The sequence below is a fragment of the Embleya sp. NPDC001921 genome, assembly GCF_053594475.1.
The window spans coordinates 1-56,359 of record NZ_JBSFEO010000061.1; the positions used below are offsets into that span (position 1 = coordinate 1).

Genomic DNA, 56,359 nt, shown 5'->3' on the forward strand with positions numbered 1-56,359 from the left:
TCTGAAGAGGAGGGGCCTGTTGGCGGGTCCTGGTGGGCTTCTGGGTCAGGTCGACAACTCGGAAACGCCGAACGGCCCCCCCCCCCCACCGGGGGGGGCGGCGCCGCCCTCCGGACGCCGACCGGTCGGCCACCACCGGCCACCGGCCTCGGGACCCGGGTCGGGGCCCGGGTCCCGAGGTTCAGCTCCCGGGTCCGGCGGACGCGGCCGCCCTCGAACCCGGCGGGGCTTCGGGGGGCGCGGAGTTCGGCGGCACCGGCGGGGTCGTCGGATTCACCGGGGTCGTCGGGTTCCCGTGGTTCCCCGGGTTCCCCGGGTTCGCCGAGCCGGGCGGATTCACCGCGCTCGGCGCCCCCGAGCCGCCCACCGACGGAACACCCTGCGGCGGTTGTGTTCCGGGCACCGTCGACGGCGGTGTCGTCGACCTCGTCCCCGGGTTCGGCCCGGCGTCCTGACCCGGGCGGATCGGAATGGCGATCGTGAACGGCGCGGCGCCCTCCTCGACACGGCAGCCGCCGTTCGGCCCGTACACGACGCGGGGTTGCGGGAAGGGCAGGATCTGCCGATCCCGTACCGGCGGCTGCGCCCCCTGCGCGCAGGCGTACTCCCGTGCGTTGAGCCCGAGTTGCTTGCCGTCCTGGTCGAAGAGCAGCACATCGGTGAGCGGACGGCCCTGCGCGTCGAACGGATAGATGTTCTCCAGGGGCCGCCCGTACTGTGTGGTCAGGATCCTGCCGCCGTCGCCGTCGTCACCCCCGTAGTACGGGGACTGCGGTCCGGTGTAGCTCACGTTGTCCATACCGGTGTCCTCGTGCGCGAGTTGTCCCGATCCCACCACGCCGACCGCTGCCCCGAGTACCAGGGCGTTGAACGGCACCGCCATCCACAGCAGTCGGCGGTCCTGCCGCGCGCGCGGCGCCAACCACAGCGAGAAGACCAGGGCCGCGACGCCGCCGGCCACGCCCCACCACGTACTGTCGGCGAGCACCCCGGCGAGCACGCCGATCACCAGAGCGCGGGCGACCCACCACGCGCTTTGCAGACCGACCAGGAAGCGCACGGGCTCGGCCCAGCGCCCCGTGCGCAAGGACTCCCCGAGAGCCCTCGCCCGACGGGTGACGGACAGCGCGGCGACCTCGGGCAGTCCCGGTGCCCGCCCGCGCAGCCACAGCGCGTTCACCGCCTCCACAGCCAGGCCCGCGAGGCATGGAAAGACCCACCACCGTTCCTGCGTGCCGCCCTCGCCGCCGAGCCCGATGCCGACCGCGAACGCCGCGACCAGGGCGAACAGCAGGCCGCCGAGCAGCAGTTCGGCCCTGCCCACGCGCCGCAGCCCGCCTTCGCCCGCCGGGCGCAGCGGTGGGTACCCGGCCGCCGCGCGCAGTTCGGCCGCGTACTCGTGCGGCGTGCCGAGCCGGGCGCGCAGCGATTCGGCGGTGACCGTGTCGTCGAGTTCGGCGAGCACCTCGCTCAGGTTCACCTCGACGTCGTCCAGGATCTCCTCTGCCTCGGTGACCGGCAGGTCGGCCAGAATGCGGGCCACCTCGGCGCGGTAGTCGGCCGCGACGGGGTGCAGTGCGGTGTCCTTCATCGGGTCTCCCCCACCAGTTCCGACATCGTCCGGGCGAACGAGTTCCATGTGTCGGTGGACTCCCGGAACCGCTGTCGGCCCGGCTCGTTCAGCGCGTAGTACTTGCGGTTCGGTCCTTCGTCGCTCGCCACCACGTAGGACGTGAGGAGGCCGGCGTTGTACAGCCGGCGCAGCGTGCCGTAGACCGAGGCGTCGCCGACGTCGTCGAGACCGGCCTTGCGCAGCCTGCGCAGCACGTCGTAGCCGTAGCCGTCCTCCTCACGCAGCACGGCGAGCACCGCGAGGTCGAGCACTCCCTTGAGCAACTGACTCGGATCCATGACGCCTCCAGCTCTTATGCGTTGCACGGTACCACGCAATGCACAGTAGTGGTCGACAGGATTGCCCCACGCCGTACGCGGCCCCGCACAGCAGATCGGGCCGGCCTCGCGTTTGTAGTGGCGAAGGCCTTCGAAACCAGGACCGTGCGAGCAACGCCGTCGAACCGCGACGGCGGACCCGGGACGGTCGATCAAGGAGACGAGCGAAATGCGGTTCGAGGATTTCGCGGCGGCCCGACTGCCGGCCCTGCTGCGTTATGCCGCACTGCTGTGCGGAGACCGGGAACTGGCGCGGGACCTCGTCCAGGACGCGCTGATCAAGGCCCTGGTGCGCTGGAAACGCATCGGCGCCATGGATCGGCCGGACGCCTACGTCCGCACCATGGTCACCAACGAATTCCTGTCCCTGCGGCGGCGCAGGGCGGTCCGCACGGTGGCGCTGACCCACGACGCGCTGGAGGGGCCGGACGCCCCGCACACGCCCGACCACGCCGCCGCGGACGTCGGCGACGACCTGTGGCGGCGCCTGATCGGCCTGCCTCGCCAACAACGCGCCGTCCTGGTCCTGCGCTACTACGAGGGGCTCTCCGACGACGAGATCGCCGAGACGCTGGATTGCCGACCGGGGACCGTGCGCGGCTACGCGTCCCGGGCCCTGGCGACCCTGCGCGTGGAACTGACCGTGGAAGTACCCCGAACATCCCCGTTGCCCCCGCTGCACCAAGGAGAGCCGGCGTGACCGACATCCGAGATCTCGAAGACACGCTCACCCGCCACGAGCGTCTCGCCCCTTCCGCCGACGGCCTGGTCGAGGCCGCGTACACCGGGGCCCGCCGGGTCCGCCGGCGGCGACTGACCGCCGCCGCGATGGGTGTGGCCGCCGTCGTCGCCGTCGGCGCCGCGGCCCCGACCGTGCTCGCCCGCGACGACGCGCGGCGCGGGTCGTCCGCCGCGACGAAGGCACCCGTACCACCCGCGGCGAAGCCCCCCGAGGTGACGATCGACGTCGACGGGAGCGAGGGCCTCTTCGCCCTGACGCAGGGCTTCTCCGGCACCACGGCGCTGGCCAACATCCGGTCGAGGAACGAGCGGGCCACGGGCTGGGGCGGTGACGTCGGCGTCTACGCCCCGGCCGATGTCGACGTGGCGGCGCTGGAGGCCGGCGAGGCGGTGACCGTACAGGGGCACCCGGCCCGCTACGTCGAGAACTACCTGATCGATCCGCTCGCCAACCACACGGGACCGGAGAACGGGCCCGCCCCGGCAATGAGCCCCGACGCGCTCCGTGGGCCGAAGTTCCTCGAACGCACGGACGTGCGGGGCCCGGTGGTCGCCTGGCGCGAGCCGTCCGGCCGCTGGGTCGTCGTCTCCGACGCCGGGAATCGAGCCGAACTGCTGCGGCTGGCCGAGGCGGTCCGGCTCAGGCCCGCCGGCACCAAGGCGCCGTACCGCCTCGGCTACGTGCCCGACACCCTCCGCCTCGACTACGGCGGCTCGTCCACGCACACGCCGAAGGAGTCGAACTCGGTCCTGGTCTTCGGCGCCGCCACGAATCCGGTGCTCAAGCGAAGCAGCCTGTTGGGTCTGACCGAACAGGGGGCCATGCGCGTGCAGTTCATGGCCTCGGACAGCGGCCACCTGGGCCGGGTCGCGCAGACCGGTCCGCCCGAGGTGATCGCGGGCCATGACACCTGGTACTTCACCACGCGTCAGACCTTCGTGAGCCCGCCGGAGAACGGGGCGGTCCTGGTCGCCAGGGTGAACGGCTGCGAGGTGCTGATCACCGTCACCGACAACAGGCTGGCGCCCTATCCGCTCCTGCGAAAGATGTTGGAGTCGGCGACCTTCGGAAACTGCGCCGCGCCCGACACCTGGGTCCCGCCGCTGCCCTGAGCAGGACCCCTCGATGGGCCGAACTCCCGCAATGCGCAAGGGAGTTCGGCCCACCGTCGGAGTCAGTCCCCGGCCGTCGCCAGATACGCGTCCAACTCCGCGACGTACCCGTCCCGCACATCCTCCGGCAACCACGAGATCGCGAACGCGTTGTACTCGAACCGCGCCACCTCGGCCCGCGACAGCCCCAGGTCGGCCTGGGTGCGCTCGAGGTTCTCCAGTACGTACGCGTCCATGTAGGCGGGGTCGTCCGAGTTGATCGTGACCAGGATGTCCTCGTCCAGCATCCGCCGGATCTCCGCGCCCTTGATGCCGTCCACCACGAAGGAGTTCGAGACCGGGCACACGGTCAGTCCGAGCCCGCGCTCCTTGATCGCCGCGACCAGCTTGGCGTCCTCCAGCGCGTTCGAGCCGTGGTCGATCCGGTCCACGCCGATGTCCTCGATCGCCTGCCGGATGTGCTCGACGCTGTTCTCCTGGTCGACGTCGCAGTGCATGGTCAACCGGTAGCCCTCGGCCCGTGCCCGCGCGTACACGGCGGCGAACTTGGCCGGCGGATTGCCGCGCTCGTCCGAGTCGAGCCCGATCCCCACGATCCACTCCCGGTACGCCAGCGACTGCACCAGGGTGGCCATCGCGTACTCGGCCTGGAAGTCGCGCAGGAAGCACATGATCAACTGGGCCCGGATGCCCAGCTCGCGCCGGGCGTCGCCGATCGCCCGGGTCAGCCCGCGCACCACCACGTCGAACGGCACCCCGCGACCGGTGTGCGCCTGCGGGTCGAAGAACATCTCCACGTACCGCACGTTCTGCGCGGCGGCCTTGCGCAGATACGCCATCGCGAGGTCGTGGAAGTCCGGCTCGTGCACCAGGACCCGCATGCCCTCGTAGTACACGGTGAGGAACGACGCGAGGCTGTCGAACCGATACGAGGCGCGCATCTCCTCGACCGAGGAGTACGGCAGCTCGATCCCGTTGCGCTCGGCCAGCGTGAACTTCAGCTCGGGCTCCAGTGTGCCCTCGATGTGCAGATGCAACTCGCACTTGGGCAGTCCGGCGATGAAGTCGCGCATGTCGCGGGCGTCTTGCATGGGAGCAGTCCTCCGGAGTCGTAGTGATGGTGCGCCGCCGAGCCAAGCACACCACCACTACGCACGCACTACACGCGCGTCACGCACGGGCTGCGCGCGGACCACCCGCGCGGCACGCCCGCACCGCGCGCGTCACGCCGCGGGCGCGATCCGCACCATGCCGTTGATGATCCGGTCCATCGCGTCGCCGCCGCGCGGGTCGGTCAGGTTGGCCAGCATCTTGAGCACGAACCGCATCAGCATCGGGTGCGGCAGACCGTGCTTGGTCGCGAAGTTCATCACCCTCGGGTCGCCGATCAGCTTCACGAACACCCGACCCAGCGTGTAGTAGCCGCCGTAGGTCTGCTTGAGGATGCGCGGGTAGTCGTGCAGCGCGCGCTCGCGTCCCTCGGGGGTGAGCCGGGCCACCGCCTGGGTGATCACCTGGGCCGCGATCTCGCCCGACTCCATCGCGTAGGCGATGCCCTCGCCGTTGAACGGGTTGACCATCCCGCCCGCGTCGCCGACCAGCAACAGGCCCTTGGTGTAGTGCGGTTGACGGTTGAAGCCCATCGGGAGGGCGGCGCCGCGGATCGGGCCCTCCTGGTTCTCGTCGGTGTAGCCCCACTCCTCGGGCATCCCCGAGACCCAGCCCTTGAGCAGGTCGCGGTAGTCGATGTCCTTGAACGCGGCCGAGGTGTTCAGCAGGCCCAGGCCCACGTTCGAGGTGCCGTCGCCCATGCCGAACACCCAGCCGTAGCCGGGCAGCAGCTTCTCCTGGCCGTCGCGGCGGTCCCACAGCTCCAACCACGATTCGAGGTAGTCGTCGTCGCTGCGCGGGGACTTGAAGTAGGTGCGCACCGCGACGCCCATCGGACGGTCCTCGCGGCGGTGCAGGCCCATCGCGAGGGAGAGCCGGGTCGAGTTGCCGTCGGCGGCGACCACGATCGGCGCGCGGAAGACGGTCTCCTCCTTCGACCCGTTCATCCGCACGTTGACGCCCACGATGCGGCCGGTGCGATCGTCCAGGATCGGGCCGGTGACGTTCGCGCGCTCGTACAGCTTGGCGCCGGCGGACGCCGCCTGGCGGGCCAGGATCTCGTCGAAGTCGGCCCGCTTGCGGACCAGACCGTGCGCGGGGTAGCTGGCCAGATCCGGCCAGTCCAGCTCCAGGCGCATGCCGCCGCCGAGGATCCGCAGACCCTTGTTCGGCAGCCAACCGGCCTCGACCGAGGTGTCCACACCCATCGCGATGAGCTGCTTGGTGGCGCGCGGGGTGAGCCCGTCGCCGCAGACCTTCTCCCGGGGGAACTCGGTCTTCTCCAGCAGGATCACGCTGACGCCGGACTTGGCCAGGTGGTACGCCGTGGTCGATCCGGCCGGACCGGCCCCGACCACGATGACGTCGGCCTCATGCGTCGAGTCGGCGCGCTTGGTGGTTGTGACGGGCGCTGCGTCGGTCACGGACGACTCCCCTGGAAGTCTCTGCGGCAGTACCGAAACCGGGACGGTTCCGGCCGGACAAGTCTATGAGGAGCGGGCGGCGGGCCGGCCTGTGGCCACTCGCCGGGTGCGGGAGCGGCCGGTGCCCACCCGTACGGGAGGCGACGCCGGCCCGCGCTCACCCGCACGGGCACAGGACCGAACCGGCGGGTCACTCGGACGGTCGAAAGCCCCGGTGCAGCGCGACCACGCCGCCGGTGAGGTTGCGCCAGGCCGGGTTCACCCACCCGGCCCCGCCGATCAGCGCCGCGAGACCCGCCTGGTCGGGCCACGCGCGGATCGACTCGGCCAGGTACACGTACGCGTCCGGATTGCTGCTGACCGCGGTGGCCACCGGCGGCAGCGCGCGCATCAGGTACTCCACGTACACCGTCTCGAACGGACGCCAGGTGGGTCGGCTGAACTCGCACACCACCAGCCGGCCGCCCGGCCGGGTCACCCGCAACATCTCGCGCAGCGCGCCCTCGGTGTCCTCGACGTTGCGCAGGCCGAACGAGATGGTCACCGCGTCGAACGTGGCGTCCTTGAACGGGAGCCTGGTCGCGTCGCCCGCGGTGAAGGGCAGCTCGGGGTGCTTGCGCTTGCCCTCGCGCAGCATGCCCACCGAGAAGTCGCACGGCACCACGTCCGCGCCCGCGTCCCGGAAGGGCAGCGAGGAGGTACCGGTGCCGGCCGCGAGGTCGAGCACCCGCTCTCCCGGCCGGGCGTCCACGGCCCGGGCCACGGCCTTGCGCCAGGACCGGTCCTGGCCCATGGACAGCACGGTGTTGGTCAGGTCGTAGCGCGCCGCGACCGCGTCGAACATCGACGCGACTTCACGCGGTTGCTTGTCCAGGGATGCTCGAGTCACCCAGTCATCATCTCGCGCCGGGAACGACCCCGATGCCCTGGGGCCACGCGACGCACCGGGCGGGCCGCGTGGAGCACGCGACCCGCCCGGTGATTTCGTCGTGACGATGTGTCGGCGTCACCGGCGGCCGACGCCGCCGCCCACACCGCGCTTGTTGGCGCCGACGCCGCCACCGACGCGGCCGATGCGGGCGCCGATGCCTATGCCGCCACCGCCGCGGCCGCTGCGTCGGCCCCTGCGACGGGGGGTCACGGCATGGACGATGGAACGGATGCGGGTACCGACGGACATGGTGTGCCTCCTCATCCCGAGCAGGCAGCGCCCGGGTCGGAAAGTGCCTTGTATGGAACCGTCTCGTTCCGACCAGGCGCCTGCCCGGGGACCGCCCGACCATGCGCGACTTCTCGGAAACACTCGTGCGCCACCCGCCACGCACCCACCCGCCGGGCGCCGGCGTCCCGGCACGCCGGGGCACCGCGAAGCGGCTCAGCGCCGGTGCACGAGCCGCCCGCCGAGCACCGTGGCCACACACGACCCCGCCCCGCGCGCGACCAGCGCGGCGTACGGATCACCTTCCGTCGGCACGTCGAACACCGCGAGGTCGGCGAGTTTTCCCGGGCGCAGCGTGCCCGCCCCGTCCAGACCACCCATCGCCGCCGCACCGCCGATCGTGACCGCCTCGACCAGGCGCCGGTCCAGGTCGTCCGCGCGATATCCCTGACGGACCGCCAGTTCCCGGACCGCCGCCGCCTCCTCCCACATGTCCAGGGACGGCGAGGAGGCGAGCGAGTCGGTGCCCAGCGCGATCGGCGCGCCCTCGGCCAGGTAGTCGGCGACGGGCGGCTCACCCGCGTCCAGGATCGCGTTGGAGCGCACGCACAGCGCGACGGCGGTGCCCTGTTCGCGCAGCAGCGCACGATCCTCGCCGGCCAGGTGCACCCCGTGCGCGACGTGCACGTCCGGGCCCAGGCCGGCGAACCCGTCCAGGTAGGCCGCCGGGCCGCCGCCGCTGCCGCCGTCGAGCAGTTCCAGGGCCATCCCGATCGCCCGGTTCATGTCCGCGAACCGGCCGGTGCCGTGTCGGATGAACTCCGCCTCGTGCGCGGTCTCCGCCAGGTGCGGGTGCAGCCGCAGACCACGCTCGCGCGCGATCGCCACACACTCCTCGAACACCGAGGTGCCGACCGTGAACGGCGTGTGCGGCGAGATCCCCAACGCGCGCCCGCCACTCGCCCCGTCCAACGTCTCCAGGAAGGCCGCGCGCCGCCCGCCCGTCCACATCGCGTCGTCCGCGATCACCTCGACGTAGCTGATCCCGCGCAGCCCCGACCGCCCCACCGGCACCAACACACAGGGATCGGTGACCACATCCGCCGCCGCCGTCGTCCCCGACCGCAACATGTGATGCACCCCGCGCCGCGCGCTCTCCTGCCACATCACCTCGGAGAAGTCGGCCCGCCGTGCGGTCAGCGTGCGAATCCACTCCGGAAACGCCAGCCCGGACAACGCGAGATCCCCGAAATCGGTGTACTGCAGATGCGCGTGCGCGTTCACCAGCCCCGGCATGAGCACGCCCCGCCACACCCGCTCCCGCGCTCCCGCCGACGCCAACTCCCGCCGCGGACCCACCGCGACGATCCGGCCGTCCTCCACGAGCACGGCCCCGTCGCGGATGGGCTCCGCGTCGACCATCGACAGGACAACGGGCGCGACATGCAAGGTCAACGACATGCGCCCATCATCGCAAGCCGGTCTCAGCGCGCGTCGACGACCTTGAGCAGGGGGCGGGCGGTGCCGCCGCCGTCGAGGGCGGTGGAGGAGAAGTGCGAGACGACCTTGTCGTCGACCGGGTCGTTCGCCGGGTCGTCGTGCACGATCAGGTGGTTGTAGGTGGTGTCGCGCTGGGCGGGGATCCGGCCGGCGGCGCGGATCAGGTGCAGCAGCTCCATCCGGTTGGAGCGGTGCTTGGCGCCGGCGGAGGAGACCACGTTCTCCTCCAGCATCACCGAGCCCAGGTCGTCCGCGCCGTAGTGCAGGGTGAGCTGGCCGGCCTCCTTGCCCGTGGTCAGCCACGAGCCCTGGATGTGCGCGACGTTGTGCAGGAACAGCCGGGCGACCGCGATCAGGCGCAGGTATTCGAGCAGGGTGGCCTGCGTCTGCCCCTTCAGGTGGTTGTTCTCCGGCTGGTAGGTGTACGGGATGAAGGCCCGGAAGCCGCCCGTGCGGTCCTGCACGTCGCGGATCATCCGCAGGTGCTCGATCCGCTCGGCGTTGGTCTCGCCGGTGCCCATCAGCATCGTCGAGGTCGACTCCACGCCCAGACCGTGCGCGGTCTCCATGATCTCCAGCCAGCGCTCGCCGGACTCCTTGAGCGGCGCGATCGCCTTGCGCGGCCGCTCCGGGAGCAGTTCCGCGCCGGCGCCCGCGAACGAGTCCAGGCCCGCGGCGTGGATCCGGGTGATGGCCTCCTCGATGCCCACCCCGGAGACCTTGGCCATGTGCGCGACCTCGGACGCGCCGAGCGAGTGGATCACCAGTTGCGGGAACTCGGCCTTGATCGCGGCGAACGAGCGCTCGTAGTACTCGACGCCGAAGTCCGGGTGGTGCCCGCCCTGGAACATGATCTGGGTGCCGCCGAGTTCGACCGTCTCCGCGCACCGGCGCAGGATGTCGTCGATCTCGCGGACCCAGCCCTTCTCGCTCTTGGGCGGGGCGTAGAACGCGCAGAACTTGCACGCGGTGACGCACACGTTCGTGTAGTTGATGTTGCGCTCGATGATGTACGTCGCGATGTCGACGGTGTCCGCGTAGCGCAGGCGCCGCGCGGCGTCGGCTGCCCGGCCGAGCGCGTGCAGCGGCGCGTGGACGTACAGGGCGAGTGCCTCGTCGGGCGTGATCCGCCCACCGGTGGCGGCCCGGTCCAGGACCGGCTGGAGATCGCTGCTCACGGGGAAGCCTCCGCATGGAACGAATACGAGTGGAACGAATGCCAGTGGAACAAATGCTCGTGAACGAGCCTATCCGGCCCGCTCACGACGTCGGCGGGGCGTCGAGCAGGGTCACCCGCACGTCGGCCGGATATCCGGTGTCGTGCGCGGTCCGGCGGGCGAACTCGGCGATCCCCGCCAGGTGGCGCTCGCCGAGCGAGTAGTCCAGCGCCTCGGTGTAGTAGCGCTCCAGGGTGGCCGCGTCGAACGCCTCCCACCGGGCCACGTGCTCGCAGACCTTGTCCACCTCCTGCATGCACAGGTCGCGGGACTCCAGGAAGGCCCGGTGCACCGCGTGCACCTCGGCCGGATGCGCGGCCAGGAACTCCCTACGCGCGGCCCACACCGCGAACACGAACGGCAGTCCGGTCCATTGCTTCCACTCGTACGCGAGGTCGTAGACCAGCAGACCCAGTCGCGGCGCGTCGTACAGCGTCGCGCGCAGCGCGACGTCGCCGATCACCACCGCGGCCTCCGCCTCCTGCATCATCAGGCCGAGGTCGGGCGCCGAGGTGAAGAACTTCGGCCGCACGCCGTACTTCTCCTCCAGCAGCAGCCGGGCCAGCCGGACCCCGGTACGGCTCTGCGAACCGAGCGCCACCCGCGCCCCGTCCAACTGCTCCACCGGCACCTGGCTGACCAGCATGACCGACATCACCGGTCCGTCGGCGGCCACCGCGATGTCCGGGAGCACCACCAGGTCGTCCGCGTGCCGCAGGAACTCGACCACGCTGATCGGAGCGATGTCGAGGTCGCCGCGCACGAGGGCGTCGTTGAGGTTGTCCGGGGTGTCCTTGGTGAGGTCCAGGTCCACCAACGAGCCCGTGCGGGCCAGGCCCCAGTAGATGGGCAGGCAGTTGAGGTACTGGATATGGCCTACCCGGGGTCGCCGGCGGCCGGCCTGCGGCGCGTTGTCCACACTGTCCATCCGAGCAGGCTATGCCCGGGTGCGCGGATCTCCGGTACCGACCCGGACCGCGTCACCGAACACTCCCGCGCCACCGGGGGCTCCCCGTGCCGCCCCGCCCGTGTCACCGAACAGGCACAACACCGGGCGCGCGGCAGTGGCAGCGGCACGTGGGTGAGACTCTCGAATGCCGGGCCGATTCCACGGCGGTCCGAACACGACGACGGAGGAAGCGCGATGCACTCGTCCCCGGGCTCGTATCCGGGCCAGGGTGGCGGCTACCCGCCCCCGCCCCCGCCCTATGCGGCCACGCCCGCCCCACCGCCGTACGATCCGGGCGGTCCGTACCGACCCGGTGGCCCCGGCGGCGGGGGCGGCCCCCACGGCCCGCCGCCGGGGCAGCCCTCGCGGCCCGCGTACGGCGCGCTGCGCGGCACCGTCGCCGGTCTCAGCCTGGTGCTGGCGGTGCTGCTGACGATCCCGGCGCTGTCCGCGCTGTGGCTGCGCTGGGAGGTGGTCTCCGAGCAGGGGTTCACCGACAACGCGGTGGCGCTGATCGACGAGTCGGCGATCCGCACCGAGGTCGCCCGGCTGATGACCGACGAGGTGATGAAGCAGCTCCCGTCGACCGTGCGCGGCCAGGTCCCGCGCGATGTGGTGCGGACCGCGGTGACCGAGGAGATCGGCAAGCCCGCGTTCAAGGCGATCTGGAAGGACGGCATCGCCACCGCGCACGACGTCGTGATGTCCTCCCTGCTGGGCCGGGACGGCAAGAACGTCACCTCCGACGGCGACAAGGTCGTGGTCAACCTCAAGAGCCCGCTCGACGCGATCGTCGCGCAGCTCAACAAGTCCGGGATCCCGGTGTCGAAGGCGGGTCTGCCGACCACCATCCCGATCGACCTGGCCGAACTGCCGCACGCGTCCGAGGCCGAGCAGAGCCGGGACGCGCTCCAGGCCGTGGACGACGCGGGCAGGTGGCTGCCGATCCTGGCCCTGGTCCTGCTGGTGGTCGGCCTGGTGGTCGCGGTGAACCGGTTCCGCGCGCTGGTGATGACCGGTGTCGGCCTGTTGGTCACCAGCGGCCTGCTGCTGATCCTGGTCTCCGCCGCGAGCGGCCCGGTCGCCGACGAGCTGGCCGCCCGGAACACCCTGAACCGGGACGGCATCGAGGCGATCTACAGCGTGTTCACCGACTCGCTGACCACGATGGCGTGGTCGGTGCTCGCGGCCTCGATCGTGGCGATCGTGGTGGGCGCGGTCGGGCTGGGCACGCGCGGCCGGCGGCGCTGACCGCACGGCGCGAACGCGGGGAAAGGGCGGGCCCGGTGCGATCCGGGCCCGCCCTTTCCCCGCGCACCGGGACGGCGCGGCCCGAGGGCCGCGCGCCCGGGACTCAGGCCAGGTTGCGCGAGGACGTGTCGTCGTCGTCCTGCTCGATGTGGATGTCGTCCACGGAGATGTCCACCTCGACCACTTCGAGGCCGGTCATCCGCTCGATCGACTCGATCACGTGCTCGCGCACCGCCGCCGCGACCTCCGCGATCGGCGCGCCGTACTCGACCACCAGGCTCAGGTCGACCGCGCACTGCTTCTCGCCGACCTCGACGCCGACCCCGCGCGCGACGTCGGGACGACCGCCGGGTACCGCCTTGCGCATCGCGGCGAACGCCCGCGAGACGCCGCTGCCGAGCGCGTACACCCCCGGGATCTCGCGTGCCGCCAACCCGGCGACCTTGGCCACCACCCCGTCCGCGATCGAGGTCCGCCCCCGATCCGTGGCCAGCGCGGTCACCTCGGTGAGGTGTCCGGAGCCGGTCTGTGGCCGCTCCGCCCGTTCCGGGCGGGTCTGGGTCTTCTCCGGTGTGCGGGCGGGTGAGTCTGCCATGGCTGGAACCTCGTCTTTCGCCGCTTCGTGAGGGGTGGGGGCTCCCCTTCACATGAGGTGTGACCCCTTCCCGATCGGTTCGTCACGCAATCCGGGCGAATTAATCCGATCGGCCGTGCGGCCACGGTGGAACATGTTTCATTTCACGTCCCGCCAACCGTTCAGGAGGCTTGCTCCCGCGCGTACGAACAGCTTGTGATGGGACCCGTACACCCCGTCCAAGGAGGAAAACACTGTGGAGCGGTTCCAGGATCGGCGCATCATCGTCACCGGTGGCGGCTCGGGCATCGGCCAGGCCACGGTGCTGCGGCTGCTGAGCGAGGCGGGCACGGTACACGCGGCGGACGTCAACGCCGACGGGCTGGAGAAGACCCGCGCGATGGCGGCGGAGAAGGGCGTGGAGGCCCGGCTGAGCACGAGCGTGCTGGACGTGTCGGACGAGGACGCGGTCGGCACCGGCGTGGCCGAGGTGGTCGAGCGCCTCGGCGGCTTGGACGTCCTGGTCAACGCGGCGGGGATCCTGCGCGCGGGACACACCCACACGTTCCCCCTCGAAAAGTGGAACCGGATCATCACCGTCAACCTGACGGGCACCTTCCTGATGACCCGCGCCGCGCTGCCCCCGCTCCTGGAAACCGGCAACGGCGTGATCATCAACTTCAGCTCGACCTCGGCGAGCTTCGCCCACCCGTACATGGCGGCCTACGCGGCCAGCAAGGGCGCGATCGACGCCTTCACCCACGCGATCGCCCTCGAATACAGCCGCCAGGGCCTGCGCGCGGTCAACGTCGCCCCCGGCAGCATCTCCAGCGGCATAGTCGACGACACCCCGAACCAGGTCCCCGACGACGCCGACTGGGAACTCTTCGCCAAACTGATGCCCATCATCGGCGAAGGCATGGCCTCCCCCGACGTCATAGCCGGCATGATCGCCGCCCTGGCCTCCGACGACGGCAAATTCGTCACCGGCACATCCCTCCGCATAGACGGCGGCACACACGCCTGAACACCTCCCAACCTCAACCACCGGCCGGGCCACACCGGGCCCGGCCGGCGCGCGAGGCCAACCAGCCCGGCCGGCGCTTGAGGCCAATCAGCCTGGCCGGCACTTGAGGCCAATCAGCCCCGCCGGCGCTTGAGGCGAAACAGCCCGGCCGGCACTTGAGGCCAATCAGCCCCGCTGGCGCTTGAGGCGAAACAGCCCGGCCGGCACTTGAGGCCAATCAGCCCCGCCAGCGCTTGAGGCGAAACGGCCCGGCCGGCACTTGAGGCCAACCCAAACGCCAGAGGGCGCCGTCCCGGGACCGGTTGCCCCGTACAGCGCCCACCGAAAGTGCAAATGTTCAGCCGTGGTTGATGCAAACGTTCCCGAACGCCGGGTTCACCAGGCCGACCAAGTTGACGCTGTTGCCACACACGTTGACCGGAACATGCACCGGCACCTGGATGTTGTTGCCCGAGGCGACACCCGGCGAGCCGACCGCAGCGCCATCCGCCTCGGAGCCGGCGTTGGCAGCACCCATGCCCGCGGCGAGAATGCCGCCGGCGGCGACGGTGATGAAGGCCGCCTTCTTGACCGTGTTCATTATTCCTCCATGTCACAGTGCCGCACGAACGGATGCGGCACGTGGGACAACGAAGGCCACGACAATGGGCAACGCCCCGCCGTCCGGTTGGCCGCCGATTCACCCCTCCGTGGACGAATGCTCGCTCCGTACGCCGGTGACAGGCGCGGGCGCACCACCGCGGCACCGCGGCACCGCACCCCGAAACGGTCAGCGCCCCGCGGAGCGGACGCTTCGCGGGGCGCGGGGGGACGATCGGATCTGCGTACGGTCTGCGGGCATCGTGGCCGCGCCCGAGCGGCGGCGAGGCCACGAGCCGACGGGACGTCAGGCGTCCTCGTCGTCCTCGTCGTCGTCCTCGGGCAGGTACTCGGCGCCCTCGGACTGCCAGCCGGCCTCGCTCAGTTCGGTACCGGCGATGTCCTCAACGAGGCTGAACGGGTCGATCAGGTACGAGACGGACTCGGCCAGGTCGCTCTCGATCGCGGCGGTCGCGTCCGCCCGGTCACCGGGCGACAGCTCCTCGTCCGCCTTGACGCTGTCCAGCGCCGCGGCACGCAGCGCGTCGGCGTCGGTGACCTCAAGCACGATTTCGAGGTTGAGCCGGATGTAGCGGGTCGTGGAGTCGGAGGAAGTCGCGTTGTCCATGAGCGCGAGCCTACGGGCCCGCGCCCGGCCGTCGGCGTGAGGACGCGCCGCACGCTCAGCGGTGGCCGTAGGTCACCGCGGTGAACATCAGCGCCCCGAACACCACGGAGAATCCCAGGATGTAGATCGCGATCCGGATCCACATCCCGGCCGCCCGGCTCTTCTCACTCTCCATCACGAACTCCTCGGACATGGGCGCGCTCGGACATCGGGCTCGGACACCGGGCTCGGACACCGATCGGACACCGATCGAACATCGACAAGTACGCGGACACGCGCGCCACGCACACCCGCGCGCCGCTCACACATGGGCCGGCAGACACGGCGAGAACGCCACCAACGCGGGCGCCGCGTGGACCATCAGGAACTCGACGGACAGATACGCGTCGGCCGACTCCATCCGATGCGCGAGCCCGGAATCGAAGTGCGCCACATCGCCGGGCGCGAGCAGGTGGGTGGCCCCGTCCAGGGTCAACCGGAGCTGGCCGCTGAGCACGTACAGCCATTCCTCGCCCGGATGCACCCGCGCCGGTCCGTCCGCGCGCCCCGCCGGCACCCGCACCCGCAGGGCCTGCATGCCGCGCCGCGGGCTGCCCACGCGCCAATAGGTCCAGCCGTGCGCCTCGACCGGTTCGGCCGCGCGGGCCCGGACCACCGGCTCGGCCGAGGCACTGTCCTCGCCGAGCAGTTCGGAGACCGTGGTGTTGTAGGCCCGGGCCAGGGTCAACAGCGCGGGCAGCGACGGCTGGCGGCGCTCGTGTTCGAGCCGGGAGAGATAGGCGACGGAGAGCCTGGTCAGCCGCGCGGCCTCGTCGAGCTTGAAGCCGTTCGCCCGGCGGGCCGCGCGCAACCGCTCGCCGAGCCCGGTCGGTACCGCCTCGGCGGATGCCGGTTCCGGCTCGTCCATGTCGTAGCTTGGGGTGGCGACCATGCTTCGAGGCTAGGCAGGCGCTGACCAATGGGGCAATTAACTTGCCCGAGAGGCAACTTTTCCCGCTCCATCAGACCTCGAATCAGACAAACAGGGCAAATTTCATCCTCTGTAGGTCGCGTCAGGCGCAGCGGTCCGAAGCGAGCACCCCCGGCGGCACGTCGGCCTCCACGAGCACCACGCCGTCCTCGTAGCCGCGCCGGCTGACCAGCCCGGCCCGATCGAACAGGGCGAGCATCCGCCGATTCCACGGCAACACGTGCGCGCGCACCTTGCTCACCCCGCGCACGGCCGCGTGCTCGACCAGCGAGCCCAACAGCGCGGTGCCGAGCCCGTGCCGCTGCCAGCCGTCCTCGACCAGCAAGGCCACTTCGGCGACCGGTTCGTGCGCCGGGTGGAAGAGGGTGGCCAACGCCCCGATCGCACCGTCGGGCGCGACCGCCACCAGGCTCACCCCGTGCTCCGGCACCAGCAGCCGAACCAGCGCGCTCTCGGGCAACCGGGGTGCCGACGTGAAGTAGCGCAATCGACGGGTCTCCGGGGAGCACCGCTCGTGCATCGCGCGCACCCGCGCGGCGTCCTGCGCGCGGGCCGGCCGCACCCGTACGTGCGACGGCCACTCGCCCGCGCCGACCCGGCTCACCATGGTGAGCCGGGCCCGGCCCCGCACCGAAATCGCCGTCATGTCCCTACCGCCTCTCGCCACCGGAGCGGTCCCCTCGTGGTCCGTTCCCCGTCGAACCCCACGGTGTCGAGGCGGTGTTACGCATCGACTACGTGGGCGTGTCCGGAGCGAACCGATCCGATGACGTCGCCGCCCCGGTGGCGAAACACGGCGGCCCGCGCCGTGAGCGGGACTAGCCCGCCAGGTGGCCGAGCAGGTCCTGCCGGGTGACCACACCCTGCGGCTTGCCGTGCACCAGCACCAGCGCCGCGTCGGCCCGCTCCAGCACCCGTGCGAGCCGGGCGATGGGCTCGCCGGAGCCGACCACCGGCAGCGGCGCCGACATGAACTTCTCCAGCGGGTCGCCCGTGGCGGCCCGGCCGGACACCAGCGCGTCCAGCAGGTCGCGCTCGGCGATCGAGCCGACCACCTCGGCGGCCATCACGTCCGGGTGGCCGGCGCCCGGCTTGACCACCGGCATCTGGCTGACCCCGAACTCGCGCAGGATCGCGATCGAGTCGCCGACGCTTTCCTCCGGATGCACGTGCACCAACGCGGGCAGGTCGCCCTGCTTGCGGGCCAGGATGTCGGCCACGGTGGCCTCGTTCGGGTCCGCGTCCAGGAAGCCGTAGTCGGCCATCCACTCGTCGTTGAAGATCTTGCTGAGGTAGCCGCGCCCGGAGTCGGGCAGCAGCACCACGACCACGTCGTCCGGCCCGAGCCGCTCGGCCGCGCGCAGCGCCGCGACCACCGCCATCCCGCACGAGCCGCCGACCAGCAGGCCCTCCTCGCGGGCGAGCCGACGCGTCATCAGGAACGAGTCCCGGTCGGACACCGCGATGATCTCGTCCGGCACCGCGCTGTCGTACGCGGTCGGCCAGAAGTCCTCACCGACGCCCTCGACCAGGTACGGCCGACCGGAGCCGCCCGAGTACACCGAGCCCTCCGGGTCGGCGCCCACCACGCGCACGCCGCCGTTCGAGACCTCCTTGAGGAAGCGCCCGGTCCCGGAGATGGTGCCGCCGGTGCCGACGCCGGCCACGAAGCAGGTGATCCGACCGTCGGTCTGCTCCCACAGTTCGGGACCCGTGGAGAGGTAGTGCGACTCCGGGTTCTGCGGGTTGGAGTACTGGTCGGGCTTCCACGCGCCGGGCGTCTCGCGCACCAGGCGGTCCGAGACGTTGTAGTACGAGTCGGGGTGCTCGGGGTCGACCGCCGTCGGGCAGACCACCACCTCGGCCCCATAGGCGCGCATGACGTTGATCTTGTCCATGCTGACCTTGTCCGGGCAGACGAACACGCACTTGTATCCGCGCCGCTGCGCGACCATCGCCAGCCCGACCCCGGTGTTGCCGGAGGTGGGTTCGACGATCGTGCCGCCGGGACGCAGCGCGCCCGACTGTTCGGCCGCGTCGATCATCCGCACGGCGATCCGGTCCTTGACCGAACCGCCGGGGTTGAAGTACTCGACCTTCGCCAGCACCGTCGCCGACAACCCCGAGGTAACGGAGTTGAGCTTGACGAGGGGGGTGTCCCCGATCAGGTCGAGCATGGATTCGTGGTACCGCACGGAACCTCCGCCATGAGTGCGCATCAGCCGGGGCCGGATGGCCCAAAATCCTCACATTGCGCTAACTTCTCCCAGCCTAGTCGCCGCCATCGCGCCGGACACGACACAGCGCACACGGCTCACGCCCACGCCGCACGCCCCACCGCGCCCCCTGCTACCCGCCCACGCACCTGACGGTCGGTTAGGGTCGGCTTGGAGTGCGCGACGGGGAGGAGCCCGAGGTCTTGTACACGACGGCCGGTCACGGGGTCCGGCGATGATGCGTACGCGCATGGCCCGCCGGGTGGCCGCCGCGGCGGCCTTCGGCGGTGGCGGTGTGGGCGTGCTGACCGGGGCGATGTTCGCGGTGTTGTACACCGAGGCGAAGATGGCCCGGCGCACCGTGGGCGAACCCGACGGCGAACCGCCGACCGCCGACGGGATATACGGCGATCTGCCGGGCGAACCGATCACGTTCGCGGTGATCGGCGACTCCACCGCCGCCGGCCTCGGCGTCGAGGATCCGATGCAGACCCCCGGCGCGTTGCTCGCCTCCGGCCTGGCGGCGGTCGCCGAGGTGCCGGTACGGCTGGTCAACGTCGCGCTCTCCGGCGCCCAGTCCTCGGACCTGGAGCGTCAGGTCACCCTCGCGCTCCGGCACGAGCTCGACGTCGCGATGATCATGATCGGCGCGAACGACGTCACCCACCGGATGCGCCCGGCGGAGTCGGTGCGCCACCTCGAACAGGCCACCCGTCGACTGATCGCCTCCGGCGTCGAGGTGGTCGTGGCCACGTGTCCCGACCTGGGCACGATCGAGCCGATCGCGCAGCCGCTGCGCTACCTGGCCCGGCAGTGGAGCCGCAATCTGGCCGCCGCGCAGACCATCGCCGTGGTCGAGGCGGGCGGGCGTACCGTCTCGCTCGGCTCGCTGCTGGGTCCCGAGTTCCTGGCCCGGCCCAAGGTGATGTTCGGCCCGGACCGCTTCCATCCCTCGGTGGAGGGCTACGCGACCGCCGCGATGGCCTCGTTGCCCTCGCTGTGCGCCGCGTTGGACCTGTGGCCGCTGGACGAGGTGAGCCCGGACAGCTTCCGCGGCGAGGGTGTGCTGCCGATCGCGCAGGCCGCGATCGAGGCCGCCGCCGAGGGCGGCACCGAGGTGACCGGTACCGACGTCGGCGGTCGCGAACGCGGCCCGCGCGGCCGGTGGGCGCTGCTGCGGCATCGGCGTCGCCGGCAGATCCCCATCCCCGCGACGGTGGACCCGGAGGCCGAAGCCGAGGCCGCCGCCGAGGGCGATGGTGAAATCGCACCGACTGCGCCGACCCCGTTCGAGGACGCCCGGGGTAATCTGACCGAAGAAATCTGACTGGTCGTCAGTTATGGCGTGGGGCAGGTCGCACGATCCGCCTCTCCCACTTTTGACTACCAGGCAGTAACTTCAAGCGTCAGTTGCGCTTCCGTGACGACGAGAGTCCCCGCGGGGTCCTCGTACCGACGGCCGCGAAGACCACCAAGGAGTCCCGATGCCCGAAGCAGTCATCGTCGCCACCGCCCGCTCCCCCATCGGTCGCGCCTTCAAGGGTTCCCTGAAGGACCTGCGGTCGGACGACCTGACCGCGCTCATGGTCCGAGCCGCCCTGGACAAGGTCCCGGCGCTGGACCCCAAGGACATCGACGACCTGATGCTCGGCTGCGGCCTGCCCGGTGGCGAGCAGGGCTTCAACATGGGTCGCAACGTCGCGGTCATGCTCGGCTACGACCACCTGCCCGGAACCACCATCACCCGCTACTGCTCCTCGTCGCTGCAGACCACCCGGATGGCGATGCACGCGATCCGGGCGGGCGAGGGCGACGCGTACATCTCGGCCGGCGTCGAGATGGTCACCAGCACCCGGGGCAAGGGCAGCAGCGACTCGATCCCGGACACCAGGAACCCGCTCTTCGCCGAGGCCGCGACCCGCACCACCGAGACCGTGGAGAAGGGCTCGACCTGGACCGACCCGCGCGAGCAGGGCCTGCTCCCGGACGTGTACATCGGGATGGGCTTCACCGCCGAGAACCTGGCCCAGCACAAGGGCATCTCCCGGGCCGAGCAGGACGAGTTCGCGGTGCGCTCGCAGAACCGCACCGAGCAGGCGATCGCCGACGGCTTCTGGGCCAGGGACATCACCCCGGTCACCCTCGCCGACGGCACCGTGGTGACCAAGGACGACGGCCCGCGGGCGGGCACCACGCTGGAGGGCATCTCCGGGCTCAAGCCGGTCTTCCGCCCGGACGGCACGGTCACCGCGGGCAACGCGTGCCCGCTCAACGACGGCGCCGCTGCGGTCATCGTGATGTCCGACACCAAGGCGCGCGAGTTGGGCCTGACCCCGCTCGCCCGGATCGTCTCCACCGCCGTGTCCGGCCTGTCCCCCGAGATCATGGGCTACGGCCCGGTCGAGGCGTCCCGGATCGCGATGGCCCGGGCCGGCCTGACCTCGGCCGACATCGACCTGGTGGAGATCAACGAGGCGTTCGCCGCGCAGGTCATCCCCTCCTACCGCGACCTGGGCTTCGACGTGGACAAGGTCAACGTCAACGGCGGCGCGATCGCGATCGGCCACCCGTTCGGGATGACCGGCGCGCGGATCACCAGCACACTGATCAACTCGCTGCAGTGGCACGACAAGCAGTGGGGCCTGGAGACCATGTGCGTCGGCGGCGGCATGGGCATGGCGATGGTGCTCGAGCGCCTGAGCTGACCCGGCACGCCGGTCGCGCCCGTCGCGCCCGGCACGTGCGACGCATGCCGTGCGGCCCGTCCGGGACACCCCGGGCGGGCCGTGCGGCGCCGTCACCCACGCGGAACAGCCCAAGGCCCCCTCGGGTCGGGACGTCACGCTCTGGCGACAACCGGCCCGCAGCGCGACCCTGGAAGGGAAGCTGTTCCTCGGGCCGGCCAAGGGTTGCGGATCTTGCCATGTCGAACGCCTACATCGTCCCCGTCCTGATCACCGCCGCGTGCGCCGTCGCGGTGACCACCCTCGTGCGCCGACTGTGCCGACGACACCGCGCCCGCGCGGCAGCGGAGATCTGGGACCAGGCGTTCGTCGACCACCTCTTCCGCAGCCGGGACGCCGAGCGACCACCGCTGACCGTCCCCGGGCCCGGGCGCGACGAGTTCGCGGACGAGAGCGCGTACCGCGACCCGCCCGCCGACCACACGAGCGGGCGGCGCCCGCACCCGTCGGAGAACCTGACCCCGCTGCTGCCCACCCACCTCACCGGCGGCTACCTGACCGGCCTGATCGCCGGCGCCACCCCGATCACCCGGGTGCGCACCGGCTCGCCCGGCGGCGCGGGCGGCCTGGACGTGCTCGACTTCGCCGACGGCAGTTCGCTGGTGGTGATGCCCGGCGACCCGGAGGCGGCCTCACTGATCGACGTCGCGCTGTCGCTCGGCCGACCGGTACGCCTGCTCGGCACCTGCGAGGTCGGCGGCGGCTGGGCACTGACCTTCGGCCTGGACGAGGACACCACGTACGCGCTGGCCGACCGCCTGTACGTACGGCCGCCGGCGTAACCGGACCGCCCCGCGCCGCACGGCCCGCACATCGCACGACCCGCACCCGCGCCAGCCGCACATCGCACGACCCGCACCCGCTCAGATCGCCGCCGACAACTCCCGCACCATCTCCCGCGCCCGACGCACCACGTCGGCGGCCGTCGTGGCCTCGCCGTCCTGCAGGATCAGCGCGTGCTCCTCGGCCAACAGCCCCAGCGCCGAGGCCAGATCGCCGGAGGTGACCGCCACCTGGTCGCCGACCGTGAACACCCCCAGATCCGGGATCTCGCGCAGCGGCTCGCCCTCGACCGCGGCCGCCAGATCGGCCAGGCACTGGGCCAGGGCGAGCGCCGCGCCGGCCCGGGTCGGCGAGGTCTCCTGACGGGCGGTCAGCGGCGCCTTCAACCGGGCCTCGGACAGGTGCCGCAGCCGGTCGGCTACCGCACCGGCCTCCTTCACGAACGGGGCCACGTCAACCGTGAGGGAAGCGGACGGTTTCCCGACCGGCGGGATGGGGATGCGGGACGACATAACCGGAGCGTACCCAGTGCGCACACCGCGTGCGGGTCGGCTTCGACCGCTTGCCAACCGTTCGCCCGTCATGCACGCTCGGGTAACGGAACGCTCACCGGAGGCGCTTATGTCCTTGCACTTCTCCGAAGAGACCCACCGGAACCTCGTGGCCCGGGTGCCCGCCTGCACCGGCCGCGAACTCCCCGACTGGTTCCGGGAAATCGAGGCCGGGCCGGCCTTCTCCCGGTTCGAGGACCGGGTCTCCTGGCTCCAGGGCGAACACAACCTCGGACACGGGCACGCCCTCGCCATCGTCCGCGAGCACGACCGTCGTCGGCACGCGCCGGGCGGGGTCAGCTGATCCCCCGCCCCGAAGCCGCCCCACCGTCGATCCGCCGTCGAAGACCCCTGCCACGCTGACCGCTTCCACCTCCGCACACACGCATCCGCAGACGCGAAAGTGGCGGTGCCCCTTCTCGGGGGCACCGCCACTGCGCACTTCGGGATCACTCCGCACGTCGGACCGTCATGAGGGCATCACGGGCCGTCGTGCGACGCCGTGTCAGTCCCGCAGGATCGACAACAGGCGCAGGACCTCCAGGTAGATCCACACGAGGGTCACGGTCAGGCCGAACGCGGCCCGCCAGGCCTCCTTCTCCGGAACGCCCTGAGCGGCCAACTGCTCGATCTCGTTGAAGTCGAGCGAGAGGAAGAAGGCGCCGATGAGGATGCCGAGGATGCCCATCACGATGCCGAGCGGACCGCTGCGCAGGCCGAGGCCGTCGCCGCCGGCGATCAGGATCGCGAGCAGGTTGACGATGGTGAGGAGCACGAAGCCGATCGCGATCGCCATGCCGATCCGCACGTAGCGGCTCGTCACCTTGATCCAGCCGGACTTGTACGCGACCAGCACACCGACGAACACCGAGGCCGTGCCGAGCACCGCCTGGATCACGATGCCGCTGTACTGCTCCTCGAACGCGTGGCTGATCGCACCCAGGAACACACCCTCGAGCGCGGCGTAGGTCAGCACCAGGGCCGGGCTGATCTCGCGCTTGAAGGTCACGACCATCGCGACGACGAACGCCGCGAGCGCGGCGCCGACCGCCCAGCCGAAGTTCTCGAACGGCAGGAAGGCCCACGACAGCGCACCGGTGACGACGACCGTCAACAACGTCATCGCGGTACGCGCGACCACGTCGTCGATGGTCATCCGGCCGGTCTGGAGCGGACCGGCGGACTGCGCCCGGTACATCTCCTGAAGCTGCTCGGGGGTCATCGGCTGCACCGGCGGCTGCTGCGGCCCACCGTACGGGGCGCCCTGCGGCCCGGGCTGCGGCGCTCCGTAACCGGCCTGCTCCTGCCGGCCGGTCTCGAACGCCCCCCGCCGCGTGAGCACCGGGTTGCTGCTCCTCATGTCATCTCCTCCATGCCCCCGGGTGGGGGTCGTGGCTTTAGAGAGTAATCCCCGAGTAAAACGCTCGGGGCTTCCATCTTTCCCTTACAACGTCGCCGGACACGCGATTTGTGCCCGTGGTCACTGTCCGGTCATAAAAAGTCGGATGGAATCCATCGCGAAGCCGATCGCTGTCACCACGGGAACACCCTGCGCTGTTCGCGAGTAAGGGTGGCCCGCGGGCCCGGGAATATGCCCGTTCGGTGGTCCAGACCACCGAGGCCCGCCGCCGCCGATCCGCCGCCGTACGGCGTTCTTGCAGGTCAGCGGCCTTTTCGAGTTGTCCCCGGAGCGGGACTCGAACCCGCACGGCCTTGCGGCCAAGGAGGTTTAAGCTCCTCGTGTCTGCGTTCCACCATCCGGGGGCGATGCTGAGCGTAGCGGCCCCGGCGCACCGGGTTGGCCCCTTGGATTCGGAGCCCCCGCAGAGCCGTTCCGCGGGCCTGTTCGATCGCGGAGAGCGACCGGGGGCGACCCGTCCCGGTGCCGTACAGATGGTGCCGAATGAGCGGTTTGGGGCGGCTGAGCAGGGGAGTTCCGCATTCGCCCGGCGCACCTGGGTAGGACCACGGGGTCGAGGGTCCGGCCGATGCGGGCCCGATCACGCCCGCAAGGAAAGAGGCCCGATGTGACCGCCACCGAACCCATCGCGGGAGTCGGGGCGTACGGCGAGCTCGCCGCCGTCGCCACCGACCTGAGCAAGATCTACGGCACGGGCGAGACGCGGGTGCTCGCGCTCGATGACGTCTCGGTCGGGTTCCGGCGCGCGGAGTACACCGCGATCATGGGGCCCTCCGGGTCGGGCAAGTCCACGCTGATGCACTGCATGGCGGGCCTGGACTCGATCTCGACCGGCTCGGTCCGGCTGGGCGACGTGGAGTTGTCCTCTCTCGACGACAGGAAACTGACCCTGCTGCGGCGGGAGAAGGTCGGCTTCGTCTTCCAGGCGTTCAACCTGCTGCCGACGCTGACCGCGTTGGAGAACATCACGCTGCCGATGGACATCGCGGGGGTGAAGCCGGATCAGGCGTGGCTGGACCACGTGATCGACACGGTCGACCTGCGCGACCGGCTGAAGCACCGTCCGAGCGAACTGTCCGGCGGTCAGCAGCAACGTGTCGCCTGTGCGCGGGCGCTGGCGAGCCGACCGGAGATCATCTTCGCCGACGAACCGACGGGCAACCTGGACTCCCGCTCGGGCGCCGAGGTCCTGGGCTTCCTCCGCGCCTCGGTACGCGAGAGCGGCCAAACGATCGTCATGGTCACCCACGACCCGAACGCCGCCTCCTACGCGGACCGGGTCCTCTTCCTGGCCGACGGCCGAATCGTCGACGAAATGCTCGACCCCACCTCGGACCTGGTCCTGGAACGCATGAAACGCTTCGAAGCCACCCGCACCGCGTAACCCCACCCCGGCCCCACCGACACCTTCGGCCCGGTCCGCACTCCCGGCCCGCCCCGCGTTCGGGCGCGGACGCGAAAGGGCCCGGAACGCACAGTGGCGTACCGGGCCCTTCCCGCGAAACGTGGGCGACTACCCCTTGACCGCGGGCTCGACCCGCGCCACCGGCGGCAGCGCCGCCTCCGCGAACTCGTCCCGCGGATGCTCCATCGCCCCGAGCGAAACGATCTCGCGCCGGAAGAACGCGGACAGCGTCCAGTCGGCGAACACCCGGAACTTACGGTTGAACGTCGGCACCATCGCACCGTGGTACGTGCGGTGGAACAGCCACGCCGGCAGCCCCTTGAGCTTGAACCTGCCGAACATCACCGCGACACCCTTGTGCAGACCGAGGCCGGCCACCGCACCGAGGTTCTTGTGCTTGTACTCGCTCGGCGGGAACCCCCGCATCACCGAGACGACGTTGTCGCCCAGGACGCGCGCCTGCCGCAGCGCGTGCTGCGCGTTCGGCGGGCACCAGGCACCCTCGCCCACGGCCAGGTCCGGCACCTGGGCGTTGTCGCCGGCGGCGAACACGTTGTCCATGCCGACCACCTGGAGGGTGGTGCGGGTGTCGACGTGGCCGCGCGGGCCGAGCGGCAGACCGTACTCGGACAGCACCGGGTTCGGCTTGACGCCCGCGGTCCACAGGATCGTGGAGGCGTCGAACTCGACGTCGTTGGAGAGCACGCAGTGCTTGTCGACGCAGGACTTGAGCGACGTCTCCAGGTGGAACTCGATGTCCCGTGCCTTGAGGCGCTCCAGCGTCCAGGCGCCGAGCTCCGGACCGACCTCGGGGAGGATGCGGTTGGCCGCCTCCACCATCACGAAGCGCATGTCCTCGCGCTTGAGGTTCTTGTAGTAGCGCACCGCGTCGCGCGCCATGTCCTCGACCTCGGCCAGCGCCTCGATGCCGGCGAAGCCGCCACCGACGAAGCAGAAGGTCAGCGCCTTGCGGCGGATCTCCTCGTCGGTCGTGGAGTCGGCCAGGTCGAGTTGCCCGAGCACGTGGTTGCGCAGCGCGATGGCTTCTTCGATGGTCTTGAGACCGATGCCGTTCTCGGCCAGGCCGGGAATCGGGAAGGTCCGCGATATCGAGCCGAGCGCGATGACGATGTAGTCGAAGCCGAGCTCGTAGGACTCGCCCGCGAGCGGCTCGACGAGCGCGACCTTGCGGTCGTGGTCGACGGAGGTGACCCGGCCGTTGACGATCTCGGCCTTGGGCAGGACACGGCGCAGCGGCACCACGACATGGCGCGGTGAGATGCTGCCGGCGGCCGCTTCCGGGAGGAAGGGCTGGTAGGTCATGTACGACCGCGGGTCGACGACCGTGACGGTCGCTTCGCCGTAGCGCATCTTCTTGAGGATGCGCTGCGCGGCGTACAGACCAACGTAGCCGCCGCCGACGATAAGGATGCGAGGGCGATCCGTGTTGCTCATGTTTGGAAGTATCCACCGGTCGAACGCGCCGGTGCTTCGAGGCCGCGCGCAGTACCGAAGGGGTCGTCTGGTACCCTTCGTCCTTTTGCTTGTGCATTTGTGCACGGTGGGCGATCGAGGAAGATCCACTCGACCACAATCGGCCGGCTTGTCCGCCGACTCGGTCCCGATGACCTGCGTCGATCCTGCCCGAGGTACCCGGGGACGGCGCAATGTGATCTCCACCTCGAACCGCCGGCGACCACCGCCTTCGAAGGTGACGGCACGGCCCGACCGGCCCATCACGAGGAAAACGGCCCCACATGGCCAAGTTTTGCCCGGGAGGCCATGTGAAGGGATTCACAAACTTTTCCCCGAGTCCGAACGTTGGACATGCCCCCGGTTCCGTCCTCGACCCGACAACCGCCCCGAACGACATCCCGGATCGGTGTACACACGTGCGCGTACACGCCATCGACCGTCCTCGTCGTCCTCGCGGTCGAGGTCGGCGACCGCCGCGACGTCCACCGGAATCTCCGACCTACCGCTCGGGTTCTTCCGCCACCGACCAGGCGATGCCGTCCAGGATGTCGTGTTCGCTGACGACGACCTCGGTCAGGCCGGTGCGTTCCATGATCGTGCGCAGGACCAGTGCGCCCGCGCCGATCACGTCCACGCGGCCCGGGTGCAGGACCGGGATCGCGGCGCGTTCGGCGTGTGTGGCGGCCAGCAGGCGGGTGGTCACCGCGCGGACCTGATCGAGGGTCAGCCGAGCGTGGTGGATGGCGGTGGAGTCGTACTCGGGCAGGTCCAGCGCGATGCCGGCGACCGTGGTGACGGAGCCGGCCAGGCCGACCAGCGTCCGGGCGCGGTCCATCGGGACCACCGCCGCGGCCTGCGCGATCGCGGCCTCGATGTCGGCGATGGCCGCGGTGATCTGAGCCCGACTCGGCGGGTCCTCGCGCAGGTGCCGCTCGGTCATCCGGACGCAGCCGATGTCCACCGAGCGGGCCGCCTCGGGCCGGTCGGTGCCCAGCACGAACTCGGTGGACCCGCCGCCGATGTCGACCACCAGGTACGGCGTCTCGACCGCGCCGGTGCCGGCCAGTTCGCGGGTGGCCCCGGTGAAGGACAGCGTGGCCTCCTCGTCGCCGGAGACCACCTCGGGCTCGACGCCCAGGATCTCCCGCACGCCGTCCCGGAACACATCCCGGTTCTCCGCGTCGCGGCTCGCGCTGGTGGCCACGAAGCGCACCCGCTCGGCGCCGAGTTCGCCGATCGTCTTGGCGTAGTCGCGACACGCGTCGAAGGTGCGCTCCAGCGCCTCCGGGGCGAGCCGGCCGGTCCGGTCGACGCCCTGGCCGAGCCGGACGATCCGCATCCGCCGGTCCAGGTCGACCAGCGTCCCGGCGTCCGGGTCCAGGTCGGCGACCAGCAGGCGGATCGAGTTGGTGCCGCAGTCGATCGCGGCGACGCGTCGGGTCATCGGGTCTCGTCCTCCGTGGCTGCGGCGTCGGCCTCGTCGGCCTCCGCGGCCTCTGCCGCCGCGTCCGGCTTGTCCACACACACGCACGGGCCCTTGGCCCACCAGTCCGGCAGCGCGTCCAACGTCTCGTCGCCGAGCGGGTTCACCCCGCGCCCGGCGGCCAGCGCGTGGCCGGCCAGCACGTGCAGGCACTTGACCCGATCCGGCATGCCCCCGGCCGACGGGAAGCCCTCCAGCACCTCGATCGCGTCCCGGCGCGCGATGTAGTCCTCGTGCGCGGCGGCGTATCGGGCCGCGAGGTCCTCGTCCTCGGCCAGGCGCGTGCTCATCTCGCGCATCACGTTGTTCGCCTCGAGCGTGCCGATCGCGGACGCCGCCCGCGGGCAGGTGAGGTAGTACAGCGTCGGGAACGGCGAGCCGTCCTCCAGGCGTGGGGCGGTCTCCACGACGTCCGGAAGCCCGCACGGGCACCGGTGCGCGACGCCGCGCAGACCACGCGGGGTACGGCCGAGCTGCGCCTTGACGGCGTCGATGTCCTGCTGATCCATGTAGGAGAGTATTTCCTGTTTCGCTGAGTGCTTCGGACCGACGTTCGATCCGCGTGCCGTGCCGTACCGGTCCCGCTCGGGTTCGAGCGAGCCGGCCGCCGGTGCCACCGGACAAGGATCGCCGTTCTCGGCGCCCGGTACTAGCCGATCGACGCGGCGGGCGTCGGAGTGGGCGAGGGCGCCGCGCTCACGGTCGGCGTGCCGGCCCGGTCCGCGTCGCGCGTGGAGTCCCACAGGTTGCGGTACCACGGCGGCGAACCGGCCCGCGCGGGCGTGGGCGGCGCCGGGTTGCCCGGCTCGCCCGGCTGCGGCACCACCAGGTAGGCGGTATCGCCCGGGTAGACGAAGTGCAGCCGCTCGCGCGCCTGTTGCCGTACGTACGCCGGGTCGTTCCAGCGTTCCAGGTCGGACCGCATGCGTTCGGTCTCGGCCTGCTGCCTGCGGGTGCTCTCGCGCAGGTCGTCCACCTCGGCCCGCTGGTCCAGGAACTGCCGCAGCGGGTACACCAGCGCGACGGCCAGGCTCAGCACCACCAGGGTCAGCACGATCCACTTGCCGCCGCCGCGCCGGCGCAGCCGACCCAGGCTCGCCGCCGCGGACGAGTCCTTGATGGACTCGACCGCGGCGACGACCTTCGGTTTGGCCGGTGCCGCCGGACGGTCTCCGCGCGCCTGACGCGGCGGCGCGACGGCCCGGGACGCGCGGGCGGCCCCGCTCGGGGCGGTCGTCCCGCGACCGTCCTCGCGCTGCTCGCTCACGCGTCCTCCGCCGTTCCCTCGATGCGGCGCCGGCGGTGTTCCGCTCGACCCGGTGTCAGCCGTCGAAGCGCGGGAACGCGCCGCGACCGGCGTACTCCGCCGCGTCGTCGAGGATCTCCTCGATGCGCAGCAACTGGTTGTACTTGGCCACCCGGTCGGAGCGCGCCGGGGCGCCCGTCTTGATCTGGCCGCAGTCCGTGGCCACCGCGAGGTCCGCGATCGTGGTGTCCTCGGTCTCGCCGGACCGGTGACTCATCATGCACCGGTAACCGTTGCGGTGGGCGAGCGACACGGCGTCGAGGGTCTCGGTCAGCGTGCCGATCTGGTTGACCTTGACCAGAAGCGCGTTGCCCGCCTTCTCCTCGATGCCGCGCGCCAGGCGCTCCGGGTTGGTCACGAACAGGTCGTCGCCGACGAGCTGGACCTTGTCGCCGAGCTGCGCGGTGAGCGCGACCCAGCCCTCCCAGTCGCTCTCGTCCAGCGGGTCCTCGATCGACACCAGCGGGTACGCCGCGACCAACTCGGCGTAGTAGGCCGACATCTCGGCGGAGGTCTTCTTGGCACCCTCGAACACGTACGCGCCGTCGGTGTGGAACTCGGAGGCGGCCACGTCGAGCGCGAGCGCGATGTCGGCGCCCGGGGTGTAGCCGGCCATCTCGATCGCCTCGACGATCAGGTCGAGCGCGGCGCGGTTGCTCTCCAGGTTCGGCGCGAAGCCGCCCTCGTCGCCGATGCTGGTGACCAGGCCGCGGGCCTTGAGCACGGACTTGAGGCAGTGGTAGACCTCGGTGCCCCAGCGCACCGCCTCGGCGAAGCTCTCCGCGCCGATCGGCGCGATCATGAACTCCTGGATGTCGACGTTGGTGTCGGCGTGCGCACCACCGTTGAGGATGTTCATCATCGGCACCGGGAGCACGTGCGCGTTCGGGCCGCCGAGGTAGCGGAACAGCGGCAGATTCACCGATTCGGCGGCGGCGTGCGCGACGGCGAGCGAGACGCCCAGGATCGCGTTGGCGCCGAGTTCGGCCTTGTTCTCGGTCCCGTCCAGGTCGATCATCGCCTGGTCGATCAGCCGCTGGTCGTCCGCCTCGGTGCCGGCGATCTCCTCGTAGATGCGCTCGTTGACCGCGTCGACGGCCTTCTGCACACCCTTGCCGCCGTAGCGGGTCTCGTCGCCGTCACGCAGTTCGACGGCCTCGAAGGCACCGGTGGAAGCGCCGGACGGCACGGCGGCACGGCCCGAGCTGCCGTCGTCGAGGACGACCTCGACCTCCACCGTGGGGTTCCCTCGGGAGTCCAGGATCTCCCGGGCGTGGATGACGTCGATGGACGGCACGAGTTTCTCCTTGATCAAGGGGCACGCTGGTCTGCCGGGCCAGCCTAGTAGCAGCCCGCCTTCGGATTCGCCCGGGAACAGGTAGCTGTGGGCGACCGGCGGGTGACGGGAATGCGAACGGATTCCCCCGGGCGGCGCTCGGTCGACGGGCGCGGCACTCCCGGCCGGGACGGCACCGGCCTCCCACGTGCGACGGGCCACGCGACGTACGTCCGGCACGGCCTGCCGCCGCCCGGCGCCGGGCGGCGCCCGGGCGGGGCGTAGACGTCGGCGACCACCTCGGCGTCGCGTCGGGGTCGTTCGGCGTGTCGTTCGGCACGCGGGTGATCCGTACGCCGCCGGCCGGAGTTCGATCGTGTTCGACGCGGCTCGATCGGGGGGCGGACTCGGGGAACTTCTGGTTTGCTTGGGGGCGTTCGCTTTCGCGTCGATCATGCCCGGAAGGCCCGTGTACTGCTGTGGAGTTGCTGGCGATCGGCTTTGTGGCGGCGGCGGGCGGAGCGGTGCTCGTGCGGGCCGCGCGGGTGGTGCGGATGCGTGAACTGGCGGCTTGGCGGCGGTGGTTGCCGTTGGCGCTGGCGCTGATCGGGGTCGCGACGAGTCTGCTTCGGGCCGAGGATGTCGTGCTCGTCGCCGCTTTGATCGCGTTGCCGTGCTACGTGGCCTCGGTGTTGTTCGCACAGGCGGAGATCCACCGCGAGGCCGACGAGGCGCTGCACGGCTGACCCCGGGTCACGATCGCCGCCCGCGCGAGGAGTGGGGCGGGACTCACGAACCCGGGCCCAGGCCCAGGCCGAAGACCCGCCAGCGCTTGGGGGTGACCACGCCCAGGCTCGTACCCTCGCGGGACAGCGGCCGGCGCTGTTGGGCCAGACCCTCGTCGCCCAGGATGTGCCGCATCGCGAACTCCCAGCGCTCCTGTGCCCACTCGTCCTCGCGCATGGCGACCTCGCCCCACACGATGACGTGCGCGATGTCGCCGTCCCGCGCCATCGACAGACAGACCCGCGGATCGTGTTCCAGATTGGCCTTCTTGGTCCGGCCGGTGAGGCTGAGGTAGAGGTACTCGTCGTCGTACGCGAGCATCACGGGTGTCACGTGCGGCTCCCCCGTCGGGGTCACCGTGCCCACGTGCACCCAGTGCTCCGGATCGCCGAGCATCGCGTCCAGAGCCGTCCTCAGTTCGGGGTCGATCATCGGAGGATCCGCCTTTCGCAGCACAGGGGCCTCATGGCCACCGTACTGCGCCCTCCGCCCCACCGGTCACGGTATTACCGTCCATCAGGTGTACGAGGATCGTCCCGATCGTGACGAGGGTCCGCCTCGATCCCGACGGGCGTCGTGCGGATCCTCTAGAAGTCGTCCGGGTACGGCGCCGACAACACCTCGGTCCCGGCCGGCTCCGGCGTGACGTAGCCCGGCAGCAGTTCGGTCAGCAGCGCGCGCACCGCCTTCGTGTCGTTGACCGCCGCCGCGTCGTACAACTCCGGCAACCGCACCACCGCGTCCAGCGCCTGGCCCGGCGGCACCGTGGCCTGGATCCGGCGGTGCTCGGTGGGCAGGCGCTCCTCGGTGGCCGAGAACAGCGCCTCGTTGAGTTTCTCGCCCGGACGCAGGCCGGTGAAGCGGATCGGCACGTTGGGCAGATTCACCTGCTCGGCGAACTTGTGCACCAGGTCCACGATCCGTACCGGCTCGCCCATGTCGAGGACGAAGATCTCCCCGCCCTGGGCCATCCGACCCGCCTCCAGGACCAGTCCCACGGCCTCCTCGATGGTCATGAAGAACCGGGTGACGTCCGGGTGCGTGACGGTGACCGGGCCGCCCGCGCGCAGTTGCTCGGCCAGTACGGACAACAACGAGCCCCGGCTGCCCAGCACGTTGCCGAAACGCACGCCCGCGAACACCCCGGGCGCCTGCGTGTTGGCCTGCACGATCAGTTCGGCGAGCCGCTTGGTCGCGCCGAGCACCGAGACCGGGTCGGCCGCCTTGTCCGTGGAGATCAGTACGAACCGCTCGACCCCCACGTCGAGCGCGGCCCGGACCAGGTTCTCCGTGCCCAGCACATTGGACTTGACCGCCTCGCACGGATGCCGCTCCAGCAGCGGCAGGTGCTTGTGCGCGGCGGCATGGAAGACCACCTCCGGCTTGAGGTCGTGAAAGAGCTGCTCGATCCGCGGCCGATCCCGGATGTCCGCGATCACCAGCGTCTCGTCGTCGAGCAACGCCTCGCCCCACACGTCGAGTTGGAGGCGGTGCAGGTTGGACTCGTCGTGGTCGAGCATGTACATCCGGCTCGGCCCGAAGCCGTACACCTGCCGGCACAACTCGCTGCCGATCGAGCCGCCCGCGCCGGTGATCAGCACCCGGCGGCCCGCGATCACCTCGCGCACGGACGCCGAGACCACGTGCAGTTCCTGCCGACCGATCAGTCGGTTGACGTCGAGCATGCGCATGTCGCTGCCGACCACGTCGCGCCGCAACGCGACCAGGAAGGACGGCAGATACCGCACCGCGGCGCCGATCGCGGCGGCCCCGGCGGCCACCTTGCGAAACTCCTCGTGCGCAAGCCCCGGGATGGCCAGCACGACCACCTCGATGCCGTGCTCCAGTGCCACGTCGGTCAGGGCGGCGAGGCCGCCCAGGACCGGAAGTAGATGTTGTGGATTGTCCGCGTCGGCGACGCGTACTCCGTCCTTGTCGGGGTCGTCGTCGAGGAACCCGATCGGACGCAACCCGAAATCGGGCGTCCGCAACAGATCCCGCGCCAACGCGCTGCCCGCCGACCCGGCCCCCACGACCAGGGTCCGCAGACCCGCTCCCGAAATATCCGTCGCTGCCGAACTCCGACCCATCAAGCCCCCCTTGGTCAGGTGCAGCGTGATCGGCATCGGATCGTGCACCGACCACCCGCGGCACCGACACACCGGTGCGGAAGGGCGTCCCTCCCCATCGCACCACGCCCCACCCCGGCGGTCGTACGCGACTGCCCCAATTGCCCCCACGACCCCGGTGGCCCCACAGTCGCGACGTCACTTGCGGCCCAGGCGCATCGGATGGACCAACAACCGCGCAGGCAACCACCGGCACTCGGGATTCAGCGTACGGCCCACCCTCGGCCCCCGTCGCGGTTTTGCCCAAACGCCCGCAACTTCGCCTTTTCCCTGTCCGCGAAGCATCACCCGGTGATCATCGGGGTGTTCCCGGCTCGTGTTCGTGCCGTCATCCCGCCGTGCCCGACCGCGGCCGACACCGAGGTGGACACGTGTGGAGTCGGCCGGCCGCCCCCCGAGGCGCCCGGCCGCCCGCGCTACTCCGCCTCTTCCGCCAGCTCCAGCCAGCGCATCTCCAACTCGTCGCGCTCGTCCCGGATCGCGCGCAGTTCGGCGTCCAGCGCGGAGACCTTGTCGAAGTCGGTGGCGTGCTCGGCCAGGCCGTCGTGCACCTTCTTCTCCCGGTCGGCCAGCTTGGTCAACTGCCGCTCCACCCGCTGGAGTTCCTTCTTCGCCGCGCGGGTGTCGCCGGAACCGCGCCGGGTCGGCGCGGCGGTCGCCCCGGCCTCGACCGCGTCCCTACGGCGCTTGAGGTACTCCTCGATGCCGCCCGGCAACATCCGCAGCGTGCGGTCGCCGAGCAGCGCGAGCACGGTGTCCGTGGTGCGCTCGATGAAGTACCGGTCGTGGCTGACGATCACCAGCGAACCCGGCCAGCCGTCCAGCAGGTCCTCCAACTGGGTCAGCGTCTCGATGTCCAGGTCGTTGGTCGGTTCGTCCATGAACAGCACGTTCGGCTCGTCCATCAACAACCGCAGCAGCTGCAGACGGCGACGCTCGCCACCGGACAGGTCGGAGACCGGCGTCCACTGCTTCTCACCGGTGAAGCCGAACTGCTCGCAGAGCTGACCGGCCGTCAGTTCCTTGCCCTTGCCGATCTCGACCCGCTCGCGGATCTGCGACACCGCCTCCAGCACCCGCAGCGTGGGCGGGAGTTCGGCGACCTCCTGGGAGAGGTAGGCGAGTTTGACGGTACGACCGACCACGACCTTGCCGGCGGCCGGCTGCCGGTCCTGGTACGCCGCGTCCTTGAGCGCGCGCAGCAGCGAGGTCTTGCCCGCGCCGTTGACGCCGACCAGGCCGATCCGGTCGCCCGGGCCCAGGTTCCAGGTCAGGTGCTCCAGCAGCGTCTTGGGGCCCGCCTCGATCCGTACGTCCAGCAGCTCGAACACGGTCTTGCCCAGCCGCGCGTTGGCGAAGCCGCGCAGCGCCAGGGTGTCGCGCGGCGGCGGCTCGTCCGCGATCAGCTCGTTCGCCGCCTCGATCCGGAACTTGGGCTTGGACGTGCGCGCGGGCGCGCCGCGCCGCAGCCAGGCCAGCTCCTTGCGGACCAGGTTCTGCCGCTTGGTCTCCTCGGTGCTCGCGATCCGCGCGCGCTCGGCCCGGGCCAGCACGTACGCCGAGTAGCCGCCCTCGTAGTCGTGCACCTTGCCGCCCTGCACGTCCCACGTGCGGGTGCAGACCTCGTCCAGGAACCAGCGGTCGTGGGTGACCACGACGAGCGCGGAGCGCCGGGTCTTGAGGTGGCCGGCCAGCCACGCGATGCCCTCGACGTCGAGGTGGTTGGTCGGCTCGTCCAGGATGATCAGGTCGTGCTCTTCGATCAGCAGCTTCGCCAGCGCGATCCGCCGCCGCTCGCCGCCGGACAGCGGGCCGATCACCGAGTCGATGCCGCTCTCGAAGCCGGGCATGGCCAGCCCGCCGAACAGCCCGGTCAGCACGTCGCGGATGCGCGCGTCGCCCGCCCACTCGTGTTCGGGGCGGTCGCCGACGATCTCCTGGCGCACGGTCGCCGCCGGGTCGAGGTCGTCCTGCTGGCTCAGGATGCCCAGGCTGAGGCCCCCCACGTGGGTGACCCGGCCCGAATCGACCGGCTCCCGCTGGGCCATCACCCGGATCAGCGTGGTCTTGCCGTCCCCGTTGCGGCCCACGACCCCGATCCGGTCGCCTTCGGCGACACCGAGGGACACCTCGTCGAGCAAGGTGCGCATGACATACGCCTTGCCGACCGACTCAAGATTGACCAGGTTCGCCATCAGACCGAACCGCCATACCGCAACGCTCGCATTCGACCAACTCTAACGGTCCGCGCTACACGGTGTTCTCGCGCTCCACCGGAACGACCCGGCGCGGCAACACCCGGGCACCGGGCACAGCGCCGAACGCGACCCGCGCGGCCCGGCAGGTGCCCGATCCGGTGAGCCGCTCGGCCACCACGTGCGCGGTCTCCCGGTCCGGCGCCAGGAACGCGCACGTCGGTCCGGACCCGGACACCAGCGAGCCGACCGCGCCCGCGGCCATGCCCGCGCGCAGCGTCGCGGCCAGCGCCGGCCGCAACGACAGCGCCGCCGGTTGCAGGTCGTTGACCAGGTTCGCGCCCAGCGCGTGCGCGTCGCCGGCCCGCAGCGCGGCGATCAGTTCCTCGCGCGGCGCGGGCCGCCCGACCGCCTCGCCCGCGACCTCGCGCAACCGGTCGCACTCGCCGTACACGGCCGGCGTCGACAGCCCGCCGTCGGCCAGCGCGAACACCCAGTGGAAGCGCGCCGTGGTCGGCACCGAGGCCAACCGCTCGCCCCGTCCGGTGCCGATCGCGGTGCCGCCCAGGTCGGAGAACGGCACGTCGCTGCCCAACTCCGCGCCCAGCCGGCGCAACATCTCGCGAGGCGTGTCGCCGCGCCAGAGCGTGTCGCACGCGAGCAGCGTCGCCGCCGCGTCCGCGCTGCCGCCGGCCATGCCGCCCGCGACCGGGATGCCCTTGCGGATGTGGATGCGCACGTTCGGCTCGCGCCCGAGCCGGTCGGCGAGCAGGATCGCCGCGCGCGCGGCCAGGTTGCTGTGGTCCAGCGGAACCTCGGCGATGCCCTCGCCCTCGCAGGCCAGGCTCAACCGGTCCGCGGGCGTGACGGTGACCTCGTCGTACAGCGACACGGCGTGGAAGACGCTGACCAGCTCGTGGAAGCCGTCCGGCCGCACCCCACCGACCGCGAGTTGCAGGTTGACCTTCGCGGGAACACTGACGGTGACGGAAGACACGGCTCGTGGAACTCCTTCGTGGCCCTGTCGGGCCTCTTCGGACGGGGGCCGTGCGAACTCCTCGGCACCGTCGCCGATGGTATCGACGGCGGCCCCGCGTCCTCAGGCGCGGGGCTCGTTCGGGTCGGCCTCGCCCGGCACGGTCGGCTCACCCGAATCGCCCCGCACACCCGGCGGGGCCGACCCGGGACGATGCTCGGCGATCCGGGCGAACGCCTCGACACCCAGCGCCTCGCCGCGCGTGCGCGGGTCGATCCCGGCCGCGCGCAGTGCCTGTTCGGCACCGGCGGCGGAACCGGCCCAGCCCGCCAGAGCGGCCCGCAGCGTCTTGCGCCGCTGCGCGAACGCGGCGTCGACCACCGCGAACACCTCCCGGCGGGTCGCCGTGGTCTTCGGCGGCTCGCGGCGCACGAACGACACCAGGCCCGAATCGACGTTGGGCGCGGGCCAGAACACGTTGCGCCCGATCGCGCCCGCGCGCTTGACGTCGGCGTACCACGCGGCCTTGACCGAGGGCACGCCGTACACCTTGCCGCCGGGCGTCGCGGCGAGCCGGTCCGCCACCTCGGACTGCACCATCACCAGCAGCCGCTCCAGCGACGGGAAGGTCTGCAACATGTGCAGCAGCACCGGCACGGACACGTTGTAGGGCAGGTTCGCCACCAGCGCGGTCGGCGCCGGCCCCGGCAGTTCGGTCACCGTCATCGCGTCCGCGTGCACGAGCGCGAAGTCGGCCGCCCGTTCGGGCATCCGGGCCTCGATGGTGGTCGGCAGGTGCCGGGCGAGCACCGGGTCGATCTCGACCGCGACCACCCGCGCGGCGCTCTCCAGGAGCGCCAGCGTCAACGAGCCGAGCCCGGGGCCGATCTCGACCACCACGTCCTCGGCGCGCACGCCGGCGGTCCGCACGATGCGCCGCACCGTGTTGGCGTCGATCACGAAGTTCTGGCCGAGCTGCTTGGTCGGGCGTACACCCAGGGCCTCGGCGAGCGCGCGGATGTCCGCGGCACCGAGCAGTCCCGGTCCCGCGGGAAGATCACTCACGAGTAGAGCCTACTGCCGCACAGCGGCCACGGACTCGACCCCCGTTGGACGAACATGAGCTTTGCCCGATATGTCTGTTCCGACGCCGGTGCCTGACTTGCCACCCCGGTGCCGCCCATCGACTGCCAGGTCTGCGCGTCGAACTGGTAGAGCCCGTGATAGGTCCCGGACGCGTCCACCACGTTCGCCCGGCCCCCCGACTCGCACTGCGCGAGCGCGCCCCAGTTGAGCTGGTCGGCCCCGGCCACCGAGTTCGGCATCTCCTTGGTGCCGACCTTGACGATCTGGGTCACCGGCTCCTTGACCACCTTCTCGGAGATCTTGCGCGGCTCCTGCTTGACGCCGTTGATCGTCTCGTACGAGTAGGTGATCTGGCGCAGCCCCACCACACCCTTGGTGGCGACCTCCTCGGTCCCCTTGAACTGGGTCGGGTCGTCCTGCTTGGTGGTCTTGAACGGGATCTTCTCGTCCTTGGTCACGGTGGTGCCGGTGACCCGCAGGATCGAGATGGTCTGCCCCTGCTGGGGATACGCGTCGGTCGGCGTGTCCACCCGGTCCTGTGGCCCTATCGCGATCCCGGCCTGCTCCAGGGCGGCCTGCACGGTCGGCGCGTTGGTCCGCAGCGGCACGGTCTTTCCGTCGACCAGGAAGGTGATCGCCCGCTCGGTGCGCACGTCCAGGTTCAGCCCCTGGCGGCCGATCGGCAGGTCGCGCGACACCGACAGGTACGCGCCGTCCGCCCGCACGCCGACCTGCTCCAGCGCCTCGGACACCGACTTCGCGGTCACCCAGACCTGCTGGGGGCGCCCGTCGACGGTCATCGTCAGCAGCCGGCCGTAGCGCACCGCGACGCGGTCGCCGTCCTCGATTCCCGCCTCGCGTCCCGGCGCGACGATGTCGTGCTCGCCGACCTTGATCTCCTGGCGCCCGAGCAGCCCGGAGACGTCCGAGGCGAACGTGTGCACGGTGCGCTCCTCGCCGTCCACGACGAGGGTGACCGTCTTGTCGTAGGAGACGAAGGCCGTGGTGCCACCGACCAGGACGGCGACCACGAGGGCCTGCGGAACGAGAGTGCGCAGAGAGGGTCCGGGGCGGCTGCCGCCCCGACCCGCCCGGGCGGTGTTGCGCCTGCGGGCGGAGCCGGCGGAACGACTCAACGGTGCTCCTGGGGGATTCCGAAGGGGCTGGTCCGGTGTGGTGCGGGGGTGTGGTGCGGGGGTGTGGTCCGAGCGGGCCGAGCCGCGGTCGAACCCGACGAGCGGCCGGGCCGATGTTCCGCCCGACGAGCATCGGACTGTACACCGGCGCGGGCGTACCGCCGCCCGCCACCCGGTCGTCCGGGTGACGGGCGGTACGGCCGGGGCAACTACGCGGGTGCGAAGGTGCGTTCGGCGTTGGCCGCGAGCGCGGTCGCCAACTCGTCCTCGGTCAGGCCCTTGACCTCTGCCATCGCGCGCACGGTGATCGGCACCAGGTAGGGCGCGTTCGGTCGGCCGCGGTAGGGCACCGGGGTCAGGAACGGCGCGTCCGTCTCGACCAGGATCAGGTCCGTCGGCGCGACCACGAGCGCGTCCCGCAACGGCTGTGCGCTGGGATAGGTCACATTGCCCGCGAAGGACATCACGTAGCCCAGCTCGGCGCACGTCCTCGCCATCTCCGCGTCACCCGAGAAGCAGTGGAAGACCACCCGTTCCGGTGCGCCTTCCTCGGCCAGGATGCGCAACACGTCCGCGTGCGCCTCGCGGTCGTGGATCACCAGCGGCTTGCGGTGCCGCTTGGCGATCTCGATGTGCCGGCGGAACGACTCCTGCTGGCCGGCCACGCCCTCGTCGCCGGTGCGGAAGTAGTCCAGGCCGGTCTCGCCGATCCCGCGCACGTGCGGCAACGCGGCCAGCCGGTCGATCTCGGCGAGCGCCGCGTCCAGGGCGGCGGCGCCGCCCGGCCCGCGACGCTGCCCGGACCACCCGTCGGGGTCGCCGAGCACGATCCGCGGCGCCTCGTTGGGGTGCAGCGCCACCGTCGCGTGCACCCGCTCGTGCGCGGCGGCCGTCTCGGCCGCCCACACCGACGAGGGCACGTCGATGCCCACCTGGACCAGCGTGTCCACGCCGACCTCGGCGGCGGCCGACAACGCGTCGACGACCTTCGCCTCCTGCAGGTCCAGGTGCGTGTGGGCGTCCCACACGGGCACCGAGAGCGGCTCGGGCGCGGGCGGCGGGGTGGTGTCCCGGGGCCCGCCGTCCCGGCGCTTGCGCTTGCTCAAGGGTCAGGAGTCCTTTTTCTCTTCGAGACGCGGGAACAGGATCGCGCCCTTGGTGATCGTCGCGCCCGCCGGCAACTGCCCCCAGCGGCCCGAATCCTGCACGTGCTGCTTGTCCAGCGCGCCCAGGTGCGCCTCGGCGCCGAGCGAGTCCCACAACTTCTGCGCGGTCTCCGGCATCACCGGGTTGAGCAGCACGGCGAGCGCGCGCAGCGACTCGGCCGAGGTGTACAGGATGGTGGCCAGTCGGGCCCGGCCCTCGGGGCTTTCGTCCTTGGCCACCTTCCACGGCTCCTGCTCCGTGATGTAGCCGTTGACCAGCTTCACGTAGCCGAACACCGCGTCCAGACCGGCCTGGAAGTCCAGCGCGCGCACCCGGTCGTCGGCGACCGACACGGCCTCGATCAGCGCGCTGTGCAGCACACCCTCGGCGTCCCCGTCCGCGGTGGAGGCGGGCAGCTCGCCGTCGAAGTACTTGCCGACCATGGCCGCCACGCGCGAGGCCAGGTTGCCGAAGTCGTTGGCCAGTTCGGAGGTGTAGCGCGCGGAGAAGTCCTCCCATGAGAACGACCCGTCCTGGCCGAACTGGATCGCCCGCAGGAAGTAGTAGCGGTAGGCGTCCACGCCGAAGTGGTCGGTGAGTTGGCGCGGCGAGATGCCGGTCAGGTTCGACTTGCTCATCTTCTCGCCGCCGACCATCAGCCAGCCGTTGGCGAACACCCGGCCGGGCACCGGCAGGCTGTTGGCCATCAGCATCGCGGGCCAGATCACCGCGTGGAAGCGCAGGATGTCCTTGCCGACCAGGTGCACGTCCGCCGGGAAGGTGCCCTCGAACTTCGCCTGGTCCGCGCCGTAGCCGACCGCCGTGGCGTAGTTGAGCAGCGCGTCGATCCACACGTAGATGACGTGCTTGGGGTCCCACGGGACCGGGATGCCCCAGTCGAACGTGGAGCGCGAGATGGACAGGTCCTGCAGGCCCTGCCGGACGAACTGGAGGACCTCGTTGCGGGCCGAGGCCGGCTGGATGAAGTCCGGGTTGGCCTCGTAGAACTCGAGCAGCCTGGGGCCGTACTCGGAGAGCTTGAAGAAGTAGTTCTCCTCCTTGAGCATCTCCACCGGGCGCTTGTGGATCGGGCACAACTTCTGCCCGTCCTCGCCGTCGAGCAGGTCGCCGGGCGCCTTGTACTCCTCGCAGGCCACGCAGTACGGGCCCTCGTAGCCGCCCTTGTAGATCTCGCCCTTGTCGTACAGGTCCTGGACGAACTCCTGGACCCGGTCGGTGTGCCGCTTCTCGGTGGTGCGGATGAAGTCGTCGTTGGCGATCTCCAAGTGCTCCCAGAGGGGCTTCCACGCCTCCGTGACCAGCTTGTCGCACCACTCCTGGGGAGTGACGCCGTTCGCCTCGGCCGTGCGCATGATCTTTTGACCGTGCTCGTCCGTGCCGGTGAGGAACCACACCTTCTCGCCGCGCTGGCGGTGCCAACGGGTGAGCACGTCGCCTGCGACGGTCGTATAGGCGTGGCCCAGGTGCGGGGCGTCATTTACGTAGTAAATGGGCGTTGTGACATAGAACGCCTTCTCGCGCTCGCCCGCAGTGTGTTCAGTGGTTCCAGTGGCCGCCATACCCGGAATCCTACGGCCGACGCGACGGCGCCCGCCCCCGAGTATCCGTGGGAGCGGGCACCGGCGGGCCCGCGGCCCGAACGCGGCTCAGGCGGAGCGGTGCAGGGACGGCAGGTGCCACCGGGAGGCCCCGCGCGGAGCGGGCACCTTGGCCAGCTTGTCGGCCTTCACGGCCGCGACCGGCTTGGCCGACTTGCCCACGCCCCGGGCCCCGGTGACCGACGCGACCCGGCCCGCCGGGAGTATCCGCAGGCAGGTGCCTTCGCAGTGCTCGCACGCGGGCTTGGTGAACGGGGACGGGACCAACTCCCCCATCGAGTAGTACCGGCACAGTCGCGTTCCGTGCAGATCGGTCGCGTGGTGGATCTCGTAGTCGCGCTCCCATCCGCGACCGCAGGACATGCAGACGAAGGCATAGGACTCGTGCACCACCGTCGGGTTCTCCATGACGACCTCCTCGCGCGGGCGAGCCCACCGACTCGTTCAGGGGCTTCCCGTGACCGGTATCCATGGAATGCCCGCGAGGCGCCTTCCGTATCGGCACATACGGTTCCTTGACGTCGGCCAACACGGAATATGGAGAACCCAAGAGACTCATCACCCGATCGAGTGCTGTGCCGTACCTGCCCGTTGCTCGCGCTTGACCGACCCGAGCGGCCGGGCGGGGGCCGTGCGGGCACGCCGCGTCGCGGATGTCGGAGGCGGCGTACGAGAAGGTCGCGGTCCGTCGCCGGACCGTCGCCCAGGGTCGCGAGCCGTCGCCGACCGGTCGTCCCGGGTGTCACGCCTTCTTGGCCGCGACCACCGCGTCGAAGACCACCCGCTTGGGCACACCGACCTCGGCCGCCACCGCCGCGATGGCCTCCTTGCGCGGTTGTCCGGCGGCCTCGCGTCCGGCCACCCGCTCGACCAGCTCGGCCGGGCCGATCTTCGAGGGGTCGGCGGGCGGCGCGCCGGCGACCACGACGGTGATCTCGCCGCGCACCCCCGGCTTCGCCCACTCGGCGAGGTCGGCCAGGGTGTCCCGGCGGACCTCCTCGTAGGTCTTGGTGAGCTCGCGGCACACCGCGCCGCGACGGTCGGCGCCCAGCGCCTCGGCCATCGCCGCGAGCGACTCGGCAAGCCGGTGCGGCGCCTCGAAGAACACCATCGTGCGCGGCTCGGCGGCCAGCTCGGCCAGCCGCCGGGCCCGCTCGCCCGCCTTGCGCGGCAGGAATCCCTCGAAGCAGAACCGGTCCACCGGCAGCCCGGACAGCGCGAGCGCGGTGAGCACCGCGGAGGGCCCCGGTACGGCGGTCACCTTGATGTCCTCGGCCACCGCGGCCTCGACCAGCCGGTAGCCCGGGTCGGACACCGACGGCATCCCGGCGTCGGTGACCAACAACACCCGCTTGCCCTCGCGCAGCGCCTGGACCAGCTCCGGTGTGCGCGCCGCCTCGTTGCCCTCGAAGTAGGACACCACCCGCCCGGGCACCTCCACACCGAGCGCGCCGGCCAATCTGCGCAGCCTGCGCGTGTCCTCGGCGGCCACCACCGAGGCCGCGCCGAGTTCGACGGCGAGCCGCGCGGGCGCGTCGCTCACGTCACCGATGGGGGTGCCGGCCAGTACGAGTACGCCGCCCTGAGGACTGTGCTGTTCGTGTTCCACTCGGCCATCCTCCCCTTTCGCGCGCCCCGGTTCGCCCGCGCGTCAATACGATGCACGGGTGACGAGTGACGTGGCTACCGATCAGCCGACCCGAAAGCACCCCCCGGAGGGGGATGCGGAGTCCCCCGGCAACACCGGGGCCGCACGTCCCGAGCCGCGCGGGTGGGCCTGGTCACTGGCCCGGTTCGGATACCGGGACCGGCCGCCGACCTCGTTGCGCGAGCGGCTGGTGCCTTCGTACACCGACAACAGCGCGTACACCGGCGGCGGCTGGTTGCCCTGCGTCCTGGTGACGTTGCTGGCCGGTTTCATCCGGTTCTGGAACCTGGGCAGGCCCAGGGCGGTGATATTCGACGAGACGTACTACGCCAAGGACGGCTGGTCGCTGCTCAAGCTCGGCTACGAGGGCACCTGGCCCAAGGAGGCCAACGAGCAGATCCTGGCCGGGCAGACGGACGTCTTGCAGACGCAGGGCTCGTACATCGTGCACCCCCCGATCGGGAAGTGGACGATCGCGCTCGGCGAGCAGCTCTTCGGGCTGACGCCGTTCGGATGGCGCTTCGCCCTCGCCGTGCTCGGCACACTGTCGGTGCTGATGCTGTGCCGGATCGGCCGCCGCCTGTTCCGCTCCACCCTGCTCGGCTGTATCGCCGGACTCCTCATGTCCCTCGACGGCCTGCACTTCGTGATGAGCCGCACATCACTGCTCGACCTGGTGCTGATGTTCTGGATCCTGGCCGCCTTCGGCTGCCTGCTGATCGACCGCGACGACACCAGGGCGATCGCCGCCCGCATGTTCGCGTCCGGCCCGGACGCCGCCCGCGCCGCCTCGATGAAACTCGGCCTGCGACCCTGGCGCGTCATGGCCGGCATCTGCCTCGGCCTGGCCTGCGGCACCAAATGGAGCGGCGTCTACGTCCTCGCCGCGTTCGGCGTCATGACCGTCCTGTGGGACGCCGGCACCCGACGGGCCTGCGGCGCCCGCCGGCCCTACCGCGCCGCACTGCGCCACGACGTGCTCTTCGCGTTCCTGTCCACCGTGCTGGTCGCACTGACGATCTACATCTGGTCCTGGACCGGCTGGCTGATGACCCAAGACGGCTACTTCCGGAACTGGGCCGACGACCGGGCCGGCCTCTCCCCCGGCTCCCTCGACCTCAAGCTCGTCTCCATCCCGCTGCCGCAATTCGGGATGACGTGGGTGCCGGCGCCATTGCGCAGCCTGTGGCACTACCACGCGGAGATGTGGAACTTCCATACCGGCCTGGACAGCCCGCACCCGTATCAGTCGAACCCGTGGAGCTGGCTGGTCCTGGGCCGACCGGTCGCCTATTACTTCGAGACCGTGCACCAGGGCACGGCCGGCTGCACCGAACAGGACTGCTACCAGACCGTGCTGGGCATCGGCACGCCGCTGCTGTGGTGGACCGGCGTGATCGCGGTCGGCTACCTGCTGTTCCGCTGGGCCGGCCGACGCGACTGGCGCGCGGGCGCGATCCTGTGCGGACTCGCCGCCGCGTACCTGCCGTGGATGGCGTACCAGCAGCGGACCATCTTCCTGTTCTACGCGGTCGCGTTCGTCCCGTTCCTGTGCCTGGCGGTGACCATGATGCTCGGCGCGCTGCTCGGCCCGCCGGGGGCCGGCGAGCGGCGGCGGGCCTGGGGTACGGCGGGCGTGGTCGCGATCATCGCGCTGATCGCGTGGAACTTCCTGTACTTCTATCCGATCTTCACCGGTGAGACGATCTCGCGCAGTGGGTGGCTGGACCGCATGTGGTTCAGCACCTGGATCTAGCGTGTCGACGTCCTGGGCGAAGTCGCCGTCGCAGTCGTCGAAGCCGTTGCCCATGCTGTTGTCGACCCCGAGAGAGGCTGCGCCGGTGTCCGTCGCACGGGAGCAGGACATACGCAGGCGGGCCATCGACGCGACCCGCGACCTGGCCGCGGCGGGCGGCTACGACAGCGTGCAGATGCGCGACGTGGTCCGCCTGTCCCGGCTCTCCTCGGCGACCATCTACCGGCACTTCTCCTCGAAGGACCACCTGCTCGCGGCCACCCACCTGGAGTGGATCGCCGCGCTGGAACGCAGCGACGCGGCCCGGCCGGACGGCACCGACGCCGCCGAGCGAGTGTGCGCGATCCTGCACAACACGTGCCGGACGATGGCCCGCCACCCTCGGCTCACCGCCGCGCTGATCCACGCGCTCGGGTCCTCCGACCCCGGCGTGGGCGACTGTCATCGCGAGATCAACCGGATCATGAACGACATGTTCCGCACCGCGCTGGGCGACGAGATCACCGGCGCCGACGAGTTCGTCCACCTGCTCGGCATCGCCTGGGAAGGCGCCCTCTTCAGCTGGGCCTTCGGCCGCATGAGCATGGACGACGTCGAACGCACGGTAACCCGCTCCGCCCGCCTCCTCCTCCTGGGCACAGCAGCGGAACCGACCCCATGAACCAGGCCCCGCCGAACACCCGAGGACCAGCCTCCCGCAACCCCACCAGCCCGTCCGGCGCCTGAGCACAACCCACCCGGCCCGTCCGGCGCCTGAGGACCCGCCGGGCCCTACGAGGCTTGACGACTCACGGGTGCGCCAACGGGCGGAATCGCGGCGACATCATCCAGCGGCGCCAACTCCGGCCGCTTCGCGGTGATGTGGTCCCCGGACGACTGTCCGCGCAGCCGCCGCCCGATCCACGGCACCAGGTGCTCCCGCGCCCAGTGCACGTTCTCCAGCCGCGCCGCGCCGGCCGTGACCGCGACGTCCTCCGCCGGCCACGGCGCGTCCGGGTCGCCCTCGGCGGCCAACCCGAGCGCCCGGCCGACCTTGAGCGCCACCCGGTCGTGCCCCTCGGGCGACAGGTGCAGCCGGTCCTCGCTCCACGCACGCCGATCGTGCAGCGACGTGAGCCCCCACATGTCCGCGACGGGGCAGTCGTACCGGTCCGCGACGGCCCGCAACAGCTCGTTGTACGTGGCCACCTTGCCGCGGATCAGCTTGAGCACCGGCACCCAGCGCGTGTCGAACCCGGTGAACACCACGACCCGAGCGCCCGTCGCCGTCAACGCGGCGACCGCCTCCTCGTACTCGGCGGCCAGCTTGTCCGGATCGCTCCCGGGCCGCAGCACGTCGTTGCCACCCGCGCACAACGTCACCAGATCGGGTCGCGCCGCGATGGCCAGCGGCACCTGCTCCTCGACGATCTGATGCAGCAACTTCCCGCGCACGGCCAGATTCGCGTACCGAAGCCCCGGCCGCTCCGTCGACAGCCGAGCCGCGAACCGATCGGCCCACCCGAGGTAGTTCCCGTCGGGCCCGGGATCGCCGACACCTTCGGTGAAGCTGTCGCCGATTGCCACATAAGAGTTGATTCCGGACAGGTTCCCGTGTGGATTCAATAGCTCGGCCATGTCACCCGATGTTGGCATCGCTCACCTCGCCTACGCGACCGTAATAACCATCCGAACACACTCCGCTACACGCGGCAGCGCCCCCGCACACGTCTCGGCGGGCGCACTCTCTCGGCCAAGCCCGATCAACCGCCGCGCATTCCCGCCCCGCCGGAAAAGCGACGCAGTTCACCCACTCCTCATCGACCCGTAACCCGATCCCGCACAACTCGCCGAATCCGGACGGGCCTTGCCACGCGTCGGGATCCGGGAACGACGAAAGCCCCGCCGGATCCCGGCGGGGCTTTCGTACTGTGTGGACCTGTGGGGATTTGAACCCCAGACCCCCTCGATGCGAACGAGGTGCGCTACCAGACTGCGCCACAGGCCCAACGAGGAGAAACATTACCACCTCGACGAGGTGGGTCGCGCACGGGTATTCACTCGTTGACGGCCCGGCGCCACTCGTGTTCGTACAGGGGCAGCGAGTCGACGGAGGAGCCGTAGGCGGTACGGGTGTCCTCGGCGTATTGGTCGAACAACGGGGTGGACGGGCGGGCCGACTCGGTCGGCCGGGGGTCCGGGACGGCGTGGATCTGCGGGCGCTCCGGCTCCTGTTCGGCGTCGCCGCGCGGGACCACCGGAGCGGTCACGTACGTGGGCAGCGGGACCGGCACCGGGTCCCACGAGTCGCGGTCGTGCGGGCCGCCGTCGGTGGCCAACTCGGCGATCCACTCGGCCAGGGCGGGTTCCTCCGCCTCGCGGTCGCGCCTGCCCCGGGCCGAGGCGGAGGCTCCCGAGGCGCCGCCCGTCCCGGCGGAGCCGGTCGGCCCCGAGCGCGGCGCGCGGGCGGCGCGCGGGTCGCCGCCGGTCGGCGGAGCCGCCGCGCGGGGTTCGGCCGGCGGGCCGTCGGGCAGCTCGCGGGTCTTGGCCCGCGGGCGCGCTTCGGCGGCCGAGGGGCTGTCGGCGGGCCCGCCGGACTTGCCCGCGGGTCGGCCCAGTCGACGCAGCCCCGCCTCATAGCGACGCCGCTCCTGCACGCGCAGGTGGACGATGTACGCGGAGAGCAGGACGCCGGGCACGGCGGGCAGCAGCCACACCCAGGCGAGCCCGGCCACCCCGGCCAGGATCGCGCCGGCGGTGAAGGTCGCGAACAGGCTCGCGATCACCCGGCGGCGCCGGGTGAGCAGAGCGGCCCGGCCCTCGTCGCGGCGGACCGGCGCGGCGGGACGCTTGACCGCGCCGGGCTTGCCCTTGGCCGAGGACGCCGACCCGGGGGTCGCGGCCGGCTGCGGCGTCGACTGCGGGGCGGCCTGCGGCGTCGGCTGCGCGCCGGGCTTGGCCGGGTGTTGCCGAGCGGCGCGCGGCGGTTCGGCCGGACCGCGCCGCTCGGGCGCGTCCGTGCCCTCCTCCGCGGATGCGGGGGCCTCCGCGAGCGCGCGGGCGGAGCGGCGCTCGAAGGCGCCGCGACGGGAGAGGATCCGGATCGCGGTGGTGAATCGCTCGGTCGGCCGGGCCTCGTTGAGCTCGTCCTGTCGGCGAAGCCACATGGGCACCAGATAGGCAGCCCAGGCCCCCACGATCGCTGCGTAGATCAGGCCGCTGCCGTTCACGCTTCACACGCTAAGCCGGATGGGCGCCGCATCGTCGGATTAGGCACGGTGTGTCGCCCGATCCGAGGTGATACCCATGTGACGAATGTGACTGCCGAGACGCCCGAGGCGACAGAATCCACCGAACCATCCGGCGCGGCCGAATTCACCGGGAAGCCCGACAGCACCGAATTCGGCGAGAAGACCGACACGGCAGAAATCACCGGGACACCCGAGATGCCCGGAACCGGCGTGGCTCCCGAGGCCCCTCGGGCAGCCGTTCTCCCGGGGGCGCCGGGGTCTGCCGAGGTGACACCGCTCATATCTCCGGGAGAGTAGCGAAATCGCAAGATCGATGTGTCGATATGGCGGGATCGACATCGAAGAGATTCACATCGAAGGGGTTCCCCGCGGAAGTTCCGCTCGAAGGGGTTCCGCAGGAGTTCCGCTCGAAGGGGTTGCCCACACAGGTTCCGCAGGTTCCGCTCGCGGGTGTTGCCGGCGCACGGATCCCGCTCGACGAGATCCCGCTACCAGGTGAAGCCCCGGCTCTCCCGATAGGCGCGCCACCGCATCAGCAGCCCCTCGGGGACCTCCTCGGCGTTCAACGCGTAGGCGAGGTGATCGCGCCAGTCGCCGTCGATGTGCAGGTAGCGCGGGCGCAGGCACTCCTCGCGGAACCCCAGCTTGTCCACCACCCGCCGACTGGCCCGGTTCTCCGGTCGGATGCACACCTCCAGGCGATGCACGCCGAGCCGGAAGAAGCAGTGGTCGGCGACGAGCGCGACCGCCGTCGGCATCACGCCGAGCCCGGCGACCCGCTCGTCCACCCAATAGCCCACGTGCGCCGAGCACATCGACCCCCACGTGATGCCCGCGACCGTGACCTGGCCGACCAGTTGCCCGTCGTACAGCACCACGAACGGCAACATCCGTCCCGCGCCCGCCTCGGCCCGCAGGAAGCGCACCATCTGCCGGAACGTCGGCCGGCGACCGGCCGCCGATCCCGGCGGCACGGTCGCCTCCCAGCGGCGCAGCCATTCGCGATTGCGGGTGTGCACCTCCTGCCACGCGACCGCGTCGCGGGCGCGGATCGGGCGCAGGGTGACCCGGCCCTCGGTGAGTTCGACCGGCCACCCGCGGGTCAGTGCGTGCCCCATGGCGGCTGCTGCGCCCCTCCGTAGCCCCCGCCGCCCTGGAACCCGCCGCCCCCGCCACCGCCCTGGTAGCCGCCGCCCTGGCCGAAGCCGCCCTGGTACCCGCCGCCCCCGGGCGCGGGCTGCTGACCGCCGCCGAAGCCCCCGCCACCACCGCCACCGCCACCGAATCCGCCGCCCTGCTGGTGGTCGCCGCCCTGGAGCTGCGACACCACGTGCGGCAGCACCTTGGACAGCACGTTGATCCCGTCCTGCGCGCCGCCGGGCGAGCCGGGCAGGTTGACGATCAGGCTGCGGTAGGTCCAGTGCGAGTCCTGGGTGATCGCGACGCCGGCGATGCCGCGCGACAGGATCGAGGTCGGCACCTTGGCGAAGTTCTCCATCCGGATCGCCTCGGCGATGCCCGGTACCTCGTAGCTGATCACCCGGCTGGTCATCTGCGGGGTCTGGTCGAACGGGTTGAGCCCGGTCCCCCCGGTGGTGACGATCACGTCGTAGTGGCCCGCGACCGCGTCCCGCAGCGCCTGGGCGACCGGCTCGCCGTCCGGCACCACCTGCGGGCCCCGCGTCTCGAAGCCCAGCGCCTGCAGCCCGCGCACGATCACCGGACCGCTCTCGTCCCCGTAGGTCCCGGCCGCCGCGCGGGTGGACACGGTGATCACCATGGCTCGCATCAGACTTGCCCTCCGTCCCGTTGTGTGGCCCCTGCCCCGGTGTCCCGTCGCCAGTCCCCGGAGGCGCCGCCCGTCTTCTGCTCGACCCGCACGTCGGTGATGACCGCGCCCGGGTCCACTGCCTTGATCATGTCCACGACCGTGAGCGCCGCGACGGAGACCGCCGTCAGCGCCTCCATCTCGACCCCGGTGCGGTCGGCGGTGCGCACGGTCGCGGTGATCGCCACCGCGTCGTCCTGCACCGTCAGGTCCACCACGACGCCGTGCAGCGCGATCGGGTGGCACAGCGGCACCAGGTCGGGGGTGCGCTTGGCGGCCATGATGCCCGCGATCCGGGCGGTGGCCAGGGCGTCACCCTTGGGCACGCCCTCGCCCCGCAGGAGTTCGACCACGCGGGGCGACACGAGCACCCGGCCCGAGGCCGTGCCCGTGCGGACCGAGATCTGCTTGGCCGTGACGTCCACCATGCGGGCCGCGCCGGCCTCGTCGAGGTGCGTGAGGTTCTTGGCGCCGCGCGTCAACTTTCCACCCCATACGGTGAGCCCCCCGTGCGGTGGGCGTAGAAGTGCCTTGTGTATCGATCCGCCTTGTGGATCGATCTGCCGTGCGTGTCGAACTGCCGTGTGTCGTGCTGGGGCAACGTTAGAGGCACAACGGGGCGGCCCGCATGCACGGGCCGCCCGGGCCGGGGATCGCGGCGCTCAGCCGAGCAGCATCACGGACACCTCGGCGCCCGCGGCGACCTCGGTGACGTCGACGGGAAGGGTGATCAGCGCGTTCGCCCTGGCCAGGCTGCCGAGCAGGTGGGAGCCGGTGCCGCCGACCGGGTCCACGGTGCCCTCGCCGACCCCCGCCGCGGGCGGGGTGTACCAGGCACGCAGGAACTGGCGCTTGCCCTCGGGGGACTTCAGCGCCGCCGAACAGGTGGCCCGCACGATCGGCCGCTCGGTGACCTCGGCGCCCTGCATGCGCAGCAGCGCCGGACGCACGAACACCTCGAACGACACGAACGCGCTGACCGGATTGCCGGGAAGCGTGAAGATCGGCGTCTCGTCGGGGCCGATCACACCGAAGCCCTGCGGCATGCCCGGCTGCATCGCGACCTTGCCGAACTCGACCGTGCCCAGCTCGGAGAGCACCTCCTTGACCACGTCGTAGGCGCCCGCGCTCACCCCGCCCGTGGTGACCACCACATCGGCCCGGATCAACTGGTCCTCGATCGTGTCGATCAGGATCTTGGGGTCGTCGGGCACGTTGCCGACCCGGTACGCGATGGCGCCCGCCTCGCGCGCGGCGGCGGTGAGCATGTAGCTGTTCGAGTCGCGGATCTGGCCGGGACCGATCGGCCGGCCGGGCTGGGTCAGCTCGCTGCCGGTGGACAGGATCACCACGCGCGGCTTGGGCCGGACCCGGATCCGCTCGCGGCCGATCGCGGCGAGCAGGCCGACCTGCGCCGAGCCGACCGCGGTGCCCGCGTCCAGCACCGTCTGCCCGGCGGTGACATCGCTGCCCCGGCGCCGGATGTACTGGCCGCTCGAAGGCGCCCGGGTGATCCGCACCGTCGGCATGCCCGCGTCGGTCCACTCGACCGGCACGATCGCCTCCGCGCCCTCCGGCAGCGGCGCGCCGGTCATGATCCGCGCGCACGTGCCGGACCCGATCGCGCTCTTCGGCGCGTTGCCCGCGGCGATGTCGTCGACGACGTCGAGCACCACCGGGTAGCGCTCGCCCGCGTCCGCGACGTCCGCGACCCGTACCGCGTATCCGTCCATCGACGAGTTGTCGAACGGCGGCAGGTCGCCGGTGGCGGCCACCTCGTCGACCAGGAGGCTGCCGTGCGCGTCGAGCAGTTGCAGTTCGAGGGGGGCCAGCGGTGCGATCCGTCCGAGGATCCCGGCAAGGTGGTCCTCGACGCTCTTCATGCCTGCATCTCCTCGTTCACGTACTGCCTCAGCCAGGTCCGAAACGCCGGTCCCAGGTCCTCACGCTCGCATGCCAGCTTCACGATGGCACGCAGATAGTCGGCCCGGTCACCCGTGTCGTACCGGCGGCCGGTGAACACCACGCCGTGCACGGTGCCGCCGTCGGCGGCCTCGCGACCCGCGAGCACCCGCAGCGCGTCGGTCAGTTGGATCTCGCCGCCCCGACCGGGCGGGGTGCTCTCCAGCACGTCGAAGATCGCCGGGTCGAGCAGATAGCGGCCGATCACCGCGAAGTTGCTGGGCGCGCCGCCCGCCTCCGGCTTCTCCACGAGGTCGGTGACACGCACCACGCCGGGCTCGGAGGTGCCCGGGGCCAGCGGTTCGACCGCCGCGCAGCCGTAGAGGTGGATCTGTGCCGGGTCCACCTCGATCAGCGCCACGACGCTGCCGCCGAGTTCCCGGCGCACCCGCAACATCGTGCTCAGCAGCGGATCGCGCGGGTCGATCAGGTCGTCGCCCAGGAGCACCGCGAACGGCTCGTCCCCCACGTGCGGGCGGGCGCACGACACGGCGTGGCCCAGGCCGCGCGGATCCCCTTGGCGCACGTAGTGGATCGCGGCCAACTCGCTCGACTCGCGGACCAGTTTGAGCCGGTCCAGGTCGCCCTTGGCGGCCAGCGCGTGTTCCAGTTCGTACGCCCGGTCGAAGTGGTCCTCCAACGGGCGCTTGTTGCGACCGGTGACCATCAGCACGTCGGTGAGCCCGGCGGCGACCGCCTCCTCGACCACGTACTGGATGGCCGGTGTGTCCACCACCGGCAACATCTCCTTCGGCGTGGCCTTCGTCGCCGGCAGGAAGCGGGTGCCCAGGCCGGCGGCGGGAACGACGGCCTTGGTGATGTGGAACGAACGACGCGCATGCATGGCTCGCACACTAACGGGTGAGGTCGCCCGGGGTCCCGTTAAGCCCGGCGATCGGCCGCTTGTCGCCCGGCGGTCCGCCCTCGGTCGGATCCGGGCCGCAGAACCGGTCGCCGCCCGCCCGTTTGGCCCGGCCCAGCGCCCGATCCGCGGCCCGCAGCAGGGTCGCGGAGTGGGTGCCGTCGCCGGGCAGTACGGCCGTGCCGATCGCCATGGTCAGCCGGACCGGGTCGGTCGCCGCGCCGAACGTGCCGCGCCGCACGGCGTAGCACAGACGTTCGGCGACCTTGGCCGCGCCGGCCGCGTCCGTCTCGGGCAGCAGGATCACGAACTCCTCGCCGCCGTACCGGGCGATCGTGTCCACCTGGCGGATCTCCAGGGCGAGCCGCTGGGCCACCTCGCGCAGCACCGCGCTCGCGCCCTGGTGACCGTGCCGTTCGTTGACGTCGCGGAAGTGGTCGAGGTCGAGCATGAGCAGCCCGAGCGGCCGGCCGAACCGGGTCGCGCGCATCACCTCGCGATCGAGTACGAGTTGCAGGTAGCGGTAGTTCCACACGCCGGTCAGCGGGTCGGTCACCGACAGCCGTTCCAACTCGGCGCGGCTGAGTTCCAGGCGGGTGACCTCGTGCCGCAACTCGGGCAGTTCGTTCCCGGCGATCGCGCGCAGCCGGCGCACGGCGACCGCCAGCGAGCCGACCGCCACCGAGAGCGCGCCGACGAGCAGGATGATCAGGAGTCGTTCGAAAGTCAGGGCCATGCGGGATCCGGGTCCGGTGCGGTGGCGCGAACTGTGTCGATTGCGCGGACTCCTTCGGTAACCCGTCCAAACACGTCATTCAGGGAACAGCATGAAGGACATCCTCAACGACAAGGCCACGCTGAGGTCACAGTTGTTGCACTCACGGTCACTCATGGGGTCGGATCGGCGTGTCGCGGCGAGTCGCGCGCTCCGCGACGCGCTCCTCGCGCTCCCCGAGGTGGCCCGCGCCGAGACCGTCGCGGCCTACGTTCCGGTGGGCTCCGAGCCGGGCGGGCGGGGTCTGGCCGAGGACCTCGCCGCCGGATCGACCCGCCGGGTGCTGCTGCCGGTGCTGCTGGCGGACAACGACCTGGACTGGGCCGTGTACGAGGGGCCGGCGTCGCTGGTGCCGGCGGGCCGGGGGCTGCGCGAGCCGATCGGACCGCGGCTGGGCGTCGAGGGCGTGCGCACGGCGGACGTCCTGGTGGTGCCGGGGCTCGCGGTGGATCGCCGGGGTCTTCGACTCGGGCGTGGCGGCGGGTCCTACGACCGGGCGCTCACCCGGGTGCCGGCGGCGGTGACGGTGGTGTTGTTGTACGACGACGAGGTGCTCGACCGGGTGCCGGCCGAGCCGCACGACGTGCCCGTGGACGTCGCGGTGACGCCCGCGGCGGTGTACCGGTTCACCCGGTAGCACCGCCGCGGGCCGCCGTCACGGCCCGGCGGGGGCCGCCGGAGCGACCGGGACCAGGGCCAGCCGGTGTTTGGCCGCCTTGTCCACCGCGGCGGGCGTGTACGGCCATGCCAGGGTCTTGCCCTTGCGCCACAGGTCGGTCTGGTCGGTGTAGTTGTCATGCCAAACGTGCCCGGAGGCGCCGGTCAGGTTGATCCACCGGGACGCGTCCAGATCGGACAGGTCCACCACCATCCGCATCGACGGCACGGTGGTCACCTCGTAGCCCTGCGCGACGTTCCACCCGGTCGCGTTGACCAGGCCCTCGCCGCCGGACATCCGGTACGGCCCGCGGTTGAGCATGTACTTGACCACGCCCGGCCCCTCGGTGCCCAGCGTCTGGTTGCGCAGCGTCAGCGTGTGCAGCCGACCCCACGACCAGGTGTCGATGTCCTTGCCGAGCCGGGAGGTGAGGTCCTTCTTCGCCTCGGTCATCGCCTTGTGCAGGAGACCGTCGCGGGTGGTGATCGCGCCCGGGTTCTTGGAGATGTTCCACCACGGGCTCTCCGGGCTGGCCAGCAGCGTGCGCGCGACCTCGTTCCACCGGTCGCCGCCGTCCGGCTGCGCGGTCGAGTCGTCCCGGTCCCCGCACTGCACGTGGTTGGTCGTCGGGTTGCTCGCGCAGTCGTTGTCGGCCCGGACCGAGAACGGCATCTTGTCGCCGAAGGCGAGCATGAGCACCTGGCGCCACACCGCGTTGAAGTACGCCGCGGCCTTGGAGTCCGCGTCGTTGCGCATGTCCCAGTCCTTGAGCAGGTCCTGCGCCTCGCGCACCCACGGATCGTCGATCTTGACGTCACGCAGGTACGGCACCAGGAACTGCGCGACCGGGTTGACGTCGTCCGCCTGCATCTTCTGCATCGCCGCCGCGTCGATCTTGCCCGGCGCGGTGGTGATCATCTCCTCGATCCGCCGGCTGCGGGAGCCGTAGCCCCAGTCGGAGGTCATCAGGTACGGGTACGCCGGCGAGGTGACCGCGTTGTTGGCGGTGACGATGTAACCGTCCTGCGGGTCGTACACGTTCGGCAGCGAGTCGAACGGGATGGTGCCCACCCAGTCGTACTTGGGGTCCCATCCGTACACCGGCCAGCGGCCGTCACCACTGCGCCGCACCGGGATCCTGCCGGGCGCCTGGTAGCCGATGTGCCCCTCGACGTCCGCGTAGATCGCGTTCTGCGAGGGCACGTCGAAGTTCTTCAGCGCGCCCCGGAAGTCGTTCCAGTTCTGCGCCTTGTCGAGCTGGAAGAGCGCGTCCATCGAGGTGCCCGGGTCCAGCGCGGTCCAGCGCAGCGCGACCGCGAAGCCCTCCTCGCGCTGCGGGCTCGGGTCCGGGATCGGCGCGTCCTTGCCGACGTCCTCCAGTTCGTCGGACACCTCGGTCAGGATCGGCCCGTGCCGGGTGGTGCGCACGGTGATCTGCCGATCGGCGCCGCCGGCCACCTTGATCGTCTCCTGGCGCACGTCGACGAACGGCTCGAACTTGCCGCCGTAGAGCACGGTGTCGCCCTGGACCTTCTCCAGGTAGAGGTCGGTCACGTCGGCGCCGAGGTTGGTGAAGCCCCACGAGATCTTCTGGTTGTGGCCGATGACCACGCCCGGCATGCCGGAGAACGTGTAGCCGGAGACGTCGTACTGGCACTTGGGTCCGACCGTGCGGCAGTGCAGGCCCATCTGGTACCAGACCGAGGGCAGCGACG

54 protein-coding genes and 2 tRNA genes (1 of these 56 cut by a window edge) are annotated in these 56,359 nt (G+C 71.2%); 13 read left to right on the forward strand and 43 right to left on the reverse strand.

The window, feature by feature from the left end; all coding sequences use genetic code 11:
• Positions 1-181: 181 nt before the first annotated feature.
• Together ACWCPW_RS44870 and ACWCPW_RS44875 are read right to left on the reverse strand one after the other, a co-directional pair.
• Positions 182-1,591, reverse strand: a complete 1,410-nt coding sequence (locus ACWCPW_RS44870) for an HAAS signaling domain-containing protein (RefSeq protein WP_449767406.1) — start codon at positions 1,589-1,591, stop codon at positions 182-184.
• Positions 1,588-1,911 carry a PadR family transcriptional regulator gene (locus ACWCPW_RS44875; RefSeq protein WP_078975830.1) on the reverse strand — a complete coding sequence of 108 codons (324 nt, stop codon included), beginning with the start codon at positions 1,909-1,911 and terminating at the stop codon, positions 1,588-1,590. Before ACWCPW_RS44875 ends, ACWCPW_RS44870 begins: the two co-directional genes overlap by 4 nt.
• A gap of 208 nt (positions 1,912-2,119) precedes the next feature.
• On the opposite strand from ACWCPW_RS44875, the gene ACWCPW_RS44880 reads away from it, so the two are divergent.
• Positions 2,120-2,650 (forward strand): SigE family RNA polymerase sigma factor, encoded by a 531-nt coding sequence (locus ACWCPW_RS44880; RefSeq protein ID WP_449767407.1) that lies wholly within the window; start codon positions 2,120-2,122, stop codon positions 2,648-2,650.
• The gene (locus ACWCPW_RS44885) at positions 2,647-3,804 is read left to right on the forward strand and encodes a hypothetical protein (RefSeq protein WP_449767408.1); all 1,158 of its coding nucleotides are present in this window, start codon (positions 2,647-2,649) and stop codon (positions 3,802-3,804) included. Before ACWCPW_RS44880 ends, ACWCPW_RS44885 begins: the two co-directional genes overlap by 4 nt.
• Positions 3,805-3,866: 62 nt before the next feature.
• Here the strand turns inward: ACWCPW_RS44885 and add are convergent, their stop codons facing one another.
• The 7 genes from add to ACWCPW_RS44920 form a co-directional block, all read right to left on the reverse strand.
• The gene (add, locus tag ACWCPW_RS44890) at positions 3,867-4,895 is read right to left on the reverse strand and encodes an adenosine deaminase (RefSeq protein WP_449767409.1); all 1,029 of its coding nucleotides are present in this window, start codon (positions 4,893-4,895) and stop codon (positions 3,867-3,869) included.
• Between the two features lie 132 nt (positions 4,896-5,027).
• A complete protein-coding gene (locus ACWCPW_RS44895; protein ID WP_449767458.1) occupies positions 5,028-6,368 on the reverse strand; it encodes a geranylgeranyl reductase family protein in 1,341 nt (446 codons plus the stop codon).
• A gap of 160 nt (positions 6,369-6,528) precedes the next feature.
• A complete protein-coding gene (locus ACWCPW_RS44900) occupies positions 6,529-7,227 on the reverse strand; it encodes a demethylmenaquinone methyltransferase (RefSeq protein WP_449767410.1) in 699 nt (232 codons plus the stop codon).
• Positions 7,228-7,344: 117 nt separating this feature from the next.
• Positions 7,345-7,518: a hypothetical protein gene (locus ACWCPW_RS44905; RefSeq protein ID WP_449767411.1), complete on the reverse strand. Its 174-nt coding sequence runs from the start codon at positions 7,516-7,518 to the stop codon at positions 7,345-7,347.
• A gap of 195 nt (positions 7,519-7,713) precedes the next feature.
• Complete coding sequence (locus tag ACWCPW_RS44910; RefSeq protein ID WP_449767412.1) at positions 7,714-8,958, reverse strand: amidohydrolase family protein; 1,245 nt, start codon at positions 8,956-8,958, stop codon at positions 7,714-7,716.
• 23 nt (positions 8,959-8,981) lie between these two features.
• Positions 8,982-10,175, reverse strand: coding sequence for a cyclic dehypoxanthinyl futalosine synthase (mqnC, locus tag ACWCPW_RS44915; protein WP_449767413.1), 1,194 nt, complete (start codon positions 10,173-10,175; stop codon positions 8,982-8,984).
• Positions 10,176-10,257: 82 nt separating this feature from the next.
• Positions 10,258-11,142 (reverse strand): menaquinone biosynthetic enzyme MqnA/MqnD family protein, encoded by an 885-nt coding sequence (locus ACWCPW_RS44920; protein ID WP_449767414.1) that lies wholly within the window; start codon positions 11,140-11,142, stop codon positions 10,258-10,260.
• 216 nt (positions 11,143-11,358) lie between these two features.
• Here ACWCPW_RS44920 and ACWCPW_RS44925 point away from each other — a divergent pair, with 216 nt between their 5' ends.
• On the forward strand, positions 11,359-12,414 hold the full coding sequence (locus ACWCPW_RS44925) for a hypothetical protein (RefSeq protein ID WP_449767415.1): 1,056 nt from the start codon (positions 11,359-11,361) through the stop codon (positions 12,412-12,414).
• A gap of 103 nt (positions 12,415-12,517) precedes the next feature.
• Here ACWCPW_RS44925 and ACWCPW_RS44930 read toward each other — a convergent pair whose 3' ends face one another.
• Positions 12,518-13,009, reverse strand: a complete 492-nt coding sequence (locus ACWCPW_RS44930) for an Asp23/Gls24 family envelope stress response protein (protein ID WP_449767416.1) — start codon at positions 13,007-13,009, stop codon at positions 12,518-12,520.
• Positions 13,010-13,244: 235 nt separating this feature from the next.
• Between ACWCPW_RS44930 and ACWCPW_RS44935 the strand changes: the two genes are divergently transcribed.
• Positions 13,245-14,015 (forward strand): SDR family NAD(P)-dependent oxidoreductase, encoded by a 771-nt coding sequence (locus ACWCPW_RS44935; RefSeq protein WP_449767417.1) that lies wholly within the window; start codon positions 13,245-13,247, stop codon positions 14,013-14,015.
• Positions 14,016-14,352: 337 nt separating this feature from the next.
• Here the strand turns inward: ACWCPW_RS44935 and ACWCPW_RS44940 are convergent, their stop codons facing one another.
• The 5 genes from ACWCPW_RS44940 to ACWCPW_RS44960 all read right to left on the reverse strand — a co-directional run bounded on the left by ACWCPW_RS44940 (position 14,353) and on the right by ACWCPW_RS44960 (position 18,387).
• Positions 14,353-14,595, reverse strand: coding sequence for a chaplin (locus tag ACWCPW_RS44940; protein ID WP_449767418.1), 243 nt, complete (start codon positions 14,593-14,595; stop codon positions 14,353-14,355).
• A 306-nt stretch (positions 14,596-14,901) separates the two neighbouring features.
• Complete coding sequence (locus ACWCPW_RS44945) at positions 14,902-15,222, reverse strand: hypothetical protein (RefSeq protein ID WP_395864124.1); 321 nt, start codon at positions 15,220-15,222, stop codon at positions 14,902-14,904.
• 301 nt (positions 15,223-15,523) lie between these two features.
• Positions 15,524-16,153: a helix-turn-helix domain-containing protein gene (locus ACWCPW_RS44950; RefSeq protein ID WP_449767419.1), complete on the reverse strand. Its 630-nt coding sequence runs from the start codon at positions 16,151-16,153 to the stop codon at positions 15,524-15,526.
• Between the two features lie 121 nt (positions 16,154-16,274).
• Positions 16,275-16,838: an N-acetyltransferase family protein gene (locus tag ACWCPW_RS44955; protein WP_449767420.1), complete on the reverse strand. Its 564-nt coding sequence runs from the start codon at positions 16,836-16,838 to the stop codon at positions 16,275-16,277.
• A gap of 172 nt (positions 16,839-17,010) precedes the next feature.
• Positions 17,011-18,387, reverse strand: coding sequence for a cystathionine beta-synthase (locus ACWCPW_RS44960; RefSeq protein WP_449767421.1), 1,377 nt, complete (start codon positions 18,385-18,387; stop codon positions 17,011-17,013).
• 256 nt (positions 18,388-18,643) lie between these two features.
• On the opposite strand from ACWCPW_RS44960, the gene ACWCPW_RS44965 reads away from it, so the two are divergent.
• From ACWCPW_RS44965 to ACWCPW_RS44975, 3 genes are all read left to right on the forward strand, one after another.
• Positions 18,644-19,735 carry an SGNH/GDSL hydrolase family protein gene (locus ACWCPW_RS44965; protein ID WP_449767422.1) on the forward strand — a complete coding sequence of 364 codons (1,092 nt, stop codon included), beginning with the start codon at positions 18,644-18,646 and terminating at the stop codon, positions 19,733-19,735.
• Between the two features lie 157 nt (positions 19,736-19,892).
• Positions 19,893-21,113, forward strand: coding sequence for an acetyl-CoA C-acetyltransferase (locus ACWCPW_RS44970; protein ID WP_449767423.1), 1,221 nt, complete (start codon positions 19,893-19,895; stop codon positions 21,111-21,113).
• Positions 21,114-21,331: 218 nt separating this feature from the next.
• Positions 21,332-21,934: a hypothetical protein gene (locus tag ACWCPW_RS44975; protein WP_449767424.1), complete on the forward strand. Its 603-nt coding sequence runs from the start codon at positions 21,332-21,334 to the stop codon at positions 21,932-21,934.
• An 81-nt stretch (positions 21,935-22,015) separates the two neighbouring features.
• Here ACWCPW_RS44975 and ACWCPW_RS44980 read toward each other — a convergent pair whose 3' ends face one another.
• Entirely contained in the window at positions 22,016-22,387 is a 372-nt protein-coding gene (locus tag ACWCPW_RS44980) for a hypothetical protein (protein ID WP_449767425.1), read from the reverse strand.
• A 169-nt stretch (positions 22,388-22,556) separates the two neighbouring features.
• On the opposite strand from ACWCPW_RS44980, the gene ACWCPW_RS44985 reads away from it, so the two are divergent.
• Positions 22,557-22,790 carry a DUF4287 domain-containing protein gene (locus tag ACWCPW_RS44985; RefSeq protein WP_395864142.1) on the forward strand — a complete coding sequence of 78 codons (234 nt, stop codon included), beginning with the start codon at positions 22,557-22,559 and terminating at the stop codon, positions 22,788-22,790.
• 201 nt (positions 22,791-22,991) lie between these two features.
• Here the strand turns inward: ACWCPW_RS44985 and ACWCPW_RS44990 are convergent, their stop codons facing one another.
• Positions 22,992-23,846, reverse strand: coding sequence for a Bax inhibitor-1/YccA family protein (locus tag ACWCPW_RS44990; protein WP_449767426.1), 855 nt, complete (start codon positions 23,844-23,846; stop codon positions 22,992-22,994).
• A gap of 322 nt (positions 23,847-24,168) precedes the next feature.
• A tRNA-Leu gene (locus tag ACWCPW_RS44995) sits at positions 24,169-24,250 on the reverse strand.
• 224 nt (positions 24,251-24,474) lie between these two features.
• On the opposite strand from ACWCPW_RS44995, the gene ACWCPW_RS45000 reads away from it, so the two are divergent.
• Positions 24,475-25,290 (forward strand): ABC transporter ATP-binding protein, encoded by an 816-nt coding sequence (locus ACWCPW_RS45000; protein WP_449767427.1) that lies wholly within the window; start codon positions 24,475-24,477, stop codon positions 25,288-25,290.
• Between the two features lie 129 nt (positions 25,291-25,419).
• On the opposite strand, the gene ACWCPW_RS45005 is transcribed toward ACWCPW_RS45000, so the two are convergent.
• The 5 genes from ACWCPW_RS45005 to eno all read right to left on the reverse strand — a co-directional run bounded on the left by ACWCPW_RS45005 (position 25,420) and on the right by eno (position 30,873).
• Positions 25,420-26,766, reverse strand: coding sequence for an NAD(P)/FAD-dependent oxidoreductase (locus ACWCPW_RS45005; RefSeq protein WP_449767428.1), 1,347 nt, complete (start codon positions 26,764-26,766; stop codon positions 25,420-25,422).
• Between the two features lie 520 nt (positions 26,767-27,286).
• Positions 27,287-28,231: a Ppx/GppA phosphatase family protein gene (locus ACWCPW_RS45010; RefSeq protein WP_449767429.1), complete on the reverse strand. Its 945-nt coding sequence runs from the start codon at positions 28,229-28,231 to the stop codon at positions 27,287-27,289.
• Positions 28,228-28,779: a DUF501 domain-containing protein gene (locus tag ACWCPW_RS45015; protein ID WP_449767430.1), complete on the reverse strand. Its 552-nt coding sequence runs from the start codon at positions 28,777-28,779 to the stop codon at positions 28,228-28,230. Before ACWCPW_RS45015 ends, ACWCPW_RS45010 begins: the two co-directional genes overlap by 4 nt.
• 140 nt (positions 28,780-28,919) lie before the next feature.
• A complete protein-coding gene (locus ACWCPW_RS45020; RefSeq protein WP_449767431.1) occupies positions 28,920-29,537 on the reverse strand; it encodes an FtsB family cell division protein in 618 nt (205 codons plus the stop codon).
• A 55-nt stretch (positions 29,538-29,592) separates the two neighbouring features.
• Complete coding sequence (eno, locus tag ACWCPW_RS45025) at positions 29,593-30,873, reverse strand: phosphopyruvate hydratase (RefSeq protein WP_449767432.1); 1,281 nt, start codon at positions 30,871-30,873, stop codon at positions 29,593-29,595.
• A 458-nt stretch (positions 30,874-31,331) separates the two neighbouring features.
• Here eno and ACWCPW_RS45030 point away from each other — a divergent pair, with 458 nt between their 5' ends.
• Positions 31,332-31,598 carry a hypothetical protein gene (locus ACWCPW_RS45030; RefSeq protein WP_449767433.1) on the forward strand — a complete coding sequence of 89 codons (267 nt, stop codon included), beginning with the start codon at positions 31,332-31,334 and terminating at the stop codon, positions 31,596-31,598.
• A gap of 43 nt (positions 31,599-31,641) precedes the next feature.
• Here the strand turns inward: ACWCPW_RS45030 and ACWCPW_RS45035 are convergent, their stop codons facing one another.
• The 10 genes from ACWCPW_RS45035 to rsmI form a co-directional block, all read right to left on the reverse strand.
• Positions 31,642-32,070 carry a pyridoxamine 5'-phosphate oxidase family protein gene (locus ACWCPW_RS45035; RefSeq protein WP_449767434.1) on the reverse strand — a complete coding sequence of 143 codons (429 nt, stop codon included), beginning with the start codon at positions 32,068-32,070 and terminating at the stop codon, positions 31,642-31,644.
• Positions 32,071-32,225: 155 nt separating this feature from the next.
• The gene (locus tag ACWCPW_RS45040) at positions 32,226-33,764 is read right to left on the reverse strand and encodes a polysaccharide biosynthesis protein (protein WP_449767435.1); all 1,539 of its coding nucleotides are present in this window, start codon (positions 33,762-33,764) and stop codon (positions 32,226-32,228) included.
• 419 nt (positions 33,765-34,183) lie between these two features.
• The gene (locus ACWCPW_RS45045; protein WP_449767459.1) at positions 34,184-35,965 is read right to left on the reverse strand and encodes an ABC-F family ATP-binding cassette domain-containing protein; all 1,782 of its coding nucleotides are present in this window, start codon (positions 35,963-35,965) and stop codon (positions 34,184-34,186) included.
• 52 nt (positions 35,966-36,017) lie between these two features.
• Positions 36,018-36,959 carry a 4-(cytidine 5'-diphospho)-2-C-methyl-D-erythritol kinase gene (locus ACWCPW_RS45050; RefSeq protein WP_395864164.1) on the reverse strand — a complete coding sequence of 314 codons (942 nt, stop codon included), beginning with the start codon at positions 36,957-36,959 and terminating at the stop codon, positions 36,018-36,020.
• Between the two features lie 102 nt (positions 36,960-37,061).
• A complete protein-coding gene (gene rsmA, locus ACWCPW_RS45055) occupies positions 37,062-38,003 on the reverse strand; it encodes a 16S rRNA (adenine(1518)-N(6)/adenine(1519)-N(6))-dimethyltransferase RsmA (RefSeq protein ID WP_449767436.1) in 942 nt (313 codons plus the stop codon).
• Positions 38,000-39,160 carry a ubiquitin-like domain-containing protein gene (locus tag ACWCPW_RS45060; protein WP_449767437.1) on the reverse strand — a complete coding sequence of 387 codons (1,161 nt, stop codon included), beginning with the start codon at positions 39,158-39,160 and terminating at the stop codon, positions 38,000-38,002. The genes rsmA and ACWCPW_RS45060 overlap by 4 nt, the downstream gene beginning before the upstream one ends.
• Positions 39,161-39,369: 209 nt before the next feature.
• Complete coding sequence (locus ACWCPW_RS45065) at positions 39,370-40,266, reverse strand: TatD family hydrolase (protein ID WP_449767438.1); 897 nt, start codon at positions 40,264-40,266, stop codon at positions 39,370-39,372.
• A 3-nt stretch (positions 40,267-40,269) separates the two neighbouring features.
• The gene (gene metG, locus ACWCPW_RS45070) at positions 40,270-41,886 is read right to left on the reverse strand and encodes a methionine--tRNA ligase (RefSeq protein WP_449767439.1); all 1,617 of its coding nucleotides are present in this window, start codon (positions 41,884-41,886) and stop codon (positions 40,270-40,272) included.
• A gap of 87 nt (positions 41,887-41,973) precedes the next feature.
• Positions 41,974-42,333 carry a hypothetical protein gene (locus ACWCPW_RS45075; protein ID WP_449767440.1) on the reverse strand — a complete coding sequence of 120 codons (360 nt, stop codon included), beginning with the start codon at positions 42,331-42,333 and terminating at the stop codon, positions 41,974-41,976.
• Positions 42,334-42,667: 334 nt separating this feature from the next.
• On the reverse strand, positions 42,668-43,534 hold the full coding sequence (gene rsmI / locus ACWCPW_RS45080; protein WP_449767441.1) for a 16S rRNA (cytidine(1402)-2'-O)-methyltransferase: 867 nt from the start codon (positions 43,532-43,534) through the stop codon (positions 42,668-42,670).
• A 58-nt stretch (positions 43,535-43,592) separates the two neighbouring features.
• Between rsmI and ACWCPW_RS45085 the strand changes: the two genes are divergently transcribed.
• Together ACWCPW_RS45085 and ACWCPW_RS45090 are read left to right on the forward strand one after the other, a co-directional pair.
• Positions 43,593-45,329, forward strand: coding sequence for a dolichyl-phosphate-mannose--protein mannosyltransferase (locus ACWCPW_RS45085; RefSeq protein ID WP_449767442.1), 1,737 nt, complete (start codon positions 43,593-43,595; stop codon positions 45,327-45,329).
• An 85-nt stretch (positions 45,330-45,414) separates the two neighbouring features.
• Positions 45,415-45,990: a TetR/AcrR family transcriptional regulator gene (locus tag ACWCPW_RS45090; protein WP_449767443.1), complete on the forward strand. Its 576-nt coding sequence runs from the start codon at positions 45,415-45,417 to the stop codon at positions 45,988-45,990.
• A gap of 110 nt (positions 45,991-46,100) precedes the next feature.
• Here the strand turns inward: ACWCPW_RS45090 and ACWCPW_RS45095 are convergent, their stop codons facing one another.
• The 9 genes from ACWCPW_RS45095 to ACWCPW_RS45135 all read right to left on the reverse strand — a co-directional run bounded on the left by ACWCPW_RS45095 (position 46,101) and on the right by ACWCPW_RS45135 (position 53,947).
• Positions 46,101-46,946, reverse strand: a complete 846-nt coding sequence (locus ACWCPW_RS45095) for an SGNH/GDSL hydrolase family protein (protein ID WP_449767444.1) — start codon at positions 46,944-46,946, stop codon at positions 46,101-46,103.
• A 296-nt stretch (positions 46,947-47,242) separates the two neighbouring features.
• Positions 47,243-47,316 (reverse strand) — tRNA-Ala (locus ACWCPW_RS45100).
• Between the two features lie 49 nt (positions 47,317-47,365).
• Positions 47,366-48,538 carry a divisome protein SepX/GlpR gene (gene sepX / locus ACWCPW_RS45105; protein WP_449767445.1) on the reverse strand — a complete coding sequence of 391 codons (1,173 nt, stop codon included), beginning with the start codon at positions 48,536-48,538 and terminating at the stop codon, positions 47,366-47,368.
• A gap of 509 nt (positions 48,539-49,047) precedes the next feature.
• The gene (locus tag ACWCPW_RS45110) at positions 49,048-49,677 is read right to left on the reverse strand and encodes a GNAT family N-acetyltransferase (protein WP_406298024.1); all 630 of its coding nucleotides are present in this window, start codon (positions 49,675-49,677) and stop codon (positions 49,048-49,050) included.
• Positions 49,662-50,339, reverse strand: coding sequence for a MogA/MoaB family molybdenum cofactor biosynthesis protein (locus ACWCPW_RS45115; protein WP_449767446.1), 678 nt, complete (start codon positions 50,337-50,339; stop codon positions 49,662-49,664). The genes ACWCPW_RS45110 and ACWCPW_RS45115 overlap by 16 nt, the downstream gene beginning before the upstream one ends.
• 8 nt (positions 50,340-50,347) lie before the next feature.
• Entirely contained in the window at positions 50,348-50,815 is a 468-nt protein-coding gene (gene moaC / locus ACWCPW_RS45120) for a cyclic pyranopterin monophosphate synthase MoaC (RefSeq protein WP_449767460.1), read from the reverse strand.
• A 234-nt stretch (positions 50,816-51,049) separates the two neighbouring features.
• Positions 51,050-52,270, reverse strand: a complete 1,221-nt coding sequence (gene glp / locus ACWCPW_RS45125) for a molybdotransferase-like divisome protein Glp (RefSeq protein WP_449767447.1) — start codon at positions 52,268-52,270, stop codon at positions 51,050-51,052.
• Positions 52,267-53,193, reverse strand: a complete 927-nt coding sequence (locus ACWCPW_RS45130) for a UTP--glucose-1-phosphate uridylyltransferase (protein ID WP_449767448.1) — start codon at positions 53,191-53,193, stop codon at positions 52,267-52,269. Before ACWCPW_RS45130 ends, glp begins: the two co-directional genes overlap by 4 nt.
• A gap of 10 nt (positions 53,194-53,203) precedes the next feature.
• On the reverse strand, positions 53,204-53,947 hold the full coding sequence (locus ACWCPW_RS45135; protein ID WP_449767449.1) for a GGDEF domain-containing protein: 744 nt from the start codon (positions 53,945-53,947) through the stop codon (positions 53,204-53,206).
• A 91-nt stretch (positions 53,948-54,038) separates the two neighbouring features.
• Between ACWCPW_RS45135 and ACWCPW_RS45140 the strand changes: the two genes are divergently transcribed.
• Positions 54,039-54,623, forward strand: a complete 585-nt coding sequence (locus tag ACWCPW_RS45140) for a 5-formyltetrahydrofolate cyclo-ligase (protein WP_449767450.1) — start codon at positions 54,039-54,041, stop codon at positions 54,621-54,623.
• Positions 54,624-54,641: 18 nt separating this feature from the next.
• On the opposite strand, the gene ACWCPW_RS45145 is transcribed toward ACWCPW_RS45140, so the two are convergent.
• On the reverse strand, positions 54,642-56,359 hold the 3' portion of the coding sequence (locus ACWCPW_RS45145; protein WP_449767451.1) for a penicillin acylase family protein. The gene runs 1,513 nt beyond the window's last position; the window shows 1,718 of its 3,231 coding nt (coding positions 1,514-3,231); its start codon lies beyond the right edge, outside the window — the gene reads right to left on this strand; the stop codon is at positions 54,642-54,644.

Bases quoted from the DNA above. Each gene is read 5' to 3' on its own strand.
- ACWCPW_RS45075 (WP_449767440.1), bottom strand. From the start codon at position 42,333: ATGGAGAACCCGACGGTGGTGCACGAGTCCTATGCCTTCGTCTGCATG.
- ACWCPW_RS45130 (WP_449767448.1), bottom strand. From the start codon at position 53,193: ATGCATGCGCGTCGTTCGTTCCACATCACCAAGGCCGTCGTTCCCGCC.
- ACWCPW_RS44925 (WP_449767415.1), top strand. From the start codon at position 11,359: ATGCACTCGTCCCCGGGCTCGTATCCGGGCCAGGGTGGCGGCTACCCG.
- ACWCPW_RS45010 (WP_449767429.1), bottom strand. From the start codon at position 28,231: ATGACCCGACGCGTCGCCGCGATCGACTGCGGCACCAACTCGATCCGC.
- add (WP_449767409.1), bottom strand. From the start codon at position 4,895: ATGCAAGACGCCCGCGACATGCGCGACTTCATCGCCGGACTGCCCAAG.
- ACWCPW_RS44970 (WP_449767423.1), top strand. From the start codon at position 19,893: ATGCCCGAAGCAGTCATCGTCGCCACCGCCCGCTCCCCCATCGGTCGC.
- ACWCPW_RS44910 (WP_449767412.1), bottom strand. From the start codon at position 8,958: ATGTCGTTGACCTTGCATGTCGCGCCCGTTGTCCTGTCGATGGTCGAC.
- ACWCPW_RS44905 (WP_449767411.1), bottom strand. From the start codon at position 7,518: ATGTCCGTCGGTACCCGCATCCGTTCCATCGTCCATGCCGTGACCCCC.
- ACWCPW_RS45035 (WP_449767434.1), bottom strand. From the start codon at position 32,070: ATGATCGACCCCGAACTGAGGACGGCTCTGGACGCGATGCTCGGCGAT.
- glp (WP_449767447.1), bottom strand. From the start codon at position 52,270: ATGAAGAGCGTCGAGGACCACCTTGCCGGGATCCTCGGACGGATCGCA.
- ACWCPW_RS44920 (WP_449767414.1), bottom strand. From the start codon at position 11,142: ATGGACAGTGTGGACAACGCGCCGCAGGCCGGCCGCCGGCGACCCCGG.
- ACWCPW_RS44955 (WP_449767420.1), bottom strand. From the start codon at position 16,838: ATGACGGCGATTTCGGTGCGGGGCCGGGCCCGGCTCACCATGGTGAGC.
- moaC (WP_449767460.1), bottom strand. From the start codon at position 50,815: ATGGTGGACGTCACGGCCAAGCAGATCTCGGTCCGCACGGGCACGGCC.
- ACWCPW_RS45005 (WP_449767428.1), bottom strand. From the start codon at position 26,766: ATGAGCAACACGGATCGCCCTCGCATCCTTATCGTCGGCGGCGGCTAC.
- ACWCPW_RS45115 (WP_449767446.1), bottom strand. From the start codon at position 50,339: ATGGTGATCACCGTGTCCACCCGCGCGGCGGCCGGGACCTACGGGGAC.
- ACWCPW_RS45040 (WP_449767435.1), bottom strand. From the start codon at position 33,764: ATGCCGATCACGCTGCACCTGACCAAGGGGGGCTTGATGGGTCGGAGT.
- ACWCPW_RS44975 (WP_449767424.1), top strand. From the start codon at position 21,332: ATGTCGAACGCCTACATCGTCCCCGTCCTGATCACCGCCGCGTGCGCC.
- ACWCPW_RS44985 (WP_395864142.1), top strand. From the start codon at position 22,557: ATGTCCTTGCACTTCTCCGAAGAGACCCACCGGAACCTCGTGGCCCGG.
- ACWCPW_RS44930 (WP_449767416.1), bottom strand. From the start codon at position 13,009: ATGGCAGACTCACCCGCCCGCACACCGGAGAAGACCCAGACCCGCCCG.
- ACWCPW_RS45000 (WP_449767427.1), top strand. From the start codon at position 24,475: ATGCGGGCCCGATCACGCCCGCAAGGAAAGAGGCCCGATGTGACCGCC.
- ACWCPW_RS45110 (WP_406298024.1), bottom strand. From the start codon at position 49,677: ATGGGGCACGCACTGACCCGCGGGTGGCCGGTCGAACTCACCGAGGGC.
- ACWCPW_RS44950 (WP_449767419.1), bottom strand. From the start codon at position 16,153: ATGGTCGCCACCCCAAGCTACGACATGGACGAGCCGGAACCGGCATCC.
- ACWCPW_RS44940 (WP_449767418.1), bottom strand. From the start codon at position 14,595: ATGAACACGGTCAAGAAGGCGGCCTTCATCACCGTCGCCGCCGGCGGC.
- ACWCPW_RS44965 (WP_449767422.1), top strand. From the start codon at position 18,644: ATGATGCGTACGCGCATGGCCCGCCGGGTGGCCGCCGCGGCGGCCTTC.
- ACWCPW_RS45140 (WP_449767450.1), top strand. From the start codon at position 54,039: ATGAAGGACATCCTCAACGACAAGGCCACGCTGAGGTCACAGTTGTTG.
- metG (WP_449767439.1), bottom strand. From the start codon at position 41,886: ATGGCGGCCACTGGAACCACTGAACACACTGCGGGCGAGCGCGAGAAG.
- ACWCPW_RS44945 (WP_395864124.1), bottom strand. From the start codon at position 15,222: ATGGACAACGCGACTTCCTCCGACTCCACGACCCGCTACATCCGGCTC.
- ACWCPW_RS45015 (WP_449767430.1), bottom strand. From the start codon at position 28,779: ATGGATCAGCAGGACATCGACGCCGTCAAGGCGCAGCTCGGCCGTACC.
- ACWCPW_RS44880 (WP_449767407.1), top strand. From the start codon at position 2,120: ATGCGGTTCGAGGATTTCGCGGCGGCCCGACTGCCGGCCCTGCTGCGT.
- ACWCPW_RS44990 (WP_449767426.1), bottom strand. From the start codon at position 23,846: ATGAGGAGCAGCAACCCGGTGCTCACGCGGCGGGGGGCGTTCGAGACC.
- ACWCPW_RS45095 (WP_449767444.1), bottom strand. From the start codon at position 46,946: ATGGCCGAGCTATTGAATCCACACGGGAACCTGTCCGGAATCAACTCT.
- ACWCPW_RS45135 (WP_449767449.1), bottom strand. From the start codon at position 53,947: ATGGCCCTGACTTTCGAACGACTCCTGATCATCCTGCTCGTCGGCGCG.
- ACWCPW_RS44875 (WP_078975830.1), bottom strand. From the start codon at position 1,911: ATGGATCCGAGTCAGTTGCTCAAGGGAGTGCTCGACCTCGCGGTGCTC.
- ACWCPW_RS44870 (WP_449767406.1), bottom strand. From the start codon at position 1,591: ATGAAGGACACCGCACTGCACCCCGTCGCGGCCGACTACCGCGCCGAG.